This is a genomic window from Streptomyces sp. NPDC048182 (genome assembly GCF_043202555.1).
GTDB lineage: Bacteria > Actinomycetota > Actinomycetes > Streptomycetales > Streptomycetaceae > Streptomyces.
Window position 1 is genome coordinate 228796 of record NZ_JBIDAQ010000008.1, and the last position, 56393, is coordinate 285188.

The window sequence follows — 56393 nt, forward strand, 5'->3', positions numbered from 1 at the left end:
CGCGATCTGCACCGCCCTGCAGATCGTCGAGCACCTCCAGGACGTCGCCGAGGACCTCGCCCGGGACCGGATCTACCTGCCGGCCGAGGACCTGAAGCGCTTCCGCGTCCAGGAGGCAGACCTCGCCGCCCCCTCCGCGAACGCCTCCGTGCGCGCCCTGATCGCCTTCGAGGCGCAACGCGCCCTCGACCTGCTGAATGAAGGCGCCCCCCTGGTGGGTAGCGTCAACGGCAGGCTGAGACTGCTGCTCGCGGGGTTCCTGGCGGGGGGACGGGCGGCCGTGCGCGCCATCGCCGCCGCCGACTACGACGTACTTCCCGGCCCGCCCAAGCCCGGCAAGCGCCGGCTGCTGCGGGAACTGGGCCCGAGCCTGCGAGGAGAGGGGTGATCCGGAGCGTGGAGTCCCAGACCCCCGCGTCCGCGCCGGTGCTCGCCGCCTACGGCTACTGCGAGACCGTCACCGGGCAGCAGGCCCGCAACTTCGCCTACGGCATCCGGCTGCTGCCCGCGCCCAAGCGCCGGGCGATGTCCGCGCTGTACGCGTTCTCGCGCCGCGTGGACGACATCGGCGACGGCCCGCTGCCGCCGGACACCAAGGTCGTCCGCCTGGAGGAGGCGCGGGGGCTGCTCGCCCGGATCCACGACGGCGCGGTGGACGAGGACGACACCGACCCGGTCGCCGTCGCCCTCACCCACGCCGCCCGGGTCTTCCCGATCCCGCTCGACGGCCTCGACGAGCTGATCGACGGCGTCCAGATGGACCTGCGCGGCGAGACCTACGAGACCTGGGACGACCTGAAGGTCTACTGCCGCTGCGTGGCCGGCGCCATCGGCCGGCTCTCGCTCGGCGTCTTCGGCACCGAGCCGGGCGCCCCGGGCGCCGAGCGCGCCGCCGAGTACGCCGACACCCTGGGCCTCGCCCTCCAGCTGACCAACATCCTGCGCGACGTCCGCGAGGACGCCGAGGACGGGCGCACCTACCTGCCCGCCGACGACCTCGCCAAGTTCGGCTGCGCCGCCGGCTTCCACGCGCCCGTCCCGCCGGAGGGCGCCGACTTCGCCGGGCTCGTGCACTTCGAGGTGCGCCGGGCCCGCGCCCTGTTCGCCGAGGGCTACCGGCTGCTGCCCCTGCTCGACCGGCGCAGCGGCGCCTGCGTCGCCGCGATGGCCGGCATCTACCGCCGCCTCCTCGACCGCATCGCCCGCGACCCGGAGTCGGTGCTGCGCGGTCGCGTCTCCCTGCCCGGACACGAGAAGGCCTACGTCGCGGTGCGCGGCCTCTCCGGCCTCGACGCCCGGCACCCCGGCCGGCGGACCGTCAGGAGGCGTGCTTGAGAATCCCCCCGGGCGGACGGTCAACCCCGTGGCGCGCCGCCGCGTCCCCGATCATGTCGGCCGCGGGCCGGCACGGCGACCGCTCGACGAAAGGTGCGCGATGAGCCAGGGCATCGGCGCGGCCGGCCGGCACGCCGTGGTGGTCGGCGGTGGCCTGGCCGGTGTCACCGCCGCGCTGGCGCTCGCCGACGCCGGGGTGCGCGTCACCCTCCTGGAGGGCCGGCCGCGCCTGGGCGGGCTCGCCTTCTCCTTCCGGCGCGGTGACCTCACCGTCGACAACGGCCAGCACGTCCACCTGCGCTGCTGCACCGCCTACCGCTGGTTCCTCGACCGGATCGACGGCGCCGCCCTGGCCCCCGTGCAGGACCGCCTCGACGTGCCCGTCGTCGACCTCGCGAAGCCCGCGGGCCGGCGGCTCGGCCGGCTGCGCCGCGACCCGCTGCCGGTGCCCCTGCACCTCGGCCGCAGCCTCGCCGCCTACCCGCACCTCTCGCTCGCCGACCGCGCCCGGGTCGGCCGCGCCGCGCTCGCCCTCAAGGCCCTCGACCCCGCCGACCCGGCCCTGGACGCCCAGGACTTCGGCGGCTGGCTCGCCGCCCACGGGCAGTCCCCGCGCGCCGTCGAGGCCCTGTGGGACCTGGTCGGCGTCGCCACCCTCAACGCGGTCGCCGCCGACGCCTCCCTCCAGCTGGCCGCCATGGTCTTCCGCACCGGGCTGCTCTCCGAGCCCGGCGCCGCCGACATCGGCTGGGCCCGGGTCCCGCTCGGCGAGCTGCACGACACGCTGGCCCGCGAGGCCCTCAACGCGGCCGGCGTGCGCACCGAGACCCGGGCCAGGGTCACCGCGCTGCGCGCCGAGCCCGGCGGGCGGTGGAGCGTCGAGCTGCCCGGCGAGCGGATCGACGCCGACGCCGTGGTCCTCGCCGTGCCCCAGCGCGAGGCCCACGACCTGCTGCCCGAGGGGGCGCTCGACGCCCCCGAGCGGCTCCTCGACATCGGCACCGCGCCGATCCTCAACGTCCACGTCGTCTACGACCGCCCGGTACTGACCGCGCCCTTCCTCGCCGCCCTCGGCACCCCCGTGCAGTGGGTCTTCGACCGCACCGACGCCTCCGGCCTGACCGACGGCCAGTACCTGGCCCTGTCCCAGTCCGCCGCCCAGGACGAGATCGACGCGCCGGTGGCCGCCCTGCGCGAGCGCTACCTGCCGGAACTCCAGCGGCTGCTGCCGCGCGCCCGGGGCGCCGAAGTACGGGACTTCTTCGTCACCCGGGAGCGCACCGCGACCTTCGCTCCCGCCCCCGGCGTCGGACGGCTCAGGCCCGGCGCCCGCACCAAGGCACCCGGCCTGTACCTGGCCGGAGCGTGGACCGCCACCGGGTGGCCCGCGACCATGGAGAGCGCGGTCCGCAGCGGCGCCGGCGCGGCGGGCGCCGCGCTCGGCGCCCTCGGCCGCTCCCGGGCCCTCCTCCCCGGCTTCCTCGAGGAGGCGGCATGAGGAGCGGCCCGCGCGGGACCGCCACCCGCACTCTTCGCACCGCAACTGGAGGAGCAACTGTGCCCACTGTGCCCCCGGCCCCGAAGGCCGATCGTCGGACCACGGTGGACGTGACCGCGCTCCTGGAGCGCGGCCGGACCCTGGCCACGCCGGTCCTGCGGGCGGCCGTCGACCGTCTCGCCCCTCCCATGGACACCGTCGCCGCCTACCACTTCGGCTGGATCGACGCCCTGGGCAACCCCGCCCACGGCGACGGCGGCAAGGCCGTGCGCCCCGCCCTCGCGGTGCTCTCCGCCGAGGTCACCGGCGCCACCCCGCAGACCGGCGTGCCCGGCGCGGTCGCCGTCGAGCTGGTCCACAACTTCTCCCTCCTGCACGACGACCTGATGGACGGCGACGAGCAGCGCCGCCACCGCGACACGGTCTGGAAGGTGCACGGCCCCGCCCAGGCGATCCTCGTCGGCGACGCCCTGTTCGCGCTGGCCAACGAGGTGCTCCTGGAACTCGGCACCGTCGAGGCGGGCCGCGCCACCCGCCGGCTCACCCGCGCCACCCGCTCCCTGATCGACGGCCAGGCGCAGGACATCTCCTACGAGCACCGCGACCGGGTCAGCGTCGAGGAGTGCCTGGAGATGGAGGGCAACAAGACCGGCGCCCTGCTCGCCACGGCCAGTTCCATCGGCGCGGTCCTCGGCGGCGCCGACGAGCACACCGCCGACGCCCTGGAGCGCTACGGCCACCACCTCGGCCTCGCCTTCCAGGCCGTCGACGACCTGCTCGGCATCTGGGGCGACCCGGAGGCCACCGGCAAGCAGACCTGGAGCGACCTGCGCCAGCGCAAGAAGTCGCTCCCGGTCGTGGCGGCCCTCGCCGCCGGCGGCCCCGCCTCGGAGCGGCTCGGCGAGATCCTCGCCGCCGACGCCAAGAGCAGCGACTTCGCGACCTTCTCCGAGGAGGAGTTCGCGGCCCGCGCCGCCCTCATCGAGGAGGCGGGCGGCCGGGAGTGGACCTCCGAGGAGGCCCGCCGCCAGCACATCGTCGCCATCGAGGCCCTGGACGCCGTCACCATGCCCGACCGGGTGCGGGAGGCGTTCACGGCGCTCGCGGACTTCGTCGTCGTACGGAAGAGATGATCACTATCGGCCGCATAATCCTCGCGTAGTCGCCGGCCGGTGCCACGGACACCACGGCACCGGCCGACGGCGGACCCAGCAGAAGCACCACTTGCACACTGCACGAAGGGGAAGCCATGACAGCGACGACCGACGGAAGCACCGGGGCGATCCTGCCGTCCCGCGCAGCCTCGGCCAGCGAAACCGACCTCACCGCCGCGCCCGCCGCCCCGCCGGCCGGTCCCGCGGAGGCCGCCGCCCGCGCCACCCGCCGTGCCACCGACTTCCTGCTCTCCCGGCAGGACGCCGAGGGCTGGTGGAAGGGCGACCTGGAGACCAACGTCACCATGGACGCCGAGGACCTGCTGCTGCGCCAGTTCCTCGGCATCCTCGACGAGGACACCGTCAAGGCGGCCGGCCTGTTCATCCGCGGCGAGCAGCGCGAGGACGGCACCTGGGCCACCTTCTACGGCGGCCCCGGCGACCTCTCCGCGACCGTCGAGGCGTACGTCGCCCTGCGCCTGGCCGGCGACGCGCCCGACGCCCCGCACATGGCCCGGGCCGCCGAGTGGGTCCGCGCCCGCGGCGGCATCGCCGCCGCCCGCGTCTTCACCCGCATCTGGCTCGCCCTGTTCGGCTGGTGGAAGTGGGAGGACCTGCCCGAACTCCCGCCGGAGATCATCTACTTGCCCAAGTGGGTGCCGCTGAACATCTACGACTTCGGCTGCTGGGCCCGGCAGACCATCGTGCCGCTGACCGTGGTCTCCGCCAAGCGCCCGGTGCGCCCGGCGCCCTTCCCGCTGGACGAGCTGCACACCGACCCGGACCGGCCCAACCCGCCCCGGCCGCTCGCCCCCGCGGCCAGCTGGGACGGCGCCTTCCAACGCCTCGACAAGGCGCTGCACGCCTTCCGCAAGGTCGCCCCGCGCCGGCTGCGCCGGGCCGCGACGCGCTCGGCGGCCCGCTGGATCATCGAGCGCCAGGAGAACGACGGCTGCTGGGGCGGCATCCAGCCGCCCGCCGTGTACTCGGTGATCGCGCTCTACCTGCTCGGCTACGACCTCGAACACCCCGTGATGAAGGCCGGCCTCGCCTCCCTGGACCGCTTCGCCGTGTGGCGCGCGGACGGCGCCCGGATGATCGAGGCCTGCCAGTCCCCGGTGTGGGACACCTGCCTGGCCGCCATCGCGCTGGCCGACGCCGGGCTGCCCGCGGACCACCCGGCGCTGGTCAAGGCCGCCGACTGGATGCTCGGCGAGCAGGTGGTGCGCCCCGGCGACTGGTCGGTCAAGCGGCCCGGACTCCCGCCCGGCGGCTGGGCGTTCGAGTTCCACAACGACAACTACCCCGACATCGACGACACCGCCGAGGTGGTCCTCGCGCTGCGCCGGGTGCGCCACCACGACCCCGAGCGGGTGGAGCGGGCCATCGGCCGCGGGGTGCGCTGGAACCTCGGCATGCAGTCGAAGAACGGCGCCTGGGGCGCCTTCGACGTCGACAACACCAGCTCCTTCCCCAACCGGCTGCCGTTCTGCGACTTCGGCGAGGTCATCGACCCGCCGTCCGCCGACGTCACCGCGCACGTGGTGGAGATGCTGGCCGTCGAGGGCCTCGCCCACGACCCGCGCACCAAGCGCGGCATCCGCTGGCTGCTCGACGAACAGGAGGCGGACGGCTCGTGGTTCGGCCGCTGGGGCGTCAACTACGTCTACGGCACCGGCTCCGTCGTCCCCGCCCTCACCGCCGCAGGACTGCCCACCTCCCACCCGGCGATCCGCCGCGCGGTCAGCTGGCTGGAGTCCGTGCAGAACGACGACGGCGGCTGGGGCGAGGACCTGCGCAGCTACCCCGACCAGCGGGGCTGGAGCGGCCGCGGCGCCTCGACCGCCTCGCAGACCGCCTGGGCGCTGATGGCCCTGCTGGCGGCCGGGGAGCGGGAGTCGCAGGCGGTGGAGCGCGGGATCGCCTGGCTGGCCGCCACCCAGCGCGAGGACGGCTCCTGGGACGAGCCGTACTTCACCGGCACCGGCTTCCCCTGGGACTTCTCCATCAACTACCACCTCTACCGCCAGGTCTTCCCGCTCACCGCCCTTGGCCGGTACGTGCACGGCGACCCCTTCGAGGTGAAGGGCGCCCGATGAACACACCGACCGGCCCGTCCCCGCTGCTGATCGCCTGCGCGCTCGGCATCGAGCACCTCGCCCTGCGCACCGGCGACCGCGGCGCCGCCGGCGGTCCGGTCACCGTGCTGCGCACCGGGATGGGCCCCAAGGCGGCCGAGCGGTCGGTCGCCCGGGTGCTCGCCGACCCCGCGCTGGCCGGCGCGGCGGTGCTCGCCACCGGCTTCTGCGCGGGCCTGGCCCCCGGCATGCACCCCGGCGACCTGGTCGTCGCCGAGGAGACCCGGGACCCGCGCGCCACCACCGGCTGCATCGGGACCGACCGGCTGGTGAAGGAACTCACCCGCGCGGCGCCCGGCCGCACCGTCCACACCGGGCCGCTGACCGGCTCGGACCACGTCGTGCGCGGCCCCGAGCGCGCCGACCTCTACGCGACCGGCGCCGTCGCCGTCGACATGGAGTCCGCGGCCACCCTGTACACGGCCGTCCGCGCGGGCACCCGCCCCGTTGCGGCCGTACGGGTGGTCGTGGACGCCCCGGAACACGAACTCGTCCGGATCAGCACGGTGCGCGGTGGAATATCGGCCTTCCGCGTCCTGCGATCCGTTCTGCCCGCATTCTTCGAATGGCACCGTTCTCTGCCGCTCCCCAGGAGGTGAGCCCTAATGGCCATGCCGCTGCGTCAGTCCATCAAGGTCGCTACATACTTGGCCGAGCAGAAGCTCCGTAGGCGGGACAAGTTCCCGCTGATCGTGGAATTGGAGCCGCTGTTCGCCTGCAACCTCAAATGCGAGGGGTGCGGCAAGATCCAGCACCCGGCCGGGGTGCTCAAGCAGCGCATGCCGGTCGCCCAGGCCGTGGGAGCGGTGCTCGAATCGGGCGCGCCCATGGTGTCCATCGCGGGCGGTGAACCGCTGATGCACCCGCAGATCGACGAGATCGTGCGGCAGTTGGTGGCGAAGAAGAAGTACGTCTTCCTGTGCACCAACGCGATGCTGCTGCGCAAGAAGATGGACAAGTTCACCCCCTCGCCCTACTTCGCCTTCGCCGTGCACATCGACGGGCTGCGCGAGCGGCACGACGAGTCGGTGGCCAAGGAGGGCGTGTTCGACGAGGCGGTGGCGGCCATCAAGGAGGCCAAGCGGCGCGGCTTCCGGGTGACCACCAACTCGACCTTCTTCAACACCGACACCCCGCAGACCATCGTCGAGGTGCTCAACTTCCTCAACGACGACCTCCAGGTCGACGAGATGATGATCTCGCCCGCCTACGCCTACGAGAAGGCCCCCGACCAGGAGCACTTCCTGGGCGTGGAGCAGACCCGTGAGCTGTTCAAGAAGGCGTTCTCCGGCGGCAACCGGGGCCGCTGGCGGCTCAACCACTCCCCGCTCTTCCTGGACTTCCTGGAGGGCAAGGTCGACTTCCCCTGCACGGCCTGGGCGATCCCGAACTACTCCCTCTTCGGCTGGCAGCGCCCCTGCTACCTGATGAGCGACGGCTACGTGCCGACGTACCGGGAGCTGATCGAGGAGACCGACTGGGACAAGTACGGCCGCGGCAAGGACCCGCGCTGCGCCAACTGCATGGCGCACTGCGGCTACGAGCCCACCGCCGTCCTCGCGACCATGGGCTCGCTCAAGGAGTCGCTGCGCGCCATGCGCGAGACGACCTCCGGGTCCAAGGGATGACTGCGGTCGCCCTGGGCATGCCGTCCGTTCCGACCAGGCTCGCCGAGCGCCGGAGGAGCCGGCAGATCCAGGTCGGGGCGGTGGCGGTGGGCGGTGACGCCCCGGTGTCGGTGCAGTCGATGACGACGACGCGGACCTCGGACATCGGGGCGACGCTGCAGCAGATCGCGGAGCTGACGGCGTCGGGCTGCCAGATCGTGCGGGTGGCGTGCCCGACGCAGGACGACGCGGACGCCCTCGCGGTGATCGCGAGGAAGTCGCAGATCCCGGTGATCGCGGACATCCACTTCCAGCCGAAGTACGTGTTCGCGGCGATCGAGGCGGGCTGTGCGGCGGTGCGGGTGAACCCGGGCAACATCAAGCAGTTCGACGACAAGGTCAGGGAGATCGCGAAGGCGGCGAAGGACCACGGCACGCCGATCCGGATCGGTGTGAACGCGGGCTCTCTGGACCGCCGGCTGCTGCAGAAGTACGGCAAGGCGACGCCGGAGGCGCTGGCGGAGTCGGCGCTGTGGGAGGCGTCGCTCTTCGAGGAGCACGACTTCCGGGACATCAAGATCTCGGTGAAGCACAACGACCCGGTCGTGATGGTGGAGGCCTACCGCCAGCTGGCCGCGCAGTGCGACTACCCGCTCCACCTCGGTGTGACGGAGGCGGGCCCGGCGTTCCAGGGCACGATCAAGTCGGCCGTCGCCTTCGGGGCGCTGCTCTCGCAGGGCATCGGTGACACGATCCGGGTGTCCCTGTCGGCGCCGCCGGTGGAGGAGGTGAAGGTCGGCATCCAGATCCTGGAGTCGCTGAACCTGCGCCAGCGGGGTCTGGAGATCGTCTCCTGCCCGTCCTGCGGCCGTGCCCAGGTGGATGTGTACAAGCTGGCCGAGGAGGTCACGGCGGGCCTGACGGGCATGGAGGTGCCGCTGCGGGTCGCGGTGATGGGCTGCGTCGTCAACGGCCCCGGCGAGGCCCGCGAGGCCGACCTCGGCGTCGCCTCCGGCAACGGCAGGGGCCAGATCTTCGTCAAGGGGAAGGTCATCAAGACCGTTCCCGAGTCGAAGATCGTGGAGACCCTCATCGAGGAGGCCATGAGCCTGGCCGAGCAGATGGAGCAGGACGGCGCGTCGGGGGAGCCGGCCGTCACCGTGAGCTGAACAGCACGGACCGAAGGGGGCCCGAGCGTGACGATTCTGGAGAGCATCCGGGGACCACGCGACCTGAAGGCGCTGTCCGCCGCGGAACTCGGTGAACTGACCGCCGAGATCCGCGACTTCCTGGTGGACGCGGTCGCCCGCACCGGCGGGCACCTCGGGCCCAACCTGGGCGTGGTGGAGCTGACCGTCGCCCTGCACCGGGTGTTCGCCTCGCCGGCCGACCGCGTCCTGTGGGACACCGGCCACCAGAGCTACGTGCACAAGCTGCTGACGGGACGTCAGGACTTCTCCAAGCTCCGCGGCAAGGGCGGCCTCTCCGGCTACCCCTGCCGGGAGGAGTCCGCGCACGACGTCATCGAGAACAGCCACGCCTCCACCGTGCTCGGCTGGGCCGACGGCCTCGCCAAGGCCCGCCGGGTGCGCGGCGAGCAGGGGCACGTCGTCGCGGTGATCGGGGACGGCGCGCTGACCGGCGGCATGGCCTGGGAGGCGCTGAACAACATCGCCGCCGCCCGGGACCGGCCGCTGGTCGTCGTCCTCAACGACAACGGGCGCTCCTACGCGCCCACCGTCGGCGGCCTCGCCGACCACCTCGGGGCACTGCGGGCCACCGGTGGGGGCCGGCCGGAGGACCGGGGGGCGGGCCTCTTCGAGAACCTGGGCCTCACCTACCTCGGCCCCGTCGACGGCCACGACCTGGCCGCGGTCGAGGCGGCGCTGCGCCGGGCGTCGGAGGCCCGGGGGCCGGTGCTGGTGCACTGCCTCACGGAGAAGGGCCGCGGCTACCGGCCCGCACTGGACCACGAGGAGGACCGCTTCCACACCGTCGGCGCCATGGACCCGCGCACCTGCCGGTCGCTCGCCCCGTCCGGCGGCGGCCCGTCCTGGACGTCCGTGTTCGGCGCCGAGCTGGTCCGTATCGGCGAGGAGCGCCCGGACGTCGTCGCGCTCACCGCGGCCATGCTGCACCCGGTCGGCCTCGGGCCCTTCGCGGAGCGGTTCCCCGACCGGGTCTGGGACGTCGGCATCGCCGAGCAGCACGCCGCCGTCACCGCTGCCGGGCTGGCCACCGGCGGTCTGCACCCCGTCGTCGCCGTCTACGCCACCTTCCTCAACCGGGCCTTCGACCAGCTCCTCATGGACGTGGCGCTGCACCGCTGCGGGGTCACCTTCGTCCTGGACCGGGCCGGCGTCACCGGCACCGACGGGCCCTCGCACAACGGCATGTGGGACCTGTCCGTGCTCCAGGTGGTGCCGGGCCTGCGCATCGCCGCGCCGCGCGACGCCGACCAGTTGCGCGCCCAGTTGCGCGAGGCGGTGGCGGTGGCCGACGCGCCGACCCTGCTGCGCTTCCCGAAGGAGTCCGCCGGGCCGCCGGTGCCGGCCGTGGACCGGGTGGGCGGGATGGACGTGCTGCGCGCCGACGAGCGGCCCGAGGTGCTGCTCGTCGCCGTCGGCGTGATGGCGTCGGTCTGCCTGGGGGCCGCCGAGCTGCTCGCCGCGCGCGGCATCGGCTGCACCGTCGTGGACCCGCGCTGGGTCAAGCCCGTCGACCCGGCGCTGCCGGCGCTGGCCGCGGGGCACCGCCTGGTCGCCGTCGTCGAGGACAACAGCCGGGCGGCCGGGGTGGGTTCGGCGGTCGCGCTGGCGCTCGGCGACGCCGGGGTGGACCTGCCGGTGCGGCGGTTCGGGATCCCCGAGCGGTTCCTCGCCCATGGGACGCGCGCCGAGGTGCTCGCCGACATCGGCCTCACGCCGGTGGAGATCGCCGGCCGGATCGGGGCGGGCCTGGCCGCCGCCGGGGAGCGGCCCGCGCCGGTCCCGCACGTGCCGCACGCCACGCCACACGCGCAAGGAGAAGACTGAATGACCAAGGAGTTCGACCTCGGCGCGCTGCTGGCCGAGCGGGGGGCCGAGCGGTACGAGCTGCACGCCAGGCACCTCAACCACCAGCTCCCGCGCATGCTGCGCACCATCGGCTTCGACAAGGTCTACGAGCGGGCCGAGGGCGCCCACTTCTGGGACGCCGAGGGCAACGACTACCTGGACATGCTCGCCGGGTTCGGGGTGATGGGCCTGGGCCGCCACCACCCGGTCGTCCGCAAGGCGCTGCACGACGTCCTGGACGCCTCGCTGGCCGACCTGACCCGCTTCGACTGCCCGCCGCTGCCCGGCCTCCTCGCCGAGCGGCTGCTGTCGTACAGCCCCCATCTGGACCGGGTCTTCTTCGGCAACAGCGGCACCGAGGCGGTGGAGACGGCGCTGAAGTTCGCCCGGTTCGCCACCGGCCGCCCCAGGGTCCTGTACTGCACGCACGCCTTCCACGGCCTGACCACCGGCTCGCTCTCCGTCAACGGCGAGGACGGCTTCCGCGACGGCTTCGCCCCGCTGCTGCCCGACACGCCCGTCCCGCTCGGCGACCTGGACGCGCTCGCCGCCGAGCTGCGCAAGGGCGACGTGGCCGCCCTGATCGTGGAGCTCGTGCAGGGCAAGGGCGTGCACGAGACGCCGCCCGGCTATCTGCGCGGCGCGCAGGAGCTGCTGCGCCGGCACAAGGCGCTGCTGATCGCCGACGAGGTGCAGACCGGCCTCGGCCGCACCGGGAGGTTCTACGCCTACCAGCACGAGGACGGCGTGGAGCCGGACCTGGTGTGCGTGGCCAAGGCGCTGTCCGGCGGCTATGTGCCGGTGGGGGCCACCCTGGGCAAGGACTGGATCTTCAAGAAGGTGTACTCCTCGATGGACCGGGTGCTGGTCCACTCGGCCAGCTTCGGCTCCAACGCGCAGGCCATGGCGGCCGGCCTCGCGGTGCTCTCGGTGATGGAGAACGAGGAGGTCGTCGCCAACGCAGCGGCCATGGGGGACCGGCTGAAGTCCCTGCTTGCCGCGCTGGTCGACCGCTACGAGCTGCTCGCCGAGGTCCGGGGCCGCGGGCTGATGATCGGCATCGAGTTCGGGCGGCCCCGGTCGCTGAAGCTGCGCGGGCGCTGGACGATGCTCCAGGCGGCGCGCAAGGGGCTGTTCGCGCAGATGGTGGTGGTGCCGCTGCTGCAGCGCCACCGCATCCTCACCCAGGTCTCCGGGGACCACCTGGAGGTCATCAAGCTGATCCCGCCGCTGACCGTCGACGCCGACGACGTGGACCGGTTCGTGGACGCCTTCACCGAGGTGATGGAGGACGCGCACACTGGGGGCGGGCTGATGTGGGACTTCGGGAAGACGCTGGTCAAGCAGGCGGTGGCCAACCGCTGACGCTTTTGCCTGTGAGGCAAGAAGATTGCCCAAAAGGCAAGCCCGGGCTGCAATGGAGGCATGACTTCCATCGAGTCCGTCATGGCGCCGCAGCTGCGCGCCCTGCGGCGCCGGGCCGCCCTCACCCTGGAGGCCGCGGCCCGCGCCGCCGGGCTGTCGCCGGCCCACCTCTCCCGCCTGGAGACCGGGCAGCGCCAGCCCTCGCTGCCGATGCTGCTCGCCCTCGCCCGCGTCTACGGCACCACCGTCTCCGACCTGCTCGGCGAGACGGCTCCCGAGCGGGAGGCCGTGGTGCGCGGCGCCGACATGGAGCCGACGGTCGCCGGCGGCTGGACGTACCGCCGGGCCGGCGGGTCGGGGCGCGGCATGCAGGCGCTGCGGGTCCACGTGCCGCACGACTCCCAGGGCTCCCAGGGCGACATCGTGCGGGTGCACCCCGGCGAGGAGTGGCTGCACGTGCTGCGCGGCCGGCTCCGGCTGGCGCTCGGCGACAGCGTGCACCGCCTCGGTCCTGGCGACAGCGCGCACTTCGACTCGCTCACCCCGCACCGGATCGCCGCGCTGGACGCCGACGGGTGCGACCTGCTGTTCGTCCACACGCTGCTGCAGAGCCCGACCACCGCGCTGTGCCTGGGGGAGACGCCATGAGAGACATGCAGGAGAAGTTCCCGCGGGCCCTGTGGGTCCGGCTGCTCATCTACATCGCCCTGGGCCACGTCTTCGGCGCCTTCCTCTTCCTGCTGTTCGAGGTGGGCGCCAAGTAGCCGGGCGGGCGGCTCAGTCCGCCAGCATCCGGGAGCGCAGCCGCTCCCGGGTCTCCGGGGTGAGGCCGAGCCCGCGCTCCAGGTAGGTGTCGACGTCGCCCCACGTCTCCTCGACCGTCTCGAAGGCCGCCGCCAGGTACTCGGCGCGGGCGTCGAAGAGCGGGTTGAGCAGCTCCATGACCTCGGGCGACCAGGCCGAGGCGGAGGAGGAGCCGCGCTGCACCTTGTAACGGCGGTGCGTGGCGTTGGACTTCAGGTAGTCCTCGACGATGGCCTCGCGCTCCACGCCCAGGGCGAGCAGGGTCACGGCGACCGACAGGCCCGCGCGGTCCTTGCCGGCCGCGCAGTGCATCAGGGCGGGGACGCTGTCCTCGGCCAGGGCGTGCAGCACCCGGGAGTGCTCGGCGGTGCGGTCCTTGATGATCGAGCGGTAGGAGGCGGTCATCCGGGCGGCGCCCTTGCCGTCGGCGAGGATGGCGCGCAGCTGGTCGAGGTCGCCGTCGCGGACCATCTTCCAGAACTCGGCGCCGTCGGCCGGGTCGCTCAGCGGCAGGTTGACGTTCCGCACGCCCGGCAGCTCGACGTCCGGGCCCTCCAGCTTCTGGTCGGCGGCGTTGCGGAAGTCGAAGACCGTGTGCAGGTCCAGCGAGGCGAGGAACGCCGCGTCCTCGGCGGTCGCGTGCGCGAGGTGACCACTGCGGAACAGCACGCCGTGCCGCACTCGGCGCCCGTCGGCCGCCGGCAGCCCGCCGACGTCACGGAAATTGCGTACGCCGGTCAGCTCGGGCTCGGCCGACGGGGCGTGCTCGGTCACGTTACGGCTGGATGAAGTCACGGCTCGACGATACGACACCCCCCGTCCGACGTGCGGCGGTGCGTGAGGAGCGTCATAACCGTGACGGTGCGTGCCTCGTCATGTTCACGTAATTCAGGTAATTCCTATGGCCCTTTGCGGGAAATCCCGCTTTCCGAATCGACGCAGGGTGACGAGGAATTCCGATAAAGGATCAAGACGGCACTTGTCGGCTCGGGTCCCCGTCACTTACGTTCACCTCCGATCCGGACGGACGCCCAATCCTGCCGCCGCCCGGAGCCAGAAATCGTCAAGCACCCGTCCATGGCAGGAGCGGGGGACCCACAGGTAAGACCGCCTGTTCCGGTTCCCGGAACGGCTAGGGGTAAAGCCGCGCATTCCGCGCGGCCGGGCATCTCCAGTCCGCACCCGACAGCTCACCTCGCAGGCGCCGGAGAGGAATTCGTCATGCCCGCGAAGGGTAAGCACCGCCGTCCCAAGGCCAACCGCCTCACCCGCACCATCGCCGCCGTCGCCGGAACCGGCAGCGCCGCGATCGCGCTCCCGCTGATGGGCGCCGCCGGCGCGCACGCGGCCCCCGCTCCCGCCAAGGCCGCCACGGCGCACACCTACACGGTGAAGAGCGGCGACTCCCTGTCCGGGATCGCCCGTGCGCAGCACGTGTCCGGCGGCTGGAAGAAGCTGTACGACAACAACCGCGACGCCATCGGCGGCAACCCGTCGCTGATCCGCCCGGGTCTGAAGCTCACCCTCGGCGAGCAGGCCACAGGCAAGGCCGAGCCCGCAGCCGCGAAGCCGGCGAAGCCCGCCGCCAAGGCCGAGCCGGCCGCAGCGAAGGCCGAGCCCGCCGCCACCGGCTTCACCGCCCCCGTGGCCGGCGCCACCATCGGCACCCCGTACCACCAGGCCGGCAGCATGTGGTCCAGCGGCTACCACACCGGCACCGACTTCGTCGTCCCGACCGGTACCTCCCTGAAGGCCGTCGGCGCGGGCACCGTCGTCTCCGCCGGCTGGGGCGGCGCGTACGGCAACCAGGTCGTCATCAAGCTCGCCGACGGCCACTACGCCCAGTACGCCCACCTGTCCGCGCTGTCCGTCTTGGCCGGCCAGGCCGTGACCGCGGGCCAGCAGGTCGGCCTCTCCGGCGCCACCGGCAACGTGACCGGACCGCACCTGCACTTCGAGATCCGCACGACGCCGGACTACGGCTCCGACGTCGACCCGGTCGCCTACCTGCGCGCCCACGGCGTCTCTCTCTGACGCCGCCGCCACGCCACCGAAGGCCGGACCCACGATCCCCGGGTCCGGCCTTCGGTGTTATTCCTGAATTGGCCAACACTTTAGGCGTGGCCTTTCTCACCGTTCGTCAAGCCCCGCCTACGGTCGCGTAGGTCACATTCCGAGGTGAATCATGGGCCGACGTGGCAGACGATTCGAAGAGTGACAGCGAAGCAGTGATCGGGTCGTACGTGGCGCTGGGGGACAGCTTCACCGAAGGCGTCGGCGACCAGGGCCCCGACGGGTCGCCGGTCGGCTGGGCGGACCGGTTCGCCGTCCTGCTCGCCGACCGGCGGCCCGAGGGCGACTTCACCTACACCAACCTCGCGGTGCGCGGCCGGCTCCTCGACCAGGTCGTGGCCGAGCAGGTGCCCCGTGCCGTCGCCCTCGCACCGGACCTGGTCTCCTTCTGCGCCGGCGGCAACGACATCATCCGGCCCGGCACCGACCCGGACGAGGTCGCCGAGCGCTTCGAGCGGGCGGTGGCGGCGCTGACCGCGACGGCCGGCCGGGTGCTGGTGACGACCGGGTTCGACACTCGGGGCGTGCCCGTGCTGAAGCATCTGCGCGGCAAGATCGCCACCTACAACGGACATGTGCGGGCCGTCGCCGACCGCTACGGGTGCCCGGTGCTCGACCTGTGGTCGCTGCGCGGCGTCCAGGACCGCAGGGCCTGGGACCTGGACCGGCTCCACCTGTCCGCCGAGGGCCACACCCGGGTGGCGCTGCGCGCGGGCCAGGTGCTCGGCCTGCCCGTCCCGGCCGACCCCGACCAGCCCTGGCCGGCGCTGCCGCAGCGCGCCGCGCTGCACGTGCGGCGGGACGACGTGCAGTGGGCGCGGGAGTACCTGGTGCCGTGGATCGGGCGCCGGCTGCGGGGCCAGTCGTCGGGGGACCACGTGACGGCGAAGGGCACGCTGTCGCCGGCCGACATCCGGACGCGGATCACGGCGGTGGCCTGAGGGTTGGAGGGGGCGGGTGCCTCGGTGACCGGGGCGCGCCGGCTCGCGGGCGGCCACCCTGCACGGACGGCACCCCGGCACCGGGTGCCGTCGTCGTCACATGAGACGACCATAATGAAAGCTCCATCCCTGCACCTGGAGGCACCGTGGCCGGTCCCCGTTCCCTGAACCCCGGGCTCCGCGCACTGCGCCCCGCGGCCTTCGGCGCGGACCCGAGCGGTGCGCGCCTGGCGCGGATCCGCAGGTCGCCGCATTTCAGCGACGGTGTCTTCCAGAACCCCGGCGGCGAGGCCCGCACCAGGCCCTCCGGTTCGGCACGTGAGTTCGCGAGGATCTACTTCGAGAAGGAGGCGCGCTCCCACCGCGCCCCGACCGGCACGGTCCCGGTGCACGCCACCACCCTCGCCGACCTAGCCCGCCCGCCGGCCACCGGGCTGCGGCTCACCTGGATGGGGCACTCCAGCGTGCTCGCCGAGATCGACGGGCAGCGGGTGCTCTTCGACCCGGTCTGGGGCGAGCGCTGCTCCCCCTTCCCGTTCGCCGGCCCGAAGCGGCTGCACCCGGCCCCCGTGCCGCTGGCCGCCCTCGGCCCGGTCGACGTCGTCGTCATCTCGCACGACCACTACGACCACCTGGACCTGCCCACCATCAAGGCGCTGGCCGGCACCGACACCCTGTTCGCCGTGCCGCTGGGCGTCGGCGCCCACCTGGAGCGCTGGGGCGTGTCCGCCGGGCGGCTGCGCGAGCTGGACTGGCACGAGTCGACACGCGTCGGCGGCCTCACCCTGACCGCCACCCCGGCCCGCCACTTCTGCGGGCGCGGCCTGCGCAACACCCAGCACACCCTGTGGGCCTCGTGGGTCGTCGCCGGCGAGCGGCACCGCGTCTTCCACAGCGGCGACACCGGCTACTTCGACGGCTTCCGGGACATCAGCGCCGCGCACGGCCCGTTCGACGCGACGATGATCCAGATCGGGGCCTACTCGGAGTTCTGGCCGGACATCCACATGACGCCCGAGGAGGGCGTACGGGCCCACCTCGACCTCCAGGGCGGCCGGCCCGCCGGGGCCCTGCTGCCGATCCACTGGGGCACCTTCAACCTGGCCCCGCACCCCTGGGCCGAGCCGGGGGAGTGGACCCGGGACGCCGGCGAGGAGGCGGGCCAGGCCGTGGCGACCCCCCGGCCCGGCGCGCCCTTCGAACCCGCCGGCGAACTGCCCACCGACCCCTGGTGGCGGACCGTGTCCCGGCCGGGCCCGACCCCCTGGCGCCGGCCCCGGCCGGTGGCCGCCCCCGCCGAGCCGCTGCGCGACGAGGCCGACCTGGCGGGCGACCGCTGACCGAGCCGGTGCGGCGCGGCGGGCATGGACCCCGGCGGACCGGGCACCCGTCGTCCCCGTCTTTGAGCGACGAGGGTCTTCGAGGGCCTTCGAGCGACGAGGAGAGGACGAGCCATGCCCGCCGGTTCCAGCCCCAAGCGTGAGCGTCAGTACGAGAAGATCAAGGAGAGCAGCAAGGAGCGCGGCGCCGGCGAGAAGCGGGCCGAGGAGATCGCCGCGCGCACCGTCAACAAGCAGCGCGCCCGCGCCGGGGAGTCCCGCACCGCCAGCAAGTCCTCCACGCAGGACCCGAAGTCGGCGTACCAGCGCGGCGGCCAGCGCTCGGGCAACCGCACCGGTCCCAAGGGCCCCACGCGCGACCAGCTCTACAACGAGGCCAAGCAGCGCGGCATCGACGGCCGCTCCAAGATGACCAAGGACGAACTGGCCAAGGCCCTGGGCCGCTAGACGGCCTTCGAGACCCCGCCGGTGCCCTCCCGCAGGGCCGCCGCCAGCCGGTCGCGGGCCTCGGTCTGGGCGGCCACGCGCTCCTCGAGGACCGCCAGCCGCTCCCGCGCGACCCGCAGCCCCCGTTCGGACGGCGGCCCCGCGGCCACGTCACCGTCCAGGCAGGGCAGGAACACCCGCACGTCCTCCAGGGTGAGACCGGCCGCGAGCAGCCGGCGGATGTTGCGGACCCGGGTCACGGCACCCTCGCCGTAGACCCGGTAGCCGTTGCCCGCCCGCTCGGCGGCGATCAGCCCCGCCTGCTCGTAGTGGCGCAGCGCTCGCGGCGTCGTCCCGGTCGCCCCCGCCAGCTCGCCGATCCGCACCGGCCCCACCTCCGGCGCCGATCCTGTCACGCCACCACCGCGCCGCCGTCCACCGGAAGCACGACGCCGGTGACGAACGACGCGCCCGGCGCCGCGAGCCCGGTGATCGCCCAGGCCACCTCCTCGGGTCGGCCGATCCGCCCGAGCGGGGTGTGCGCCAGCTGCCACTCCCGCACGGCCGCCCGGCGCTCCGGGGTGAGGCCCTGGTGCTCCCCGATCGGCGTGTCGATCGCGCCCGGCGCGACGGCCACCACGCGCACCCCGCGCGGCGCCAGTTCGACCGCCCAGCTCCGGGTCAGCGTCTCCAGCGCGGCCTTGCCCGCCGCGTAGACGGCGCTGCCGGGCCAGCCGCGCTGCCCCACCGCGGTGCTCACGTTGACGACCACCCCGCCGCCCTCGGCCAGCAGGGGCAGCGCGGCCTGCGTCAGCAGCACGGGGGCGATCAGGTTGGTGGCGAGCAGCGGGGCGAGCGCCTCGGGGTCGAGGGTGTCGAGCCGGCCGCCACGCACGATGCCCGCGTTGTTGACCAGCACGTCCAGGCGCCCGTACCGCTCCCGCGCGGCGCGCACGATCCGCTCGGGCTCCCCCTCGGCGGTGAGGTCGGCGGCCAGCGGGGTGATGCCCGGGTGGCCGTCGGCGGTCTCCCGGAGCTTCCCCTCCCGGCGGCCGACGGCGAGCACCGAGGCCCCTTCCGCGGCGAAGGCCCGTGCGGTGGCCCGGCCGATCCCGGTGCCGGCCCCGGTGACCACGACGATCCGGCCGCTGTGCGGCGCGCTGCTGGTGTCCATGCGCCGATCCTGCGACCCTGCCGCCAACGGCAGGGTCAAGCGGCGCGGCGGTCAGGCCCGCACCAGCGGGGTGTCCACCAGGTGCTCGGCCACGAACCACGCCTGCAGCTCGCCGGTGCGGATCACCTGCGACACCAGCAGGTCGTTGGTGCCGTCGTCACCCAGCTCCGCGGTCCGGGCGGCCGCGTCGTGCGCCGCGGTGAGGATCGTCTCGTGCGCCTTGAGCAGCCGGGAGAGCATGGCGGGGACCTCCTCCACGCCGTCCGGCGGGCGCGGGATCGAGGTGATCTCCGCGACGTGCCGGGGGTCTCCCACTGCCACGCCGCCCAGCGTCTGGACCCGCTCGGCGAGGGTGTCCACGAGGACCAGCTGCTCGCCGGCGTGCTTGTCGAGGAGCAGGTGCAGCTGGTAGAAGGTCGCGCCGCGCAGCAGCCAGTGGTGCTTCTTGTAGAGGCCGTAGAGGATCTGGGTGTCCGCCAGGATCCGGTTCAGCCGCTGGCAGGCGTACATGCGGGCATCGTGCGAGAGCCCCAGCGGGAACTGCTTGACGGTGCCGAACTCCTGGACGGTCCTGGTGGTCATGTCGCCTCCTGGGATGGGGTGAACGGGGTGGTGCGGTGCTCCCGGTGACGGTAGGGCCCGCGGTCCGAGCAGCCGCGCCCCTGCGCGTACCGGGCGATGACCCTCGGCGCACTGCCCGCGCCCGCCGCCGCGCGGGCGCTGCCGGAGCAGCGGTGGTGCACTGGCGGACGACGCGCGCCGCTTCGCGGCTCCTAGCGTGGCGCACAGCGGTGCCGGAAGGGACCGGCACCGCACCGCGACCACCTGGGAGACCCTCATGTCCGAAGTTGCCGAGCCCGTCCGGCCGGTCCTCGAGCCCGCGGCGGCGGCCTTCGCCGAGGCGACGGCCAATCCGCCCTACCTCTACGACCTGACCCCCGCGGAGGGCCGCAAGGCGGTGGACGAGGTGCAGGCGGGGCCGGTCGACCTGCCGGCCGTCGACGAGGAGTGGATCACCGTGTCCGGCGGCCCGACGGGCAGCGTCCGCGCCCGTCTCGTCCGGCCCGCCGGGTCCGCCGGCGCCCTGCCGGTGATCCTCTACATCCACGGCGCCGGCTGGGTGTTCGGCAACGCCCACACCCACGACCGGCTGGTCCGCGAGCTGGCCGTCGGCGCCGGGGCCGCGGTGGTCTTCCCCGAGTACGACCTCTCGCCCGAGGCCCGCTACCCCGTCGCCCTCGAACAGAGCTGGACCGTGGCCCGTTGGGTCGTCGAACAGGGCGCCGACAAGGGCCTGGAGGGCGCCCGCCTCGCCGTCGCCGGCGACTCGGTGGGCGGCAACATGGCCGCGGCCCTGACCCTGCTGGCGAAGGAGCGCGGCGGCGTCCCGCTGGTACAGCAGGTGCTGTTCTACCCCGTCACCGACGCGAGCTTCGACACCGGCTCCTACCGCCAGTTCGCCGAGGGCTACTTCCTGCGCCGCGACGCCATGCGGTGGTTCTGGGACCAGTACACCACCGACGAGTCCGAGCGCGCCCGGATCACCGCCTCCCCGCTGCGGGCGAGCACCGAGCAGCTCACCGGCCTCCCGCCGGCGCTGGTCGTGACCGCCGAGGCCGACGTCCTGCGCGACGAGGGCGAGGCCTACGCGGGCAAGCTCCGTGAGGCCGGCGTCGCCGTCACCGCGGTGCGCTACCAGGGCGTCATCCACGACTTCGTCATGCTCAACGCCCTGCGCGAGACCCACGCCGCCGAGGCCGCCATCACCCAGGCCGCCGCGGTGCTGCGGGCGGCGCTGCACGCCGCCTGAGACCCACGGCACCGCCCGCGTGGCCGCGACCGGAGACCCCGGCCGCGGCCACGCGCGCGTCCGGGTCCGGGCCGTTTCTTCCTCAACTTCTTCCTGGTGGTTCACTCGCGGTTGCGATGTGCTGGACCTGTCGCCGACCACCCTCAGGTCAACCAGCCGGCGGAGGAGTCACCATGTCCCTTGTCCTGTCCACCGATCCCCTGTCCGCGCCGGACCGGGCCGCCTACTGGCACGACGCCGTGTCCCGGACGTTCGTCCCGCTGGAGGTCGCCCTGCACGAGGAGTCCCCCGCCGCGGCGACGATCACCAGCAGCCGCTGGGGGTTCATGCAGGTCTCCACGGTCACCGCCGGGCCGCAGTCGGTCGCCCGGAGCCCCCGGATGATCGCCCGGGACGGCAAGGAGTACCTCATCCTCACGCTCCTGCACCGAGGCACCGCCGAGCGCTCGCAGGACGGCCGGGAGGCAGTGGTGCGCGCCGGGCAGTTCTCGCTCTCGGACTCCAGACGGCCCTTCAGCAAGACGCTGCGGCAGGCGTTCCGCTTCACCTCCTTCCACTTCCCCCGGTCCGTCCTCCCGGTGAGCGACACCGAGCTGAGCGGGGTCACCGCGACGCCCTTCGGCCGGGACGAGGCCACCTCCGCGCTGCTCGCCGGGCATTTGGAGCGCCTCGACCGGGCCGGCGGGTCGGTGACCCCCGCCCAGGGCCGAAGACTCGCCGCGCTCACCTGCGACCTGCTGGCCTGCCTGATCCAGGAGCGGCACGGCCGGCACAGCCCCCACCCGCCCGAGGCGACCCACGCCATGCTCGCCCGCGTCAAGGACCACGCGCTGCGCCACCTGGCCGACCCGGACCTCACCCCCGCGGCCATCGCCGCCGCCCACCACGTGTCGGTCCGGTATCTGCACAAGCTCTTCGAGGCGGAGGGCGTCACCCTGGCCCGCTGGATCCAGCAGCGGCGCCTGGAGCGCTGCCGGGCGGAGCTGGCGCGCACCACGCCCCGCGCACCGAGTGTCGCGACGGTGGCCCACCAGTGGGGCTTCGCCAGCTCCTCGCACTTCAGCCGCGTCTTCCGGCACGCCTACGGTGTCACCCCGCGGGAGTGGCAGGCGGCCTCGGCCGGCGCTCGGTGACCCAGTACCCGAGGGCCAGCAGGGGCAGCGCGGCCCCCAGCGCGCTCAGCCCGGTCCAGCCCGCGGCGTCGTACACCAGCGAGCCGAGCTGGGAACCGGCCGCGCCGCCCACGAAGAACAGGGCGATGAAGCCGCTGTTGAGGCGGGCCCGGGCCGCCGGGTCGAGCTGGTACACGACGTGCTGACCGAGGATGAGCGTGGTCTGCACGGCCATGTCGAGCAGGACGGCCGCCAGGGCGAGCAGCACGACGCTGTGGCGGCCGGCCGCCGCGACCACGAAGGCCAGCGCCGCGCCGGCGAGGGCGGCCCCGGTCACCGGGCGCACCAGGCCGCGGTCGGCCCAGCGCCCGGCGAGCGGGGCGATGGCCGCGCCCGCCGCGCCGACCAGCGCGAACACGCCGACCCCGGTGGGCGAGTAGCGGAATCCGGGACCCGTCAGCACGAAGGAGACGGTGGTCCAGAAGGCGCTGAACGCGCCGAACATCGCCGCCTGGTAGAGCCCGCGGCGCACCAGCGGGGGATGCGTGCGCACCAGCCGCACCGTGGAGCGCAGCACGTGGTGGTAGGCGACCGCGGTCGTCGGGGCGTGTGGGGGCAGGGCCAGCCGCAGCGCCACCGCCAGCAGCGCCATGAGGACGGCGGAGCCGAGGAAGACCGCGCGCCAGCCGGCGACGTCGGAGACCAGGCTGCTCAGGGTCCGGGACAGCAGGATGCCGGTGAGCAGCCCGCTCATGACCCTGCCGACCACGCGGCCGCGCGTCTCGTCCGGGGCCAGGCTCGCCGCGAAGGGCACCAGGATCTGCGCGACGACCGAGGTGGCCCCGCTGACCAGCGAGGCGACGAGCAGCATGGGGAAGCCGGTGGCCAGGCCGGCCGCCAGCAGGGCGGCGGTCGTCACGGTGAGCAGGACGGTGACCAGGGTGCGCTTCTCCAGCCGGTCGCCGAGCGGCACGAGGAAGACCATGCCGAGCACGTAGCCGACCTGGGTCAGCGTCACCAGCAGGCCGGCCGTGGCCGTGCCGATGCCGAACGTCCGGCTCAGCTCGGAGAGCAGGGGCTGGGCGTAGTACAGGTTCGCGACGGTCATACCGCAGGCGACGGCCAGCAGCACCACCAGCCGGCCGGGCACTCCGTGCGAGGTTCCAGACATGCACACCTTCTTGAGAGGACGTCATCGATGCGCTCACACAAGCACCTACGCTTTCTCGCACCTCGCGCCCGCCGTTGCGAGGGGACACCGGCGACCGGTGCGCTGCCGTGCTCCGCACGGTGCGCGCACAGGCCAGTCGGCGTGGGAGGCGGTCAAAGGGACAGGACGCGGCCGCCGGCCGTGCGCGCGGAACGCGGACGATGAGCACGAGGACGAGGGGGACATCCACCATGTCGAGCACCACCCGGACGCTCCGGCTCGGCCACCTGCGGCTCACCACGGTCGAGGGCGACACCACCGGCCCGCACGAACTCGCGGTGGACGGGGACGAGGGCGCCCTCCTGCTCGTCCAGCTCCTGGTCAGCGGCGCCGCCACGGTCGAGCAGGACGGCCGCACCGCCCGCCTGCGGCCGGGGGAGCTGGTCTTCCTGGACCCGGCCCGCCCCCTGGTACACGCCTACCCCGAGCCCTTCCGCGCCCGGTGGCTCGCGCTGCCGCGCGGCATCCTCGGGCTGCGGGAGGAGCAGGGGCGGGCCCTCTTGGCGACGCCGATCGGCCCCGAGACCCCCCTGGGCTCGCTGGTGTCGTCCTTCCTGAACAGGCTCCCGGACACGGCGGCGGGCTGCTCGCCGGGGACCGGCGCGGCCCTGGCCGGCAGCGCCGTCGAACTCCTCACCCTGCTGGCGGAGGACCTGCTGAGCCGGGCGGCGCCCGGCACGCCGGGCCTCGCCCGCCTGCTGGAGATCCAGGAGTACATCGAGGACCACCTCGGCGACCCGGACCTCACCCCGGAGGCCGTGGCCCGCGCCAACCAGATCTCCGTCCGCTACCTCCACAAGCTCTTCCAGGCCGACGGCACCACCGTCGGCCAGTTCGTCCAGCGGTGCCGGCTGCGCAGGTGCCGCGGCGAACTCGCCCGGCGCGACGCCACCACCCGCTCCATCGCCGGGGTGGCCCGCCAGTGGGGCTTCACCAGCGCCTCGCACTTCAGCCGGGCCTTCCGGGCCGTGTACGGGATGTCGCCCGCCGAGTGGCGCGACCCCGCCGCGCGTCCGCGGTGCACTGCCGGACAACGTCCGGTGCACTGATCACTGACCGGGCCGCCGCGCACTCCCTAGCGTGAGGGCGAAGCAGCCGGAACCCCCGCGCTGCACGCCCCCGGGAGGTTGTCGCAGGTGTCCACGATGCCGGTCGGTGGTCTGGTGCCCCGTGCCACCGACGACGCGGCGGACCTCGTCGTCCGCAACGCCAAGATCCACACGGGCGATCCCCGCCGTCCCCGCGCCGAGGCGCTCGCCGTCCGCGCCGGCGTCATCACGGCCGTCGGCGACGACCGGGACATGGCCGACCGGATCGGCCCGGCCACGCGGGTGGTCGACGCCCTCGGCCGCCGGGCGGTCCCCGGCCTCAACGACGCCCACCTGCACGTGATCCGCGGCGGGCTCAACTACGTCCTGGAGCTGCGCTGGGACGGCGTCCGCACCCTGCGCGAGGGCCTCGCCATGCTGCGCGAACAGGCCGCCCGCACCCCCGCGGGCCAGTGGGTGCGGGTGGTCGGCGGCTGGTCGGCCGAGCAGTTCGCCGAACGCCGGCTGCCCACCGTCGCCGAACTCAACGCCGCCGCACCGGACACCCCGGTCTTCGTGCTGCACCTCTACCAGTCCGCCGTCCTCAACCGGGCGGCGCTCAAGGCGGTGGGCTACGACAAGGACGCCCCCGAGCCCCGCGGCGGCCAGATCGTCCGCGGACGCGGCGGAGAGCCCACCGGCGTCCTGCTGGCGGCCCCCAGCGCCCTGGTCCTGTACTCGACGCTGGCCAAGGCCCCGGTGCTGGACGCGGAGCACCGCAAGACGTCCACTCGACACTTCCTGCGCGAGCTGAACCGCTTCGGGCTGACCTCGGCGATCGACGCGGCGGGCGGGTTCCAGAGCTTCCCCGAGAACTACGAGACGGTCGCCGAACTGGCCAGGGAGGGCGAACTCTCCCTGCGCATCGCCTACCACCTCTTCCCGCAGACGGCAGGCCAGGAGCTGGACGACCTCACCCGCTGGACCCGCACGGTCCGCCCCGAGGACGGCGACGAATGGCTGCGCCTGAACGGCGCCGGCGAGAACCTGACCTGGGCGGCCGCCGACTTCGAGAACTTCGCCCAGCCGCGCCCGCAGCACGCGGCCGACTACGAGGTGGAGTTCGAGAAGGCCGTGCGCCTGCTCATGGAGAACGGCTGGGGCTTCCGCCTGCACGCCACCTACGACGAGACCATCCGCCGCGACCTGGCCGTCTTCGAGAAGCTCGCCGCGGAGGGACTCTTCCCCGGCGGCAACCGGTGGCTGTTCGACCACGCGGAGACCGCCTCCGCCGACAGCCTCGACCGGGTCGCCGCGCTCGGCGGGGCCATGTCCGTGCAGAACCGGCTCTCCTTCCAGGGCGAGGCGTTCCTGCGCCGCTACGGCCCGGGCGCCGCCGCCGACGCGCCGCCGATCCGCGCCATGCTGGACCGGGGCCTCACCGTCGGGGCCGGCACCGACGCCACCCGGGTCTCCTCGTACAACCCCTGGATCGCGCTGCACTGGCTGGTCACCGGCCGCACCGTCGGCGACCTCACCCTGCGCCCGCCGCACAACCGCGTCGACCGGGAGACCGCGCTCGCCATGTTCACCACGGCCGGCGCCGCGCTCACCGGCGAGCAGGACGTCAAGGGCGTCCTGCGCCCCGGCAGCTACGGTGACCTCGCCGTGCTGTCGGAGGACTTCTTCGCCGTCCCCGACGCCGAGATCCCGCACATCGAGTCGCTTCTCACGGTGGTGGGTGGCCGCGTCGTCCACGCCGCCGGCGAGTACGAGGGCATCGACGAGCCGCTGCCGGCGCTCACGCCCGACTGGAGCCCGGTGGCGCGCTTCGGCGGCTACCGGGCGACGCCGGTCGCGGCCCGCTCGGGCGCCCGGCAGGCCGAACTGCTCGGGCAGGCCGCCGCGGAGTCGGAGCTGCACCGCCAGTGGCGGGCCCGCCGCGGGCAGGTCCCCGAGACCGCCGGCCCGGCGCTCGACCCCTGCTTCACCCACTGACCCGGTTCTCCCACCGACCGACCCCGTTCTTCCACCGACCCGGCCGCATCCGGCCGATCTCCCACCTGCTCCACCCCGACGAAAGGGCATACCCATGATCGACATCACCGAGGTCACCGCCGCTCCCGGCCCCGACCTGCTCACCCCCGACAACTGCGCGGTCCTCTTCGTGGACCACCAGCCGCAGATGTTCTTCGGCACCGGCAGCGGCGACCGCACCGCCATCATCAACGCGACCGTCGGCCTCGCCAAGGCCGCCAGGGCCTTCGACGTCCCGGTGGTCCTCAGCACCGTGGCCGCCGAGTCGTTCTCCGGCCCCCTCATGCCCCAGCTGGCCGGCGTCTTCCCCGAACACGAGGTCATCGACCGGACCACCATGAACGCCTGGGAGGACACCGCCTTCGTCGAGGCGGTCAAGGCGACCGGGCGCCGCAAGCTCGTCATCGCCGGGCTGTGGACCGAGGTCTGCGTCGTCCTGCCGGCGCTCTCCGCGCTCGCGCAGGGCTACGAGGTCTACGCCGTCACCGACGCGTCCGGCGGCGTCAGCCCCCAGGCCCACGAGCACGCCGTCCAGCGGATGACCCAGGCCGGCGTGGTGCCGGTGACCTGGGTGCAGGTGCTGCTCGAGTTGCAGCGTGACTGGGCACGCGCGGAGACCTACCTGCCCGTCATGGACGTGGTGAAGGAACACGGCGGCGCCTACGGGCTGGGCGTCGTGTACGCGCAGGCCGTCATCGGCGGCCACGCCGCCGGCTGACCCGAACCCCCCGATCGCACAGGACGTCAGGACGTCAGGAACAGGCGGTATCCGATGGACAGTGGACTGCTGGTGCTCCGGCTGGTGGTGGGACTCCTCATCGCCGGGCACGGAGTGCAGAAGGTCAGTTTCCTCCTGGGCGGCGCCGGACTGGCCGGCGGCACCGAGGAGTTCCGCCGCGACGGCTTCCGCGGTGGTGTGGTCACCGCGCTCACCGCCGGCGGCAGCCAGATCGGCGCGGGCCTTTTCCTGGCGGCCGGTCTCCTCACCCCCGCGGCCTCGACGGCCGCCATGGGGGTGATGACGGTGGCCGGCACCGTCAAGCGGCCCAAGGGGCTGTGGGTCCAGAACGACGGCTACGAGTACCCGCTGGTCCTCGTGGCCGTCGCGGGCGCCCTGGCCCTCACCGGGCCCGGCCGCTTCTCGCTCGACCACGCCCTCGGGTTGCCGGCCTGGCCGCTCGGGGCCGGTGTCGCGGCGATCGTGATCGGCCCGGCCGGCGGACTGGCCGCACGCGCGATCCTGCGCCGCCCGGCCGCACGCGCCATGGAGGGGACCACCCATGCGTAAGCTGCTCGCGGACGCGGCGCACACCCTCGTACCGCCCCGGGGCGACCGCCACGGTCCCCTGCCGCCGCTCCTGTTGGTGCTGACCGTGGTGACCGGCCTCGTGGACGCGGTCAGCTACCTCGCCCTCGGCCGGGTCTTCGTCGCCAACATGACGGGCAACGTGGTCTTCCTCGCCTTCGCCCTGGCGGGCACCCCGGGCCTGTCCGCGCCCGCGTCCCTGGTGTCGATGGTGTCGTTCCTCGTCGGCGCGGTGGCGGGCGGGCGCTTCGGCACCCGGTTCCCGGCCCACCGCGGACGGCTGCTCACCGCGGCCACGGCCCTCCAGGCCGTCCTGGTCGCCGGGGCGGTGCTCGCCGTCGCCCTCACGCACGGCGAGGTGACGAGCCCGGTGCGGTACGTCCTGATCGTGCTCCTGGGCATCGCCATGGGCCTGCAGAACGCGGTCGCCCGGCGGCTCGGCGTCCCGGACCTGACGACGACGGTCCTCACCCTGACCCTCACGGGCCTGGCCGCCGACTCCGCCCCGGCCGGCGGGGCGGCCCCCCGGCCGGGCCGGCGCGTCCTCTCGGTGCTCGCCATGTTCCTCGGCGCCCTGGCGGGCGCGCTGCTGCTGCGCCACGACGCGCTGCTCGCCGTGCTCGGCGCGGCGCTGCTGCTCCTGGTGGCCACGGCGGCGGCCGTGCACCGCCTGTCGGCCGCCGGGTCCGCCTGGACCGCGCCGCCGGCGTGAGACACACGGCGGCCCGGGACGCCCGCACCCCGGGTCGGAAGGCGGTCACCCCGGGCCGGTGACGCCGGCCCAGGACTCCCGCCGCTCGCGCTCGGTGTGGCCGCCCCAGACGCCGTAGTCCTGCTGGAAGACCTGCGCGAAGCGGCCGCAGGGGCCGCTCACCGGGCACTCGCGGCAGATCGCCCGGGCCCGCTCCTCGCGCTGCCGGCGGGCCGGGCCCCGCTCGCCGGGCGGCGAGAAGAAGACGGAGCTGTCCATGCCGCGGCACGCGGCGTCCACCTGCCAGGCCCACACCCGCAGCAGCGGCCGGGCCGGCGTCCTCGTGCGAGGGCTCCCTTGAGCACGGGTCACTGTCTCCTGCTCCTCCAAGGGCATGCGGGACACCTTTCGGATCGGTGAGGACGGGATGTGCTGCCTGTCCAGGACCTTAGGAGCCGTCGGCCGCCGGTCTTGTCGGCGGACGCACAGGGCATTGCCCGGCAGGGCACCCCCCTCGGCACCGGGCACGGACGGGACAGGGCCAGGGCGCGGACGGGCAAGTCACCGGGATCCGCGGCCTCTAGCGTCCTTCCCGTGCCGCCGGCCGACCCGCCCGGCGCCCACCCGAGTCACCGCACTCGAACACCCCTCATCCCTCTGGGAGTTGCCCCATGTCTCACGCCGAGAAGCCGACCGTCGTCCTCGTGCACGGCGCGTTCGCCGACGCCTCCAGCTACGCCGAGGTCGTCCCGCGGCTGATCGCCCGCGGCCTGGACGTCGTCGTCCCCGCCGTCCCCAACCGCAGCCTGCTCGGGGACGCCGCCTACGTCGCCTCGCTCGTCCGCCAGATCCCCGGCCCGGTCGTCCTGGTGGGCCACTCCTACGGCGGCGCGGTCATCACCGTCGCCGGCACCGAGGACAACGTGACCGCGCTGGTCTACCTGGCCGGCTACGCGCTGGAGGAGGGCGAGAGCCTCGGCGAGCTGCAGGGCCGCTTCCCGGACTCCGACCTCGCCGCCGCGCTCGTCTACACGCCCTTCCCGGTCGAGGGCTCGGACGAGCCCGGCACCGACGTCTCGGTCCGCCCCGACGCGTTCCCCGCGATCTTCGCCGCCGACGTCGAGCCGCGGCTCGCCGCCGTCCTCGCCGTGTCCCAGCGCCCGCTCGCCGCGCGGGCGTTCAGCGAGGCGGCCCCGCGGGCCGCCTGGAAGACCAAGCCCTCCTGGGGCCTGGTCGCCGCGGCCGACCACACCATCAACCCCGACGTGGAGCGCTACGGCTACCGGCGGGCCGGCATGACCACCGTGGAGGTCGACTCCTCCCACCTGGTGATGCTCTCCCACCCCGAGCGCGTCGCCGAACTGATCGAGAAGGCCGTCCGCGCCACCCGCGGCTGAGCCGGCCCACCCGTGTCCGCGGCCGCCACCGGGCGGCCGCCCTCGTCCCTCCCCAGGAGCCCGCAGTGAACCCACCCATCTCCCGCCGCACCGTCACCGCCTCCCTCGTCGGCGGCGTCGCCACCCTGGGCGCCGCCCTCGGCACGCCCGCCGCGGCCGCCGGACGCCACCGGGGCGGACCGCACCCCGGCCCCGAGAAGCCCACCGTCGTCCTGATCCACGGCGCCTTCGCCGACGCCTCCAGTTGGAGCGCCGTCATCGAGCGCCTGCTGCGGCAGGGCCACCGCGTCGTCGCCCCCGCCCTCCCGCTGCGCGGCCTGGCGAGCGACGCCGCCTACATCCGCAGCGTCATCGACAGCATCCCCGGGCCGCTCGTGCTGGTCGGTCACTCCTACGGCGGAGCCGTCATCAGCCAGGCCGCGGCCGGCGCCTCCCGGGTCAAGGCCCTCGTCTTCATCGCCGCGTTCGTGCCGGAGGTCGGCGAGAGCGCGCTCCAGCTCACCGGCAAGTTCCCCGGCAGCACCCTCGGGGAGGCCACCGTGCCGCAGCACTACCCGCTGCCCGGCGGCGGCGAGGGCGAGGAACTGGTCATCAGGCGCGAGCTGTTCCGCAAGCAGTTCGCGGCCGGCGTCCCCGCCCGGACCGCACAGGTGATGGCGGCGGGCCAGCGTCCCATCGCGCTGGCCGCGCTCCAGGAGCCGGCCACCGCCGCCGCGTGGAAGAAGATCCCCAGCTGGTACCTGGTGGCCACCGAGGACCGCAACATCCCGCCGGCCGCCGAGCGGTGGATGGCCGCCCGGGCCCACGCCCGGACCGTCACCGTCCGCGCGCCGCACGCGGTGTCCGTGAGCGACCCGGAGGCCGTCGGCGACCTGATCCTGAGCGCCGTCCGCTCCGTCCGGTCGGGTGACTGACATGCCCGCGACCCGGCCCTTCCCGACCCGAAGCCTCCCGACCCGCCGGCGCACCGGCCTCCTCGCCGCCGCCGTCGCGGCCGCCCTCGCCGCGGTCTCGGCCGGCTCCGCCACCACGGCGTCCGCCACGCCGACGTCCGCCACCGCGGTGTCCGCCACCACGGGGCACGCCGCTCCCCGCCCGCACGTGCGCTTCGTGGCCCACCTGGACCTCGCCGGCGGGCAGCGCCCGGAGAACATCGCCCTCGAACCCGGCGGCGGCACGGTCGTCACCTTCGCGTTCAGCCGCCAGGTCGCCCGGATCGCCCCCGACGGCACGGTGCGCGTGCTCGCCACCCTGCCCGAGCCCCCGGCCGGCTCCGCCACCCCCGTGCTGTCCTCGCCCTTCCTCGGCGGCATCGTCCGCGCCCACGACGGCACCCTCTACTTCCTCTACGCCACCGGCAGCGGCGACCTGACCGGCCTGTGGCGGCTGCGCCCGGGCGGCACCCCGCACCGCATCGCCGCCCTCCCGGCCGGCGGCCTGCCCAACGGCCTGGCGTTCGGCGCGGGGGAGCGGGAGCTGTACATCACCGACTCGGTCCTCGGCACCGTCTGGCGGGTGCCCGTCACCGGCGGCACGCCCACCCGCTGGGCCGCCACCCCCGAGCTGGCCCCCGCCGGCTTCCTCGGGGCCAACGGCGTCAAGATCCACCACGGGGCGGCCTGGGTCACCAACCTGGACCGGGGGACCGTCCTGCGCGTCCCGATCACCCGGCGCGGCACGGCGGGACCCGTCGAGACCCGGGCCACCGGCCTGGCCGGCATCGACGACTTCGCCTTCACCGGCCGCGGCGACACCCTCCTCGCCGCGGTCAACGAGCCCAACGTGATCGCCCTGGTGCGACCGGACGGCACCCACCGCACCGTGCTGACCGGCGCCGACGGCCTGCAGAACCCGACCTCGCTCGCGGTGCGCGGGGGCACCGTCCTCGTCGCCGGCGGCGCGTACTTCACCGACCAGGACCCCAACCTGCTGGCCGCCCGGCTCCGCTGACGCCGGGCAGTGCGCTCCTGGGCAAGGGCGCGTGCGCGCCGAGTGCCGTCGGCGCCGTCGCGTCTGCCACCGTTCCTACGTGATCGTTCATCGGATCACCAGCTCATCGGCTCGTCCGCGAAACGTCCGCGGCGAACGCCTGTCACAGGAGTAGCACGTTGCCCATACCAAGGCTGTCCGGCTCGCGCCCGCGGCGCACACCCCTGCGTCTGGCCGTCCTCGTCCTTGCCGTCCTGGCGGCGGCGGGCGCGGGGCTGCCCCCGGCCGGGGCGGCCCCGGCGGGCCCGGCCGACACCGGACCGTCGGCCGCCAAGCCGGCCGTCGAGCAGGTCTGCGACGCGCCCCGGCCGGGCCGGGTCGGGTGCTTCGCGCTGCGGCGCAACGACGTCGGCGGCGCACAGGGGGCCCTGACGTCCGCAGCGGCACCCGGCGGCTACGGACCTGCGGATCTGCGGAGCGCGTACGACCTGCCGGCCGGCGGCGGCGCGGGGCAGACCGTGGCCGTCGTCGTGGCCTTCGACGACCCGACGGCCGAGTCCGACCTCGCCGTCTACCGGGCGCAGTACGGCCTGCCGGCGTGCACCACTGCCAACGGCTGCTTCCGCAAGATCGACCAGCGGGGCGGCACCGACCACCCGAAGCCCCACGAGGGCTGGGCCGGCGAGACCTCGCTCGATCTGGACATGGTCTCGGCGGCCGCGCCGGGCGCGCACCTCCTGCTCGTCGAGGCCGACAGCGACACCTTCGCGGACATGTTCGCCGCGGTGGACCAGGCCGTCGCCCAGGGGGCCCGGTACGTCTCCAACTCCTACGGCAGCGCGTACGACAGCACGTCCGGCAGCGGCGAGGACCCGGCGCAGACCGCCGAGTTCGACGTCCACTACGACCACCCGGGCGTCGCGATGGTCGCCTCCTCCGGCGACCACGGCTACGGCGTCACCTACCCCGCCGCCTCCCGGCACGTGACCGCCGTCGGCGGCACCGCGTTGCGGCGGACCACCACCGGCACCCGCGGCTGGACGGAGTCGGTCTGGCGCAACAGCCAGGGCGGCACCGGCTCGGGCTGCTCGGCGTACGAGCCGAAGCCCGCCTTCCAGTCCGACACCGGCTGCGCCCGGCGGACCGTCTCGGACGTCGCCGCGGTCGCCGACCCGCTCACCGGCGTGGCCGTCTACCAGACCTATGGCGGCCCCGGCTGGGCCGTGATGGGCGGCACCAGCGCCTCCGCGCCGATCATCGCGGGCGTCTACGCGGCCGCCGGCACCCCCGCCGCGGGCAGCTACCCCAACTCCTACCCCTACTTCGAGCCGACCGCCCTCAACGACGTCACCGACGGCGCCAACGGCACCTGCGCGCCCGGCTACCTGTGCACCGCGACGACCGGCTACGACGGCCCGACGGGCCTCGGCACCCCGCGAGGCACGGCTGCCTTCCGCAGCTACCCGCAGGGCGCGGTGAGCGGCACCGTCACCGACTCCGCCGGGCACCCGCTGGCCGGCGCCACCGTGACGGCCGACGGCCACCGCACCGCCGCCACGGGGGCCGACGGGCACTACTCCCTCGCGCTGCCACCCGGCCGGTACGACCTGACCGCCGACCTGTACGGCTACCACGGCAGTACCGTCACGGGCGTCGAGGTCACCGAGGGCGGCTCGGCGACGGCGGGCTTCGCGCTGCGGGCGGCGGCCACCCGGACCGTCACCGGCAAGGTCAGCGACGGCTCCGGCCACGGCTGGCCGCTGTACGCGACGGTCACCGCCGACGGCGTGCCCGGCGCCCCGGTCTTCACCGACCCCGGCACCGGCCGCTACCGGCTCCGGCTGCCCGAGGGCCGGGCCTACACCCTGCGGTTCGCCGCCCAGTACCCCGGCTACCGGACGGTCACCAAGGAGGTCACCGTCGGCCGCGGGGCCAGGACCGTGGACGCCGCCATCCCCGTGGACGCCGAGGCGGCCACCGCCGCCGGCTACGAGCTTCGGCCCACCGGCCCCACCGAGCGCTTCGACACCGCGGGCACCGCGCCGGCCGGCTGGAGCGTCGCCAACGCCGACCGCACCACCGGCGGCTGGGAGTTCTCCGACCCGGGACACCGCGGCAACCACACCTCGGGCACCGGCGGCTTCGCCATCGTCGACAGCGACCACATCGGCGGCGGCGCCCACCAGGACAGCTCCCTGCTCAGCCCGGTCTACGACTTCAGCGGCTACACCAGTCCACGGCTCGCCTTCGACACCGACTACGTCAGCTACAACGGCCAGAGCGCCTCGGTCGACCTCACCACCGACGGCGGCACCACCTGGACCACCCTGAAGACCTGGAACACCCCGCTGACCGGCCACGTGGAGCTGCCGCTCACCGCGTACGCCGGCGCCAAGACCGTGCAGCTGCGGTTCCGCTTCGTCGCCACCTGGGGCTACTGGTGGCAGCTGGACGACATCTTCGTCGGCGACCGGCCCTACGTCCCGGTGAGCGGCGGTCTGGTGGCCGGCACCGTCACCGACGCCAACACCGGCGCCGGCGTCGTCGGAGCCACCGTCACCAACGCCGACGCCCCCGGCCAGTCGGCCGTGACCAGGGCGACCCCGGACGATTCGCGGCTGGGCGACGGCTTCTACTGGCTGTTCTCCGCCACCCCGGGCAAGCACTCCTTCACGACGACCAAGACCAGGTACACCGCCGCCGCCAGGAACGTGCGGGTGACACCCGACACCGTCACCCGGGCCGACCGCGCCCTCGACGCCGGGCGGCTCAGGATCACCCCGGCGGCCGTCGACAAGACGCTTCCCCGGGGCGGCACCGGCACCAGGAAGCTGACCGTCCGCAACACCGGCAGGGCGCCCGCCGCGTTCACCCTCACCGAGCAGCCCGGCGGCCTCCCCGCCCAGCCGGCCAGGGGCGCGCCGCTGCGCCTGGTGCCCGGCGACGCCTCCCCGCTGCGGCAGCGCCCCGGCACCTCCGGCGACGGGCCGGCACCGTCGACGGCGGCGCCCGCGGCCGCCGGTGACGCCTGGCAGCCGGTGACGAGCCTGCCGGCGGCCGTCTCGGACAACGCGGTCGCGGCGTACGGCGGCCGGATCTACTCCGCCTTCGGCTACACCGGCAGCGGCTACACCTCCGACCTGTACGCCTACGACCCCGCCGCCGGCACCTGGTCGAAGCTCGCCCCGGCGGCCGACGGCCGCGCCGCGCCGGCCAAGGGCTTCATCGACGGCAAGCTCTACGCCGTCGGCGGCTGGGGCACCGACGGCGCCCCCGACGCCAAGCTGGAGATCTACGACCCGGCGGCCGGCACCTGGACCACCGGCGCCCCCGCGCCCCGGCCCTACGCGGCCTCGGGCAGCGCGGTCCTGGACGGCAGGCTGTACGTCGTCGGCGGCTGCACCGCCACCTCCTGCAACACCAAGGAGGTCTACGCCTACGACCCGGCCGCCGACCGCTGGTCGGCCATGGCCCCCTACCCCGAGCCCATCTCCTGGAGCGCCTGCGGCGCGATCGACGACCTGCTCTACTGCGCCGGCGGCACGGCCGACGGCGGCGCCACCCAGCACGCCTACGCCTACGACCCCGTGACCGACGCCTGGTCACCGGTCGCCGACCTGCCGACCACCCTGTGGGGCGCGGCCCACGCCACGGCCAACGGCCTGCTGCTCACCGTGGGCGGCCGGGCCCCGGCCGGCGTCACCAACCAGAGCTTCGCCTTCGACCCGCGGGCCGGCACCTGGAGCGCGCTGCCCAACGTCGCCGCGCCGGTCTACCGCGGCGGCGCGGCCCCCGGCCTCTACCGCGTCGGCGGCAAGCGCGACAGCCTCCTCACCTCCCCGCCCGGCGCCGGGGTCGAGGTGCTGCCCGGCTACGACCGGGGCGACACCGTCGGGGACGTGCCCTGGCTCGGCGTCGACCGGCGGCAGGTCACGCTCCGCCCGGGGGCCGCCGTCACCGTGCGGGTCTCGCTGGACGCGGCGGTCGCCGAGGCCGCCGAACCGGGCACGTACCGGGCGGAGTTGAAGGTGCGCACCGACACGCCCTACCACGTCGCCGCGGTCCCCGTGACGATGACCGTCGCGCCCCGCCGACGCCGTTGAGCATGCGCCCCGGCCACCACTCACCCCAGCCCGGCGAGGCGCTCCCTGGCCGTGGCCACGTGCTGGGGGTTGGCCGCGGCACCGAGGGCGAGGCACCGGGCGTAGGCGTCGCGGGCCTGCTCCCGGTGGCCGGCCGCGAGCAGCGCGTCGGCGAGGTGGATCAGGGCGCGGCTCTCCAGGCCGGGGTTGCCGCTGCCGTGGGCGAGGTCCACGGCGGCGCGCAGGTGCTCGGCGGCCTCCGCCCAGTTCTCCAGGAGGGCGTAGGTCCGCCCGAGGGACGTCTGGAGGTTGGTGCGCGAGAAGGCCGCGCTGTGCGGCTCGATGCGGTCGCCGGCCTCGTCGAGGAAGGCGAGGGCGCCCAGGTGCTCGGTGACCGACTCCTCGTGCCGGCCTGCCTGCAGCAGGGTGTCGGCGTGGCTGCTCATGGCGTGCAGCGTGCCGTGCAGGTCGCCCGCGGCCTTGAAGAGCCGGGCGGCCTCGCGGTTGTGGGGCGTGGCTGCGGGATGGTCGCCGAGCAGGCTGAGCGCCCAGGCCGTGTAGCTGTGTGCCCAGCCCTGCTGCGGGAGGTCGCCGGCGCGGCGGGCCGCGGCGAGGGCGCGATCGGAGCGGTCGAGGCTGTCCCGGTGGCGGCTCTCGCAGATGAGCAGGGCCCAGGCGAGGTAGTTGAGGTGGACGGCTTCCAGGAGCGGATCGCCGAGCGCCTCTGCGGCGGCGGCGCCGAGGGCGCAGACCTCGGGCCAGTGGCCCCAGAAGATCCACTGGTCGGAGAACCAGTGCAGGGCGTCGGCGACCTCCACCACCCTCGCGTGCTCGCCCCGGGCGGACGCGGCGCGCAGGGCGGCGAGCCAGTTCAGGCCCTCCGCCTGGAGCCAGCGCCGGGCGTGCTCCGCGGTGGACAGGTCGACCAGGCCCAGAGGGTCCGGGGGCGGGGCGCCGTGCCCCGGCTCGTACCACCGGCCGGCCGCGACCGCCGTCTCCAGGAGCCAGTGGTGGAGCCTGGCGCGGGCCGCCGCGGTCTCCTCCTCGGCCTCCTCGGCGGCCAGCCGGTCCTGGGCGTACAGCCGCAGCAGGTCGTGCAGGCGGTAGCGCTCCCGGTCCGTGCCCAGCAGCCCCGTCTCGACCAGCTCCTCCAGGGCGTCCTCGGCGTCGAACACGTGCTGCCCGGTCAGCAGCGCGGCGCCGGCGGTGCCCGTGTCGGGGCCGTCGACGAGGGCGAGCAGGCGGAACAGCCGGGCGGCGCCGGGGCTGAGCTGGCGGTAGGAGAGGTGGAAGGCCGCCGAGACGCGCAGGTCGCCGGCGGCCAGGGTGTCCAGGCGGCGCTCCTGCGAGGCGAGGCGGTCGGCGAGGCGGCGCACCGTCCAGCCGGTGCGCGTCGCCAGCCAGTTGCCCGCCACCCGCAGGGCCAGCGGCAGGTGTGCGCAGCGCTCCGCGACCTCGGCGAGGGCGTCCGGGTCGGCCTCCGCGCGCTCCCGGCCGACGACGGCGGTCAGGCAGGCGGCGGCCTCGGCGGGCGACAGCTCGCCGAGCGGCAGGCGGTGCACGCTCTCCAGCCCCGTGAGCATCCGCCGGCTGGTGATCACGACCATCCCCGCGCCCGGGCTCGGCAGCAGCGGGCGGACCTGCGCCTCGTCGCGCGCGTTGTCCAGGACCAGCAGGCAGCGCCGCTCCGCCACGGCCCGCCGGCACAGCTCCGCGTGGCCCTGCGGTCCCGCCGCGACCAGCTCCCGGTCGGCGACGCCCAGGGCCTTCAGGACGTGCAGCGCCAGCTCGGCCGGGCCGGGCGGATCGTCGTCCATGCCGCGCAGGTCCACCATCAGCTGCCCGTCGGGGAACCGGTCGGCCAGCGCAAGGGCGGCGTGCAGGACCAGGGTGGTCTTGCCCGTCCCCGGCGCCCCCGAGACCGCGACCACCGCGGGGCGCCCGCCGGACTCCTGGCCGGCCAGGGCCGTCAGCCGGGCCAACTGCGCCTCACGGCCCACGAAGTCGTCGATGTCCCGGGGGAAGGCGCGCACGTCGGCGAGGCCGCGGCGGGGGCTGCGGCCGAGCCGGGCGGCGGCCAGCAGCCGTGCCCGTTCCGCCTCGCCCAGTTCGAGTCCGTCCGCCAGCGCGGCGACCGTGCCCCGCTGCGGAGTGGTCCGCCGGCCCCGTTCGAGATCACCGATCCCGCGGGCGCTCACCCCTGACGCCTCCGCCAGCGCCTCGATCGTCAGCGACGCCGCCAGCCGCGACCGCCGCAGCAGCGCCCCGAACTCCAGCTGCCCCGCGTCCGCCATCCCGCCCCACCCCGCCCCTGCACCGCCGTACTTGGTGATCAGGCATCGTATATGCCTCTGGCCTGGTCAGCGGTGGTGCCGATGAGTTCTCGCTCTGCTGTTCGAGACCTCATACCAGAGTGGGACGCATCCCGGGGGAGTTCCCCAACTCCTCACCGCGCGACGTGCGGGCGACTACCGTCGGTGTCCGTCGGGTGACGCGTTCCGGGGCTCCGGTGCGTCTGCCGACACCGCGAGCACCCGCCCGACGGACCAGTACGAGGACCTCGATGTCGCATCTCCGCGCCCCGGCCGCGCGAGCGGACCGCCGCGAGGGCGGACGGCACGGCCGGCCGGCCGCCCGTACCGCCCCCGCGCTGCCCGAGACCCACATACGGCCCCAACTGCTGCGCCTGGCCGTGCTGCCACCCGTCGCGGTCGCGCTCAGCGGCTGCGCGGTCGTGCTGTTCACGGTCCGCTCCACCGGTGTCCGGCCAGGCGCCGTGCTGTGGGGCGTGCTCGGTGGCGCGGTCTTCGTGACCCTGGTGGCCGTCGGCATCGCCGCCGTCGCCGCCGACCGCGCCGCCCGCTCGGTGCACGACCGCGTCGGCGCCCTGCGCCGCAGCACCGCACGCGCGGAGGGCGACCTGCGCGGCGTGGTCGACGCGCTGCGGCGCGGCGAGGTCCCGCCCCGGCGTGCGCCGCGCCGCGGGCCGCCGGCCGGTGCCGACGACTTCGACCTCCTCGCCGCCGACCTCTCCCGCGCGCACGAGGGCGCCGTCACCGCCGTCGTCCGGGCCGCCCAGCTCTCCAGCCAGGTCGGCAGCGAGCAGAAGCTGGAGGTCTTCGTCAACCTCGCCCGGCGCCTGCAGTCGCTGGTGCACCGCGAGATCTCGCTCCTGGACGAGCTGGAGAACGAGATCGAGGACCCCGACCTCCTCAAGGGCCTCTTCCACGTCGACCACCTCGCCACCCGCATCCGCCGGCACGCCGAGAACCTCGCGGTGCTCGGGGGCGCCGTCTCCCGGCGGCAGTGGAGCAACCCCGTCGACATGACCGAGGTGCTGCGCTCGGCCATCGCCGAGGTCGAGCAGTACTCGCGGGTCCGCCTGGTCCCGCCCGTCGACGGCACCCTGCGCGGCCACGCCGTCGCCGACGTCATCCACCTGCTCGCCGAACTCGTCGAGAACGCCACCCTGTTCTCCGCCCCGCACACCGAGGTGCTGCTCCGCGCCGGACTCGTCACCTCCGGGCTCGCCGTCGAGGTCGAGGACCGCGGGCTCGGCATGCCCGTCGCCGAGCAGAACCGGATGAACGCGCTGCTCGCCGACCCGGACCAGGTCAACGTCGGCCGCCTGCTCGCCGACGGCCGCATCGGGCTGTTCGTCGTCTCCCAGCTCGCCAAGCGGCACGGCATCTCCGTGCGGCTCCAGTCCAACATCTACGGCGGGATCCAGGCCGTCCTGATCCTGCCGCAGAGCCTGCTGGGCTCGGCGCCGGACGCCGGCGACGAGGGCGCCGGCCTCGTGGGGGAGGTGACCGGACCCGAACCGGCGCCGGTGCCGATGTCGTTGCCGGCACCGGTGTCGACGCCTGTGCCCGCCCGGCCGCAGCCGCAGCCCGTGGCACCCGCCCCCGTCGCACCGCCGCGCCTCCGCCCGGTGGAGCCCCCGCCCACGGACGGCCCCGCGCCGCTGCCCCTGCGCGGCGCCGGGCGGGACCGGGCCACCCCGGCCGGCGCGGTGCCCGGCGTGCGGTCCGAGGACCGCGCGGCCCTCGCCGAGCACACCGCCGTCCTCGCCGAGCACAGCGCCGTCCCGCCCCTGCCGCCGCTCGGCGCCGTGCGCGGCACCATCGGCAAGCCCCACCTGCCCCGCAGGCGTGCCCAGGAGCACCTCGTGCCCCAGCTCCGCGGCGGCCCCGTGCCCCGGCAGGAGGGCGACGACCCGGCCGGCCACGATCCCGGCCTGATGGCGGCCTTCAGACGCGGCGTCAGCCTCGCGGAGGCCCAGCAGCACCTGGAGCGGACCGAGCTGACCGAGCTGCCGGAGCAGCAGGAGCGCCGGAAGCCGGTCCACCGCGACCACGCCGGGTGACCGCCGAGCCCACGCCGGACGATCACCGCGCCCACCCCCCACCTGACGACCTTCCCACCCCCAAGGAGTCGATCCCCCATGGCGAGCGATGCGCCGACCGGCCATGTTTCCGACCTCGACTGGCTGATGAGTGGCCTCGTCCAGCGCGTACCCCACACCACCAGCGCGGTGCTGCTGTCCTGTGACGGGCTGGTCAAGTCCGTGCACGGCCTCGACGCGGACTCCGCCGACCACATGGCGGCCCTCGCCTCCGGCCTCTACTCCCTCGGCCGCAGTGCGGGCATCCGCTTCGGTGACGGCGGCGAGGTGCGGCAGGTCGTCGTGGAGCTGGACTCGACGCTGCTCTTCGTCACCACGGCAGGGTCCGGCACCTGCCTCGCCGTCATGGCCGGCCGCGAGGCCGACGCGGCCGTCCTCGGCTACGAGATGGCCATGCTGGTCAAGAGCGTCCGCCCCTACCTGGTGACCGCGCCCCGGCAGCAGCACGCCGTCGAACCGCCGGCGATGAGGCCTTGAGGGTGGCCGCGGCCGGCGACGGGCCATGGCTCGACGACGCGGCCGGCCGCCTGGTGCGCCCCTTCACCGTCAGCAACGGGCGCACCCGGCCCACCGTCGCGCTCGACCTCATGTCCCAGGTCATGGCCACCGGCGCCACCCCGCTCGGCTATCTGGGCCCCGAGCACGCCCAGGCCCTCGACCTGTGCCGGGCGCCCCTGCCGGTCGCCGAGCTGTCCGCGCACCTGAGGCTGCCGGTGGCGGTCACCAAGGTTCTGCTCTCGGACCTTCTCGACTGCGGGGCGCTGACCACCAAACCCCCCGCCGAGTTCCACCACGACCCCACGGACCGGGACCTTCTGGAGGCAGTGCTCGATGGACTACGACGACAGCTCTGACCCCTTCCCCACCGCGCTGAAGATCCTCGTCGCTGGCGGCTTCGGGGTCGGCAAGACCACCTTCGTCGGCGCGGTCAGCGAGATCGCGCCGCTGAGCACCGAGGAACTGCTCACCACGGTCAGCGCCGCGACCGACCGGCTCGACGGCATCGAGAACAAGCGCGAGACGACCGTGGCCATGGACTTCGGCCGCATCACCCTCGACCCGCGGCACGTCCTGTACCTGTTCGGCACGCCGGGACAGGAGCGGTTCTGGTTCATGTGGGACGAACTGTGCGAGGGCGCGCTCGGCGCGGTGATCATCGCCGACACCCGGCGCCTGGAGGAGTCCTTCGCCGCCGTCGACTTCTTCGAGGAGCGCGGCCTCGGCTTCGTCGTCGCGGTCAACGAGTTCGACGGGGCGCACCGCTACGACCCCGAGGAGATCCGGATCGCCATGGACCTCCCGCCGGAGGTGCCCGTCGTGCCCTGCGACGCCCGCATCTCCAGCTCCGGGGTGCAGACCCTGCTCACCCTCGTACGCCACCTCATCGCCCACACACCGGCCACCGCCCCGGAGTACGGCGCCCGCAGGTGACGCCCGGGACACGTCCGAGACAAGGGAGCCCGCCCATGAGCTACGACCCGCCGCGCCCGGCCGGCCGGCTGCTGCTCACGCCCGAGGACCGGGAGGCGCCCGCCCGGGTGCGCCGGCTGCGCGGGCTGGGCCTCGCGCAGCGCCCGGAACCGGCCCTCGACGCCTTCGCCCGCGACCTCGCGGGGCTCACCGACGCGCCGTACGCGATGGTCAACTTCCTGGTGGAGGGCGGGCAGTTCTTCGCCGGGCTGCGGGCACCCGAGCCCGCGCCCGGCAGGGACGGCGCCCGGCCCGTGTTCGGCCGTCACCAGGCCCGCGACCACGGCTTCTGCCCGCACGTCGTGGTGCGGCGCAAGGCGCTGGTCCTGGAGGACGTGCGCGACTACCCGCGCTTCGCCGGCAACCCGGTCGTCGACGAGTTCGGCATCCGCTCCTACCTCGGCGCACCGCTGATCGACAGCACCGGGACGGCGCTGGGCACGGTGTGCGCCGCCGACGTCCGGCCGCGGAGCTGGGGGACGTCGGGCCTCGCGGCCATCAAGTCGGCGGCGGCCGACCTCGTACGGCGCATCGAGCGGAGCGCTGCGGACGGGCTGCCGCTCTGACCGGCCGGGCGGTGTGAAGGAGAGCTGCCGGGGCGGTTAAGAAATGCTCGATGGACCGGGGGCGGGCCGGTACGGCAGATTGCTGTGTGATCCCCCTCGCCTCCCGGATGCGGGCCGCTTCGGCATGTCCACCGCCGGGATCTCACCCCCGTCAGGAGCCGTAGCGTTGAAGGCGCTGGTCAAGGAGAAGGCGGAGCCCGGACTGTGGCTCGCGGACGTGCCCGAGCCCGCCGTCGGGCCCGGTGACGTGCTGATCAAGGTGCTGCGCACCGGCATCTGCGGCACCGACCTGCACATCCGGGCCTGGGACGGCTGGGCGCGGCAGGCCATCGCCGCGCCCCTCGTCGTCGGCCACGAGTTCGTCGGCGAGGTCGTCGAGACCGGCCGCGACGTCACCGAGGTGAAGACCGGCGACCGGGTCAGCGGCGAGGGCCACCTGGTGTGCGGCAAGTGCCGCAACTGCCTGGCCGGCCGGCGCCACCTGTGCCGCGCCACCGTCGGGCTCGGCGTCGGCCGGGACGGGGCGTTCGCCGAGTACGTCGTGCTGCCGGCCGGCAACGTCTGGGTGCACCGCGTCCCCGTCGACCTCGACGTCGCCGCGATCTTCGACCCGTTCGGCAACGCCGTGCACACCGCCCTGTCCTTCCCGCTGGTCGGCGAGGACGTCCTGATCACCGGCGCCGGGCCGATCGGCCTGATGGCGGCGGCCGTCGCGCGGCACGCCGGGGCCCGGAACGTGGTCGTCACCGACGTCAGCGAGGAGCGGCTCCAGCTCGCCCTCAAGGTCGGCGTGAGCCTCGCCCTGAACGTCTCCGGCAACACCATCGCCGACGGCCAGCGCGAGCTGGGCCTGCGCGAGGGCTTCGACATCGGCCTGGAGATGTCCGGCCGCCCCGAGGCACTGCGCGACATGATCGCCAACATGACGCACGGCGGCCGGATCGCCATGCTCGGCCTGCCCGCCGAGGAGTTCCCGGTCGACTGGGCCCGCATCGTCACCTCCATGATCACGATCAAGGGCATCTACGGCCGGGAGATGTTCGAGACCTGGTACGCCATGTCCGTCCTCCTGGAGGCCGGCCTCGACCTGGCCCCGGTGATCACCGGCCGCTACGGCTACCAGGACCACGAGGCGGCCTTCGCCGACGCGGCGAGCGGTCGCGGCGGCAAGGTCATCCTCGACTGGACCGTCTGAGCCGTACCCCCGTCCGCCAAGCGATTCTTCCTCTGGAGCCCCCGTGTTCGACTCCGTGCGCGACGACCTGCGCGCCACCCTCGACGAGATCCGCGCCGCCGGCCTGCACAAGCCGGAGCGGGTCATCGGCAGCCCGCAATCCGCGACCGTGGACGTCACCGCCGGCGGCCGCCCCGGCGAGGTCCTCAACTTCTGCGCCAACAACTACCTCGGCCTCGCCGACCACCCCGAGGTGATCGCCGCCGCCCACGCCGCCCTGGACCGCTGGGGCTACGGCATGGCCTCCGTGCGCTTCATCTGCGGCACCCAGGAGGTCCACAAGGAGCTGGAGGCCCGCCTCTCGGCCTTCCTCGGCCAGGAGGACACGATCCTCTACTCCTCCTGCTTCGACGCCAACGGCGGCGTCTTCGAGACCCTCCTCGGCGAGCAGGACGCGGTGATCTCCGACGCCCTGAACCACGCCTCGATCATCGACGGCATCCGGCTGTCCAAGGCCCGCCGCCTCCGCTACGCCAACCGCGACCTCGCCGACCTGGAGACGCAGCTCAAGGAGGCGTCCGGCGCGCGCCGCCGCCTGATCGTCACCGACGGCGTCTTCTCCATGGACGGCTACGTGGCCCCGCTGCGCGAGATCTGCGACCTGGCCGACCGCTACGACGCCATGGTCATGGTCGACGACTCGCACGCCGTCGGCTTCGTCGGCCCCGGCGGGCGCGGCACGCCCGAGCTGCACGGCGTCATGGACCGCGTCGACATCATCACCGGCACCCTCGGCAAGGCGCTCGGCGGCGCCTCCGGCGGCTACGTCGCCGCCCGCGCCGAGATCGTCGCCCTGCTGCGCCAGCGCTCGCGCCCGTACCTGTTCTCCAACACGCTCGCCCCGGTGATCGCCGCCGCCTCCCTGAAGGTCCTCGACCTGCTGGAGTCCGCCGACGACCTGCGGGTGCGGCTCGCCGAGAACACCGAGCTGTTCCGCCGCCGGATGACCGAGGAGGGCTTCGACATCCTCCCCGGCGACCACGCCATCGCCCCCGTCATGATCGGTGACGCCTCCGAGGCCGGCCGGATGGCCGAGCTGCTCCTGGAGCGCGGGGTGTACGTGATCGGCTTCTCCTACCCGGTCGTCCCGCAGGGCAAGGCCCGCATCCGCGTCCAGCTGTCGGCCGCCCACTCCACGGCCGACGTGGACCGGGCGGTGGACGCGTTCGTCGCGGCGCGCGCGGAGCTGGAGGCCGCGGGGCGGGGATGAGTGGGTGCGCGGTCCCGGACTGAGTACGGCTACTTAGGAGCGGCGGACGGCGCGTCCCGAGACTGGGCGCATGAGACGACACCCTGGTCCGGTCCGCAGCGCCCCGCCCGCCCCGCGCCGCCTTCCGCTCACCCTCGCCACCACGGCGCTCGCCGCCCTGGCCCTCGTGTCCTGCGGCACCGAGCGGCCGGGCGGGTCGGGCGCCGCGGCGTCCTCGGGCGGGTCCCGCACCGTGGCGTCCCCGGGCCGGGCGGGCGGCGCTGCCGCCGCCCCGCCGGACGCGACCGCCGCCGACCGCCCAGGTGTGTGCGGCCCGGCTGTCCTCAGGCCGGCTGCGCAACCCGGACGAACCTCGGATGGGTCATGCGAGCCCGTTGCCGCCCGGCCCGGCGCCGCAGCCGCCCGGCCCGGCGCCGCAGCCGCCCGGACCGGTGGCGACACCGCCGGACGGTCCGGTGGAGCCGGCCTTGCCCACGGAGGGTCCGGAGGTGAACCTGTCCGCCCTCGACTGGTGCGCGGCGAGCCTCCACGAGGAGCGTGTCACGCAGGCGCTCACGGCCCTTGAACGCCCTGGTCCCACCCGGGTCAGGCACGCCCTCCACGGGCTCGGCTACCCCGACGCCCGCATCCACGGCCTGCGGCGGATCGGCACGGCCACGCGGTTCTTCCTCGATCTGCGCCAGAACGGCGGTCGGCTCTGCGCAGTGGGCACGGCCGCCGGGGCCGAGACCGTCGTCGAGGGGTTCGCCGGCCCCCTGAGCGGCCCGTTCACCCCGTACGGGTGAGAGAATCGGCAGCGTGATCGAAGCGCGGCGGCTGCACATCCTCCGAGCGGTGGCCGACCATCGCACCGTGACGGCGGCTGCCGCCGCGCTGTACCTCACGCCCTCGGCGGTCTCCCAGCAGCTGGCCGCCCTGGAGCAGGAGACCGGCCACCGCCTGGTCGAGCGCGGCGCCAAGGGCGTCCGGCTGACCCCGGCCGGCGAGATCCTGCTCGGCCACACCAACGCCGTACTGGCCCAGCTGGAGCGCGCCGAGGCCGAGCTGGCCGCCTACGGCTCCGGCGAGGCCGGCACAGTCACCGTGGCCGCCTTCGCCACCGGCATCGCCCTGGTCGTCGCGCCCGCCCTGGCCCGGCTCGGCGGCTCGGCGCCCGGCATCCGCATCCGCGTTCAGGACGCCGAGGGCGACGCCAGTCTGCCCATGGTCCTGGACCGGCAGGTCGACGTGGCCGTGGCCGTCGAGTACCGCGGGGCGCCGGCCGCCGACGACCCGCGGCTGACCCATGTGCCGCTGTACGCCGAGCCGTTCGACGCCGTCGTCCCGGTCGACCACCGCCTCGCCGACGCCCCCGAGGTGCCGCTGGCCGAGCTGGCCAAGGATCCCTGGATCGGCCCCTACCCCGGCAACCCCTGCCACGACGTGGTGGTCCTGGCCTGCGAGAGCGCCGGCTTCCAGCCCCGCCTGGAGCACTCCTCCGACGACTTCCGCGCGGTGGTGTCCCTCGCCGCGGGCGGCGCCGGGGTGGCGCTGGTGCCGCGCTCGGCGCTGCGCGGCATGGACCTCGCCGGGGTGGTCGTCCGCCCGGTCGACGGCGTCGCGCCCACTCGCCGGGTCTTCGCCGCCGTGCGCCGGGGAGCGGAGGGGCATCCGCTGATCCGGCCGGTCCTGGCGGCGCTGGCGGCGGTCGCCGAGCGGTGACCCGCTTCCGTCGCGTCTCACATCTGGGATAGCATCCCGGATGTGAGTCACCCGATACCTGCCGACGACGCGGCCGACGCCACCGCCGTGGACGCCCGGCTCGCCGCCCGCCTCGCCGAGCTGCGCGCCGAGCGCGGCTGGTCGCTGGGGGAGCTGGCGGAGCGCAGCGGCGTCAGCCGCTCCACCCTCTCCCGCGCCGAGCGCGCCGAGATCAGCCCCACCGCCGCCCTGCTGAACCGCCTGTGCGCCGTGTACGGCCGGACCATGTCCCGGCTGCTCAGCGAGGTCGAGGCGGAACCCGCGCTGCTGGTGCGGGCCGACGAGCAGCCCCGCTGGGAGGACCGGGCCGCCGGCTTCGTCCGCCGCTCGGTCTCCCCGCCGCACGCGGGCCTGCGCGGCGAGCTCGTCGAGGGCCGGCTCGCCGCCGGCGCCGACCTCGCCTACGACCGGCCGCCCGTGCCCGGCCTGGAACAGCACATCTGGGTCCTGGAAGGGGCCCTCGAGGTGACCGCGCAGGACGTCGAGCACCATGTCGCCACCGGCGACTGCCTGCGGCTGCGGGTGTGGGGGCCGACCCGGTTCCGGTGCGCCGGCGCCGGGGACGCGCGCTACGTCCTCGCGGTGGTGCTGCCATGAGCACCGTGCGCCGCGCCGACGCCCCCGCCCTGACCGCCCTCCTCGACGACCTGGCCGGCCTGCTGACCGACACCGTGGACAGCGGCGCCTCGGTCGGCTTCCTCGCCTCCTTCGACCACGCGGAGGCCACCGCGTGGTGGCGGGAGCGGGTCGCCGCCGTGGCCGCCGGACGGCTCTTCGTCTGGGTGGCCGAGGAGGACGGCCGGGTCACCGGCACGGTGAGCATCGCCCTGCCGGACAAGCCCAACAGCCGCCACCGCGCCGAACTGGTCAAGCTGATGGTCTCGCCCACGGCCCGCGGCAAGGGGGTCGGCCGCGCACTGCTGACCACCGCCGAGCGCGCCGCCGCCGGCCTGGGCATCACCCTGCTCCACCTGGACACCGAGACCGACAGCCCCGCCGAGCGCCTCTACCGCGGCGCCGGCTGGACGCCGGCCGGCGTCATCCCCGACTTCGCGGAGAACCCCGCGGGCGTCCTGCGCCCGGCGACGGTGTACTTCAAGCGCCTGGGCGCCGTTCCGGCCGGCGGGTGACTGTCGGTGGCTGCGGCTACGGTGCCTGACATGCCGGACGCCGAAGACGTACGCCGTATCGCCCTGTCCCTGCCGGACACCACGGAGAAGACCGCCTGGAGCATGCCGACCTTCCGGGTGGCGGGCAAGATGTTCGCCACGCTGCCCGAGGAGGAGACCTCCCTCGCGGTGCGCTGCCCCAAGGAGGAGCGCGACGAGCTCGTGCTGGCCGAGCCGGGGAAGTTCTGGATCGCCCGGCACGAGGCGCAGTTCGCCTGGGTGCGGGCCCGGCTCGCGGCCCTGGAGGACGAGGGCGAGCTGCGCGACATCCTCGCCGACTCCTGGCGCCAGGCGGCCCCGACGGGCCTCCTCGACGCCCACCCCCGGCTGGGGCTGCCGCCCGGACGGTGAAATCCCCTCGGGATTGTCAGTGCCCCGTGCCATGATCCCGGGGCAGTGGGTCTGAGGGCGCCGGCGGGGAGAGGTGGACGGCATGAGGGGGACATCGGCAGGGCCGGTGCATCCGGAGACGAGGGGCCGGAAGGCCGCCCGGCCGCTCTGGTCACGGGACTTCGCCCTGTTCTTCACCGCGCGGGCCGTCGCCCGGCTCGGCGACACCATGCTGCCCGTCGCGCTCGCCGTCGGACTGCTCCAGCACGGTTACGGGGCGGGCGCCGTCGGCCTCGCCATGGCGGCCACCGCCGCCGCCTTCGCCGGCCTGGTGGTCTTCGGCGGGGTCCTCGCCGACCGGTTCAGCACCCGCAAGCTGATGATCGGCGCCGACGCCGTGCGCCTGGGCACCCAGGCCCTGACCGCGGCGCTCTTCTTCTCCGGCCATGTGGTGCTGTGGGAGATCTGCGCCATCGGGTTCGCCAACGGCGTCGCCGCCGCCGTCTTCCAGCCGGGCGTCGCCAGCACCGTGCCCCGGCTCGCCGCCGACGTCCAGGGTGCCAACGGCGCGATACGCGTCGCCGAGTCCGCGGCGCAACTGGCCGGTCCCGCCGTGGCGGGCCTGCTGGTCGGCGTCGCCTCGCCCGGCGGCGTCTTCGCCGCCCACGCCGCCACCTACGCCGTCAGCGGCGCGTGCCTGCTGCTCATGCGGCTGCCCGCGCTCCCGGCGGGCGCGCGCGGGGCGAGCCGCGGCGCGCGGGCGTTCCGGGGCGAACTGGTCGAGGGCTGGCGGGAGTTCCGCTCCAGGCAGTGGCTCTGGAGTGTCATCGCCGTCTGGTGCGTCTACATGATCGCCGTCTGGGGACCCACCATCCCGCTGGTCGCGACCGAGGTGGTGCAGCAGCACGGCGCCCGCGCCTACGGCCTGGTGAACTCCGCGCTCGGCGCCGGGACCGTGGCCGGCGGTCTCCTCGCCCTGCGGCTGCGCCCCCGGCGCATGCTCCGGGCCGGCGCGGTCGCCCTGGTCGGCTTCGCCGCCTTCCCCTCGGCTGTCGGCGCCGGGCTCGGTGTGCCGGTCATGGCGGCCGGGGCGGCCGTCGCGGGGGCCGGCATGTCCTTCTGGGGCGTGATGTGGGCGACCAGCGTGCAGACCCAGGTCCCGGCCGACGTCCTGAACCGCATCCATGCCTACGACGTGGCCGGCTCCCTGGCGATGATGCCCGTCGGCCAGGCCCTCGCCGGCCCGGCCGCCGCCGCCCTCGGCGCAGACCAGGTGCTGCTGGTGGCCGGCGCGGTGAGCTTCGCCGTCTGCTTCGCCCTGCTGGCGATACCGGCGGTGCGCGGCCTGGTCCGTGCCGATCCGGTGACCACAGGACCCGTGGCCGGGACCCCGGCACCGGCACCGGCGCCGGCCCCCTGCGCCGAACCCGGTTAGCGCGTGGCCGCCGTGAAGGCGGTGACGCGCTCCCGCAACGAGCGGGCGTCCAAGCCATGGGCGGCGAGGTGCTCCTGCGGGTTCCCGTAGCGGCGCAGCTCGCGCCGGCCGACGCCGAGCCCCAGGACCCGGTGCGGACGGTCGGTCAGCGCCTCGTTCACGGCCCCCGCCGAGGTGCCCGCCAGGTACGGCTCGACCAGGACGACGTCCGTGCCCGCCGCCTCGGTGGCCCGGCGCAGGGCGGCCGCGTCGAAGGGGCGGACGGTGGTGGCGTACAGGACACTCACGTCCAGGCCCTCCGTCGCGTCCAGCACGGCGTCGAGCAGCGGTCCGACGGCGACGACCACGCCCCGGCGGCCCTCCCGGACGGTGCGCAGGCGCCGGCCGTCGACCGGGTGCCCCTCGCGGTTGCCCTGCGCGGACAGCCGCACGTACACCTTGTCGTCCCCGGCGGCGACCGCGTGCCGGAGCAGCGTCTCGGCCTCGTCCGGGTGCCCCGGCACGTGCACGGTCCAGCCGTCCAGCGTGTCGAGCAGTGCCACGTCACCGGGCGCCATGTGGGTGAAGCCGCCGGCGGGCCAGTCGTAGGAGCCGCCGGCGCTCACCAGCACCGCGCCCACCCCCTGGTGCCCCAGGTCCAGCTTGACCTGCTCGAAGGGCCGCTCGACCAGGAAGCTCGCGAAGGTGTGCACGACGGGCCGCAGCCCGGTCAGCGCCATCCCCGCGCCGGCCCCGATCAGCAGCTGCTCCCGGATGCCGACGTTGACCACGCGGTCGGGATGGCGCCGCAGGGCCTCGGCGAAGCCGTCCCTGCCGATCTCGGCGAGGACCAGGGCGACGCGCGGATCCTCGTCGAGCAGACGGGTGAGGACGGGGTGGAAACGGTCCCGCATGGTGTCCATGGAGGGCTCCTCCGAAGTGCAGGCGCAGGTGTGAGGGCGTAGGGGATGGGGCTGGGACTGGGGCTGGAGGCCGGGGTTCAGGCGGGCTTGGGCTCGACGCGGGCCACGACCGCGTGCGGGCGTCCCGGGTGCGGCGCGGTGAAGGCGGTGTACAGCGCCTCGTGGTCCCGGCCGTCCGCGGTGGCCACCGACCAGCCGGCGGCCTCGAAGCGGGCCGCGATGCCGCCGGGGCGGGCGTGGCTCGCGGAGGCGTTGTCCACCACGACGGTGTGCAGCCGCTCCAGCCCGGCGGGACCGGCGAAGGCGACGGCCTCGTGGTTGCTGCCCTCGTCCAGCTCGGCGTCGCCGGTCAGCACCCACACCGCGGCCCCGTCGAGTCCCTGGGCGCGCAGCCCGAGCGCGGTGCCGACGGCGAGCGGCAGGCCGTGCCCCAGCGAGCCGCTGCCGATCTCCACGCCGGGCACCAGGGTGCGGTCGGGATGGTGGCCGAGCGGGGAGTCGTACGCCCCGAACCCGGGCAGCCAGTCCGTCGGCACGAACCCCTTGGCGGCCAGCACGGCGTAGTACGCCATCGGACCGTGCCCCTTGGACAGCAGGAACCGGTCCCGCCCGGGGTCGGCCGCCCGCCGCGGGTCCACGCGCAGCACCCGGTCGTAGAGCACCCACAGCACGTCGAGCGTGGACGTGGCCGCCGGGCCGTGCTTCTCGTCGCCGGTCATCAGCGACATCAGTCCGGGCAGGTCGGCGTAGGTGTACGCCCGCCCGGTCTCCTCGGTGGTCGTCATGCGTCCGATCGTGCGACCTCGATCGGACTTGAGGTCAAGAGGCGACGGACGCCCGGTAAGCGATGCGCGACCACGGGCCCGAGTGCGGTATGGTTTTCCTGCGCGTTCGGCCCGGGGAAAGCCCAGGTCAGGCGGGCAACGGGACGTGGCGCAGCTTGGTAGCGCACTTGACTGGGGGTCAAGGGGTCGCAGGTTCAAATCCTGTCGTCCCGACTGGAGACAGTCGCAGATCAGGGCCGGTTTCGGAGCCATCCGAAACCGGCCCTTGATCATTCCTGGGGACCAGCTGGGGACCGGCGCCCTTGACCGGGTTCAGCGGGCCGCGACCGTGGACGGCGCCACGGCAACCTGGTCGTCGTGAGCCAACCTCGGATGAGGGTCGCGGCCCGGCTGCCGTTGCGAAAGCAGTCGACGAGCGTGCCCAGGAGCCTCACGTCGGTAGTCCGGGCGACCAGACCGCTTTCCTCGACGCTTCCCCCGGGCAGTTCGACGGTGCCGCGGCGGTGCCGTCCCAGCAGGACGCCCTGCTCGCCGAGCAGGATCGCGCCGACGCCGACGGCCGCGTGGGCGGCGGGGGCTCGGGAGCTGCGGGGTCGGCTGGAGACGCGTGCCGTCCGGTCGGCGAGCCGCCGAGCGCGGATGAGCTGCTGAATGACCGTGGCATTCTCGTCGGGGTGCGGAAACAGGCTGCGCATACTCCTCGGCCGTCATCGGCATGGGGCGGCCCGTCCGGGTCGATGCGCGCGATGTCCTCTGAGCGGAGGAGGTCCTTGAAGGAGGCGTACGGGCTGACCCGCTGGACGATGACGTCGAGTTCCCGCCCGGTGTCCCGGTCGTGGAAGCCGGCCGCCGACGCGGCGGGCACGGGGCGGGGCGCGGCGGTCGGTGTGGCGGTCATGCGGGCCAGCCCACTTCGCTGTAGAGCTCGCCGTTCTGGATCTTCGCGATGGCCAGTCTTGTGTAGGGGACGAGTTCGTCGGGCAGGGCGGCGGGGTCCCAGAATCGCCACTCGGTGCACTTGTCCGGCTCGCGCAGCTCAGGCTCGCCGCGCCATGCGCGGGCACGGAAGAACAGGCCCATGCGGGGCGGATTCCCAGGCCGGCCGATGTGATGGACGACGTGGACGAGTTCGACGTCCTGGCGCTCGATGTGCAGCCCGGCCTCCTCCCGGGCCTCCCTGATCAGACAGTCGATGGCGTTCTCCTGCTCGCAGTGGCCGGCCAGCACGTGCCAGGTGGACGGCGCGAACGCGGAGTCGGGGTGGCGCAGCCCGAGCAGTACCGTCCCCTCGGGCTTCTCCAGGTAGAGGTGGACACCGATGATGTTGGGGACCGTGCCGTGCGGCGAGGCCGGACGCTGTTCCTCGGGTTCGGGCCCGCTCTGCGTCGACGGAAGGCCGGCGGCGTGGCGGCGTACGAGGTCGCTGGTGGTGTCGGCGATGCGCAGGCGGTGGAGGTCCGAGGGAGCGAACCAGGCGAGCAGCACGCCCTCGGTCAGGTGGAGTTCGCGGGGGTCACCGTTCCAGCGGCCGGCGTAGACGGCGATGGGTACGGTCGCGCCGGCGTCGTCGGTGGCGTACTCGGTGCCGAACGGGGTGAGGTCGGCGAGGTCGAGGCCGGCTTCCTCGGCCAGTTCGCGCCGCACCGTGTGTTCCAGGGTGGCGTCCCGAGGCTCCCGGCCGCCGCCCAGCAGGGACCACATGCCCGGCTCCCAGATCTGGCCGGGGAAGTAGTCGCGCAGGTGGAGCAGGTACTCGCCTCGGTCGTTGTAGACCAGGGCGGAGGCATTGGCCGTCGCCGGTTCGACCTGGAGCGGTAGCTTCAGCAGCTTCTCACGCAGGGTCGGTGAGGTCACCCGGTCCACGGGACGCCACTCGATGCCGCCGACCTCGTCCTCCTGGAGCGCCACGGGCACCTCGTCCGACGCGTGCAGGTGGAAGAGGAAGCGGAGGTCGAAGTGCTGGTGCCCGGGCTCGCCCTTGCCCGGGTGGGCGTCGATGTCGTGGATGTCGATGTCCAACGGCACCGTCTCGTAGCCCGGCCATGGCGTGACGGCCCGGGGCGGGATCCCGGTCTCCTCGTGCAGCTCCCGCAGCGCCACCGCTGCCAGGGAGTTGTCGGTGGGCTCGGCGTGGCCTCCGGGGGCGAGCACCTTCCCACTGGCCAGATGCAGCACGTGCAGGACCCGGCCGAGCTGATCGACGACGATCGCGCCGCAGGTGATGTGCCCAGTGAAGGTCGAGCGGCCGGCGATCTCCTCGCCGGTCCGGTCGAGGGCGTTCACGAAGACGCGGAGCTGCTCGCGCTCGTGCGGGTGGCGAGCGAGGTAGGCATCGACGGTGGTGCGGATGTGGTGGTGCGACAGCGGCATGGGGCTACCTCAGCGGACGTGGACGTCATGCCGGTCCAGGGCAGGGACGTCGAAGATGTGCCGGCCGTCGACAAGGCGGGCGGTGGTGGTGTTCCCGAGCCGTGCCCGGTGGGCGGCGAGCATGATCTGCGCGCCGACGGGGCGAAGCCGCTGCACGGCGTCCCGGGTTTCCAGGAAGGCGCACTCGGACAGCTCCTCGCGCGGCAGGCGGATCGCCTCCACCTGGTGGGGGCTGAGGGTACCCGGGGAGGGGACGGGAGGGGGCACGGGTCTCTGCCTTTCACTACGGGGGTGTGGCCAGCTCACGGTGGCGCGGGTGTGCTTCTTGACGAACACGTGCGGCGAGGGTTCCGGGCCCGCCGGAGCACGGTGGGCTGCCGGGCGGATGGTGATGAGGGGGCAGCGGGCGCCGCGATGGTTGCGCTGCCAGCTCTCCACCTGCTCGGCCATCTCCTCTGCTGCGGCGTGCCCTTGGTCGCCGTACCCGTGGACGACGAACTCGTACCGCCCCTTGCCGTCGTCTCCGTCTCCGTCTCCGTCGCCGATGCGCTGATGGGCCAGCCGGGCGAGGGAGGTGCCGCGAACGATCGCGGCGGCGGGCCAATGTTGCGGCAGAGGGTCGAGGACCCGGTGGTTCCCGTCGGGGTCGGCTTCCAGGCGGCAGAAGCCGGGCAGGGCGCCGGCGAGGTAGAGCTGGAGGAGGTCGAAGGGCTCTTGGCCCCCGACGGTGACGCCGGTGCGGGTGACGGTCGGCTCGCGGGTGAGGGCGGGGGTGAGTTGGTCCACGGGCAGCGGGGTGCCGTCTTCCCAGGAGAGGTGGACTCCGGTGCCGGGGACGGTGCGGCGGTTGCGCTTCCAGGCGCCGTCGCCCTGCATGGCGACGAAGCCGCAGACGACGAGCGGCTCGTCGCTGTGCAGGACCCCTTTCGCCTTGGTGAAGCCGATCGCCCAGTGGTAGCCGTGCAGGCGCAGCGGCGCGACGAGTCGGCCGCCTTCGGCCAGGGCGTCGATCCAGGGCAGGTCCCAGGTGTCGACGGTGACGATGATGGCGTCGAATCCGCCCTCGGGCACCACCTCGTCGGGCAGACGCTCGGCGTCCGCGGTGACCACGTCGATGTCGTCGTACCCGGCTTCGGTCAGGAAACAGGCCGCCCTCTCGGTCACGGCGGGGTCGATGTCGAGGGTGGTGACGTGGCCGGCCGGACCGACGAGTTCGGCGATCAGGGCGGCGTTGCATCCGCCGGAGCCGATCTCCAGGACGCGGTGGCCGGGTTGGATACGGGCGGCTTCGAGCATGTCGGCTTGCAGCCAGGGTGCGGAGATGGAGCTGGTGACGGTGCCGTCGTCGCGGCGACGGGTGGCGACGATGTCGTTGGCGTACGCCGCTTCCACCGCGGTCTCGGGGGCGAAGGTGTGTCGGGGCACGGTGCGGAAGGCACGCTCGACAGCGGCGGAGCGGATGTGCCCAGCGGTCTGGAGCCGCTCGACGAGCTGGTGGCGCAGCTCGCTCGCGTCGCTGACGTCGGTGGTGGGTGAAGTCGTCACCGCATTCCTTCCGGGAGTGCTGAGGATGGGGCAGGGAGCACAAGACCGGGCCGGTCTCTGCCAGGCAGAGGGGCGCGCAGCAGGCGTGAGGTCCAACGACGCGGGTGCGATATCGAACACACGTCATTCGGTCGTGCTGCGGAGCCCGCTGTCTCCTGCATCCAGCGACCTCGTGGGCGCGAGATCCCTGATCCGGCTTGGAGCGGCTGCGGGCAGGAAATGGCCGAAACGCCGATGCCCGCCGCATCACCGGAGTCGGCCGGCACTTCCTCGGTCCGAGCCTGCCGGAGGTCGGCGTAATGACGCCAAACCGGTCCGGTGGGACGGGACTTGAGAAAGTCCTGCGCAATTTCTCCGGGTCAGGGGCGCGACCTTGGTCCAATGTGACGTGTCGTCGTGATGTTCAATATCGCCGGCGGAGGCAACGCGTGTGACATCCGAGCCCAGCTGTGCAGAATGATGAGCGTCCCGTGGCCCCACACCAGGCGGGCTGTCCGGTGCCGCACGTCGTGAACGACACAGGAGCAGAGGGTTCCCCGTGATCGCACAGATGGTGAGTGCAGTTCCCGCCCCGCCCCCCGCGGGACCGGCCTGTAGATCGTGTGGCGCCTGACCGGCGGAGCCGAACGCACCGCCCCGGCCGCCGGGACCCGCGGTCCGGCCGCCCGGCGGCGGACGCTACCTTCCCAGGGTCTGTACCTCCGCAGCCCGGCGGACTTCCCACCCCCCTAACGAGGCCCCGATGCTCCTCTTAACGTGTTTAGGTCGCGCCCCGGCCCTGACTGCCGCCATCCGCAGACCCGGGCGGTGCGCCGATGGCCACCAATGAGACGGCCCTGACGCCGCACCCCGCGGGGTACGACGAGGCCCTGGGCCTGGCCATGGAAGACCTCCTGCTCGGCCGGTGGCGTTCCACCCGGAACCTGCTCGCCGACACGGACACCTGGGCGCTGTGGACCTCGCGCAGCCAGGTCCTGGCAGCCGCCGCCGCGAAGGGCGACGCCATCGCCGCCTGGTCCGCGGAGGAGCCGGGGAACTACCACGCCGTGATGATGGGGGCCCGCGTCGCGACGCACCGGGCCCTGGCCGCCGGCACCGGCACGGCGGACCGTCACGCGCTGCTCCCGGCGGTCGGTGCCGCGCGCGCCGCGTGCGAGGAAGCCGCCCGCCTGTGGCCCGCCGACCCCGTGCCCTGGGTGTGCTTCCTGGCGCTCGCCCGACTGGACACCGACCCGCGGCACCGGCAGTCCGTCGACCACTGGGCGGATCCGCCGGAGGCCATGCTGCCGCGCGGGCCGTGGCCGCTGCTGTGGCAGGTCGAGCGGCGGGACTCGCCCAACCGGGAGGCGTACCAGCGGATGCTCCAGTGCCTGCGGGTCCGCGGCGAGGGAGCGGTGGACTTCGCACGGTGGGTCGCCACCCAGGCCAAGCCGGGGTCCGTACTGCTGACGCTGCCCCTGTACGCCTTGGTCGACGAGTACCTGGCGCGCATGGCGAGCGGTCAGGTCGCCAGCACCGTCGGGTTCTGGATCGACGAGCAGGTCCAGTACTACGTCCAGCGGGCCCGGGAGGGCTGGTTCGCCCATCTCCCGGACCGGACCGCCTGCTCCCTGCTGGACCTGAACTACCTGGCCTACGCGCTGACGGCCGCCGGACTGCCCGGCGCCGCAGCGGTGTTCGAGGCCATCGGCCCCTTCGCCACCCCCTCGCCCTGGC

52 protein-coding genes, 1 tRNA gene and 1 riboswitch (2 of these 54 only partly in view) are annotated in these 56393 nt (G+C 74.4%); of the genes, 42 read left to right on the forward strand and 11 right to left on the reverse strand.

All coding sequences use genetic code 11. The annotated features are described in order from the left end of the window. The 12 genes from hpnC to ACGFZL_RS18405 all read left to right on the forward strand — a co-directional run. Window positions 1–388, forward strand: the final stretch of a protein-coding gene (hpnC, locus tag ACGFZL_RS18350) for a squalene synthase HpnC (protein ID WP_393692842.1). 533 nt of this gene lie to the left of the window's left edge; only the last 388 of its 921 coding nucleotides appear in the window; its start codon lies beyond the left edge, outside the window; the stop codon is at window positions 386–388. After that, a complete protein-coding gene (gene hpnD / locus ACGFZL_RS18355) occupies window positions 385–1335 on the forward strand; it encodes a presqualene diphosphate synthase HpnD (RefSeq protein WP_393692844.1) in 951 nt (316 codons plus the stop codon). Before hpnC ends, hpnD begins: the two co-directional genes overlap by 4 nt. A gap of 100 nt (window positions 1336–1435) precedes the next feature. Next, window positions 1436–2833 carry a hydroxysqualene dehydroxylase HpnE gene (hpnE, locus tag ACGFZL_RS18360; protein WP_393692846.1) on the forward strand — a complete coding sequence of 466 codons (1398 nt, stop codon included), beginning with the start codon at window positions 1436–1438 and terminating at the stop codon, window positions 2831–2833. A 68-nt stretch (window positions 2834–2901) separates the two neighbouring features. Beyond that, window positions 2902–3966 (forward strand): polyprenyl synthetase family protein, encoded by a 1065-nt coding sequence (locus ACGFZL_RS18365; RefSeq protein ID WP_393692971.1) that lies wholly within the window; start codon window positions 2902–2904, stop codon window positions 3964–3966. A gap of 116 nt (window positions 3967–4082) precedes the next feature. Beyond that, on the forward strand, window positions 4083–6086 hold the full coding sequence (gene shc, locus ACGFZL_RS18370) for a squalene--hopene cyclase (protein ID WP_393692848.1): 2004 nt from the start codon (window positions 4083–4085) through the stop codon (window positions 6084–6086). Further along, the gene (locus ACGFZL_RS18375) at window positions 6083–6724 is read left to right on the forward strand and encodes a 1-hydroxy-2-methyl-2-butenyl 4-diphosphate reductase (protein ID WP_393692850.1); all 642 of its coding nucleotides are present in this window, start codon (window positions 6083–6085) and stop codon (window positions 6722–6724) included. Before shc ends, ACGFZL_RS18375 begins: the two co-directional genes overlap by 4 nt. Window positions 6725–6730: 6 nt before the next feature. After that, a complete protein-coding gene (gene hpnH, locus ACGFZL_RS18380; RefSeq protein ID WP_355170559.1) occupies window positions 6731–7753 on the forward strand; it encodes an adenosyl-hopene transferase HpnH in 1023 nt (340 codons plus the stop codon). After that, the gene (gene ispG / locus ACGFZL_RS18385; protein WP_393692852.1) at window positions 7750–8901 is read left to right on the forward strand and encodes a flavodoxin-dependent (E)-4-hydroxy-3-methylbut-2-enyl-diphosphate synthase; all 1152 of its coding nucleotides are present in this window, start codon (window positions 7750–7752) and stop codon (window positions 8899–8901) included. Before hpnH ends, ispG begins: the two co-directional genes overlap by 4 nt. A 27-nt stretch (window positions 8902–8928) precedes the next feature. Beyond that, on the forward strand, window positions 8929–10767 hold the full coding sequence (locus ACGFZL_RS18390) for a 1-deoxy-D-xylulose-5-phosphate synthase (RefSeq protein WP_393692854.1): 1839 nt from the start codon (window positions 8929–8931) through the stop codon (window positions 10765–10767). Continuing rightward, window positions 10768–12153 carry an aspartate aminotransferase family protein gene (locus tag ACGFZL_RS18395; RefSeq protein ID WP_393692856.1) on the forward strand — a complete coding sequence of 462 codons (1386 nt, stop codon included), beginning with the start codon at window positions 10768–10770 and terminating at the stop codon, window positions 12151–12153. Window positions 12154–12213: 60 nt separating this feature from the next. Further along, on the forward strand, window positions 12214–12801 hold the full coding sequence (locus tag ACGFZL_RS18400) for a helix-turn-helix domain-containing protein (RefSeq protein WP_393692858.1): 588 nt from the start codon (window positions 12214–12216) through the stop codon (window positions 12799–12801). Beyond that, window positions 12798–12917: a DUF6126 family protein gene (locus ACGFZL_RS18405; protein ID WP_393692860.1), complete on the forward strand. Its 120-nt coding sequence runs from the start codon at window positions 12798–12800 to the stop codon at window positions 12915–12917. Before ACGFZL_RS18400 ends, ACGFZL_RS18405 begins: the two co-directional genes overlap by 4 nt. Window positions 12918–12930: 13 nt before the next feature. Here the strand turns inward: ACGFZL_RS18405 and ACGFZL_RS18410 are convergent, their stop codons facing one another. Next, window positions 12931–13731 carry a tyrosine-protein phosphatase gene (locus tag ACGFZL_RS18410; protein WP_355176211.1) on the reverse strand — a complete coding sequence of 267 codons (801 nt, stop codon included), beginning with the start codon at window positions 13729–13731 and terminating at the stop codon, window positions 12931–12933. 284 nt (window positions 13732–14015) lie between these two features. Then, window positions 14016–14174, forward strand: a riboswitch (cyclic di-AMP (ydaO/yuaA leader). Window positions 14175–14178: 4 nt separating this feature from the next. On the opposite strand from ACGFZL_RS18410, the gene ACGFZL_RS18415 reads away from it, so the two are divergent. The 4 genes from ACGFZL_RS18415 (at window position 14179) to ACGFZL_RS18430 (ending at window position 17758) form a co-directional block, all read left to right on the forward strand. After that, on the forward strand, window positions 14179–14991 hold the full coding sequence (locus ACGFZL_RS18415) for a peptidoglycan DD-metalloendopeptidase family protein (protein ID WP_393692862.1): 813 nt from the start codon (window positions 14179–14181) through the stop codon (window positions 14989–14991). A 194-nt stretch (window positions 14992–15185) separates the two neighbouring features. Further along, window positions 15186–15971 carry an SGNH/GDSL hydrolase family protein gene (locus ACGFZL_RS18420; protein ID WP_393692973.1) on the forward strand — a complete coding sequence of 262 codons (786 nt, stop codon included), beginning with the start codon at window positions 15186–15188 and terminating at the stop codon, window positions 15969–15971. Window positions 15972–16117: 146 nt separating this feature from the next. Continuing rightward, window positions 16118–17311, forward strand: coding sequence for an MBL fold metallo-hydrolase (locus ACGFZL_RS18425; protein ID WP_393692864.1), 1194 nt, complete (start codon window positions 16118–16120; stop codon window positions 17309–17311). Between the two features lie 114 nt (window positions 17312–17425). Next, the gene (locus tag ACGFZL_RS18430) at window positions 17426–17758 is read left to right on the forward strand and encodes a plasmid stabilization protein (protein WP_355176176.1); all 333 of its coding nucleotides are present in this window, start codon (window positions 17426–17428) and stop codon (window positions 17756–17758) included. On the opposite strand, the gene ACGFZL_RS18435 is transcribed toward ACGFZL_RS18430, so the two are convergent. Genes ACGFZL_RS18435 through ACGFZL_RS18445 form a run of 3 tightly spaced genes read right to left on the reverse strand, consistent with a single transcriptional unit; the run spans window position 17755 to window position 19493 of the window. Continuing rightward, window positions 17755–18123 (reverse strand): MerR family transcriptional regulator, encoded by a 369-nt coding sequence (locus ACGFZL_RS18435; protein WP_393692975.1) that lies wholly within the window; start codon window positions 18121–18123, stop codon window positions 17755–17757. The two genes, ACGFZL_RS18430 and ACGFZL_RS18435, sit on opposite strands and share 4 nt — an antisense overlap. 26 nt (window positions 18124–18149) lie before the next feature. Beyond that, a complete protein-coding gene (locus tag ACGFZL_RS18440) occupies window positions 18150–18911 on the reverse strand; it encodes an SDR family NAD(P)-dependent oxidoreductase (RefSeq protein WP_393692866.1) in 762 nt (253 codons plus the stop codon). A gap of 51 nt (window positions 18912–18962) precedes the next feature. Then, complete coding sequence (locus tag ACGFZL_RS18445) at window positions 18963–19493, reverse strand: Dps family protein (protein WP_393692868.1); 531 nt, start codon at window positions 19491–19493, stop codon at window positions 18963–18965. Window positions 19494–19749: 256 nt separating this feature from the next. On the opposite strand from ACGFZL_RS18445, the gene ACGFZL_RS18450 reads away from it, so the two are divergent. Both ACGFZL_RS18450 and ACGFZL_RS18455 read left to right on the forward strand, forming a co-directional pair. Next, window positions 19750–20721 carry an alpha/beta hydrolase fold domain-containing protein gene (locus ACGFZL_RS18450; protein WP_393692870.1) on the forward strand — a complete coding sequence of 324 codons (972 nt, stop codon included), beginning with the start codon at window positions 19750–19752 and terminating at the stop codon, window positions 20719–20721. A gap of 173 nt (window positions 20722–20894) precedes the next feature. Then, complete coding sequence (locus tag ACGFZL_RS18455) at window positions 20895–21854, forward strand: helix-turn-helix domain-containing protein (RefSeq protein ID WP_393692872.1); 960 nt, start codon at window positions 20895–20897, stop codon at window positions 21852–21854. Here ACGFZL_RS18455 and ACGFZL_RS18460 read toward each other — a convergent pair. After that, window positions 21811–23004, reverse strand: coding sequence for an MFS transporter (locus tag ACGFZL_RS18460; RefSeq protein WP_393692874.1), 1194 nt, complete (start codon window positions 23002–23004; stop codon window positions 21811–21813). The two genes, ACGFZL_RS18455 and ACGFZL_RS18460, sit on opposite strands and share 44 nt — an antisense overlap. Window positions 23005–23204: 200 nt before the next feature. Here ACGFZL_RS18460 and ACGFZL_RS18465 point away from each other — a divergent pair, with 200 nt between their 5' ends. From ACGFZL_RS18465 to ACGFZL_RS18485, 5 genes are all read left to right on the forward strand, one after another. After that, a complete protein-coding gene (locus ACGFZL_RS18465) occupies window positions 23205–24092 on the forward strand; it encodes a helix-turn-helix domain-containing protein (protein WP_393692875.1) in 888 nt (295 codons plus the stop codon). A 96-nt stretch (window positions 24093–24188) separates the two neighbouring features. After that, complete coding sequence (locus ACGFZL_RS18470) at window positions 24189–26069, forward strand: amidohydrolase (protein ID WP_393692977.1); 1881 nt, start codon at window positions 24189–24191, stop codon at window positions 26067–26069. 94 nt (window positions 26070–26163) lie between these two features. Further along, a complete protein-coding gene (locus ACGFZL_RS18475; RefSeq protein WP_393692877.1) occupies window positions 26164–26826 on the forward strand; it encodes a hydrolase in 663 nt (220 codons plus the stop codon). Window positions 26827–26880: 54 nt separating this feature from the next. Beyond that, window positions 26881–27396 carry a DoxX family protein gene (locus ACGFZL_RS18480; RefSeq protein ID WP_393692879.1) on the forward strand — a complete coding sequence of 172 codons (516 nt, stop codon included), beginning with the start codon at window positions 26881–26883 and terminating at the stop codon, window positions 27394–27396. Beyond that, window positions 27389–28126, forward strand: coding sequence for a YoaK family protein (locus tag ACGFZL_RS18485; RefSeq protein ID WP_393692881.1), 738 nt, complete (start codon window positions 27389–27391; stop codon window positions 28124–28126). The genes ACGFZL_RS18480 and ACGFZL_RS18485 overlap by 8 nt, the downstream gene beginning before the upstream one ends. Before the next feature lie 45 nt (window positions 28127–28171). Here the strand turns inward: ACGFZL_RS18485 and ACGFZL_RS18490 are convergent, their stop codons facing one another. After that, window positions 28172–28501 (reverse strand): WhiB family transcriptional regulator, encoded by a 330-nt coding sequence (locus ACGFZL_RS18490; RefSeq protein ID WP_393692883.1) that lies wholly within the window; start codon window positions 28499–28501, stop codon window positions 28172–28174. A 275-nt stretch (window positions 28502–28776) separates the two neighbouring features. Between ACGFZL_RS18490 and ACGFZL_RS18495 the strand changes: the two genes are divergently transcribed. The 4 genes from ACGFZL_RS18495 to ACGFZL_RS18510 all read left to right on the forward strand — a co-directional run bounded on the left by ACGFZL_RS18495 (window position 28777) and on the right by ACGFZL_RS18510 (window position 35534). Next, a complete protein-coding gene (locus tag ACGFZL_RS18495) occupies window positions 28777–29502 on the forward strand; it encodes an alpha/beta fold hydrolase (RefSeq protein WP_393692885.1) in 726 nt (241 codons plus the stop codon). A gap of 65 nt (window positions 29503–29567) precedes the next feature. Continuing rightward, complete coding sequence (locus ACGFZL_RS18500) at window positions 29568–30416, forward strand: alpha/beta fold hydrolase (RefSeq protein WP_393692887.1); 849 nt, start codon at window positions 29568–29570, stop codon at window positions 30414–30416. A gap of 1 nt (window position 30417) precedes the next feature. Next, a complete protein-coding gene (locus ACGFZL_RS18505; RefSeq protein WP_393692890.1) occupies window positions 30418–31452 on the forward strand; it encodes an SMP-30/gluconolactonase/LRE family protein in 1035 nt (344 codons plus the stop codon). Between the two features lie 158 nt (window positions 31453–31610). After that, the gene (locus ACGFZL_RS18510) at window positions 31611–35534 is read left to right on the forward strand and encodes a carboxypeptidase regulatory-like domain-containing protein (RefSeq protein ID WP_393692892.1); all 3924 of its coding nucleotides are present in this window, start codon (window positions 31611–31613) and stop codon (window positions 35532–35534) included. A gap of 20 nt (window positions 35535–35554) precedes the next feature. On the opposite strand, the gene ACGFZL_RS18515 is transcribed toward ACGFZL_RS18510, so the two are convergent. Beyond that, window positions 35555–37807, reverse strand: coding sequence for an ATP-binding protein (locus tag ACGFZL_RS18515; RefSeq protein ID WP_393692894.1), 2253 nt, complete (start codon window positions 37805–37807; stop codon window positions 35555–35557). Window positions 37808–38076: 269 nt separating this feature from the next. On the opposite strand from ACGFZL_RS18515, the gene ACGFZL_RS18520 reads away from it, so the two are divergent. From ACGFZL_RS18520 to ACGFZL_RS18580, 13 genes are all read left to right on the forward strand, one after another. Then, window positions 38077–39882: an ATP-binding protein gene (locus ACGFZL_RS18520; RefSeq protein ID WP_393692896.1), complete on the forward strand. Its 1806-nt coding sequence runs from the start codon at window positions 38077–38079 to the stop codon at window positions 39880–39882. 78 nt (window positions 39883–39960) lie between these two features. Beyond that, window positions 39961–40398 carry a roadblock/LC7 domain-containing protein gene (locus tag ACGFZL_RS18525; protein WP_355176178.1) on the forward strand — a complete coding sequence of 146 codons (438 nt, stop codon included), beginning with the start codon at window positions 39961–39963 and terminating at the stop codon, window positions 40396–40398. Window positions 40399–40400: 2 nt separating this feature from the next. Then, the gene (locus ACGFZL_RS18530) at window positions 40401–40775 is read left to right on the forward strand and encodes a DUF742 domain-containing protein (RefSeq protein WP_355176179.1); all 375 of its coding nucleotides are present in this window, start codon (window positions 40401–40403) and stop codon (window positions 40773–40775) included. Continuing rightward, window positions 40753–41352 carry an ATP/GTP-binding protein gene (locus ACGFZL_RS18535; RefSeq protein WP_393692899.1) on the forward strand — a complete coding sequence of 200 codons (600 nt, stop codon included), beginning with the start codon at window positions 40753–40755 and terminating at the stop codon, window positions 41350–41352. Before ACGFZL_RS18530 ends, ACGFZL_RS18535 begins: the two co-directional genes overlap by 23 nt. Window positions 41353–41387: 35 nt before the next feature. Next, a complete protein-coding gene (locus ACGFZL_RS18540; RefSeq protein WP_355176181.1) occupies window positions 41388–41957 on the forward strand; it encodes a GAF domain-containing protein in 570 nt (189 codons plus the stop codon). 166 nt (window positions 41958–42123) lie between these two features. Next, the gene (gene tdh, locus ACGFZL_RS18545; protein ID WP_355176182.1) at window positions 42124–43152 is read left to right on the forward strand and encodes an L-threonine 3-dehydrogenase; all 1029 of its coding nucleotides are present in this window, start codon (window positions 42124–42126) and stop codon (window positions 43150–43152) included. 43 nt (window positions 43153–43195) lie between these two features. Further along, window positions 43196–44401, forward strand: coding sequence for a glycine C-acetyltransferase (locus ACGFZL_RS18550; RefSeq protein ID WP_393692901.1), 1206 nt, complete (start codon window positions 43196–43198; stop codon window positions 44399–44401). Window positions 44402–44868: 467 nt separating this feature from the next. Further along, window positions 44869–45186, forward strand: a complete 318-nt coding sequence (locus ACGFZL_RS18555; protein WP_393692903.1) for a hypothetical protein — start codon at window positions 44869–44871, stop codon at window positions 45184–45186. A 13-nt stretch (window positions 45187–45199) separates the two neighbouring features. Next, window positions 45200–46102: a LysR family transcriptional regulator gene (locus tag ACGFZL_RS18560; RefSeq protein ID WP_393692905.1), complete on the forward strand. Its 903-nt coding sequence runs from the start codon at window positions 45200–45202 to the stop codon at window positions 46100–46102. A gap of 42 nt (window positions 46103–46144) precedes the next feature. Continuing rightward, window positions 46145–46738 (forward strand): helix-turn-helix domain-containing protein, encoded by a 594-nt coding sequence (locus ACGFZL_RS18565; protein ID WP_393692907.1) that lies wholly within the window; start codon window positions 46145–46147, stop codon window positions 46736–46738. Then, window positions 46735–47271: a GNAT family N-acetyltransferase gene (locus ACGFZL_RS18570; RefSeq protein WP_393692909.1), complete on the forward strand. Its 537-nt coding sequence runs from the start codon at window positions 46735–46737 to the stop codon at window positions 47269–47271. Before ACGFZL_RS18565 ends, ACGFZL_RS18570 begins: the two co-directional genes overlap by 4 nt. Window positions 47272–47301: 30 nt before the next feature. Then, window positions 47302–47661 carry an MmcQ/YjbR family DNA-binding protein gene (locus ACGFZL_RS18575; protein WP_393692910.1) on the forward strand — a complete coding sequence of 120 codons (360 nt, stop codon included), beginning with the start codon at window positions 47302–47304 and terminating at the stop codon, window positions 47659–47661. 82 nt (window positions 47662–47743) lie between these two features. After that, complete coding sequence (locus ACGFZL_RS18580) at window positions 47744–49075, forward strand: MFS transporter (RefSeq protein ID WP_393692911.1); 1332 nt, start codon at window positions 47744–47746, stop codon at window positions 49073–49075. On the opposite strand, the gene ACGFZL_RS18585 is transcribed toward ACGFZL_RS18580, so the two are convergent. Together ACGFZL_RS18585 and ACGFZL_RS18590 are read right to left on the reverse strand one after the other, a co-directional pair. Continuing rightward, a complete protein-coding gene (locus tag ACGFZL_RS18585) occupies window positions 49072–49977 on the reverse strand; it encodes a transketolase C-terminal domain-containing protein (protein WP_355176189.1) in 906 nt (301 codons plus the stop codon). The genes ACGFZL_RS18580 and ACGFZL_RS18585 overlap by 4 nt on opposite strands. 77 nt (window positions 49978–50054) lie before the next feature. Beyond that, window positions 50055–50762, reverse strand: a complete 708-nt coding sequence (locus ACGFZL_RS18590) for a transketolase (protein WP_393692913.1) — start codon at window positions 50760–50762, stop codon at window positions 50055–50057. Window positions 50763–50901: 139 nt separating this feature from the next. On the opposite strand from ACGFZL_RS18590, the gene ACGFZL_RS18595 reads away from it, so the two are divergent. Beyond that, window positions 50902–50975 (forward strand) — tRNA-Pro (locus ACGFZL_RS18595). Between the two features lie 681 nt (window positions 50976–51656). Here the strand turns inward: ACGFZL_RS18595 and ACGFZL_RS18600 are convergent. Further along, window positions 51657–53132: an NUDIX domain-containing protein gene (locus ACGFZL_RS18600; RefSeq protein ID WP_393692915.1), complete on the reverse strand. Its 1476-nt coding sequence runs from the start codon at window positions 53130–53132 to the stop codon at window positions 51657–51659. 9 nt (window positions 53133–53141) lie between these two features. Next, on the reverse strand, window positions 53142–54677 hold the full coding sequence (gene fxlM, locus ACGFZL_RS18605; RefSeq protein WP_393692917.1) for a methyltransferase, FxLD system: 1536 nt from the start codon (window positions 54675–54677) through the stop codon (window positions 53142–53144). Window positions 54678–55492: 815 nt separating this feature from the next. Here fxlM and ACGFZL_RS18610 point away from each other — a divergent pair. Continuing rightward, window positions 55493–56393: the 5' portion of a hypothetical protein gene (locus ACGFZL_RS18610; RefSeq protein ID WP_393692919.1), read on the forward strand. Its footprint extends 83 nt past the window's final position; the window shows 901 of its 984 coding nt (coding positions 1–901); it begins with the start codon at window positions 55493–55495; its stop codon lies beyond the right edge, outside the window.

Excerpts from the sequence above, each read along its gene's own strand:
- hpnE (WP_393692846.1), top strand. The coding sequence starts at position 1,436 with ATGAGCCAGGGCATCGGCGCGGCCGGCCGGCACGCCGTGGTGGTCGGC.
- shc (WP_393692848.1), top strand. The coding sequence starts at position 4,083 with ATGACAGCGACGACCGACGGAAGCACCGGGGCGATCCTGCCGTCCCGC.
- ACGFZL_RS18375 (WP_393692850.1), top strand. The coding sequence starts at position 6,083 with ATGAACACACCGACCGGCCCGTCCCCGCTGCTGATCGCCTGCGCGCTC.
- hpnH (WP_355170559.1), top strand. The coding sequence starts at position 6,731 with ATGGCCATGCCGCTGCGTCAGTCCATCAAGGTCGCTACATACTTGGCC.
- ispG (WP_393692852.1), top strand. The coding sequence starts at position 7,750 with ATGACTGCGGTCGCCCTGGGCATGCCGTCCGTTCCGACCAGGCTCGCC.
- ACGFZL_RS18395 (WP_393692856.1), top strand. The coding sequence starts at position 10,768 with ATGACCAAGGAGTTCGACCTCGGCGCGCTGCTGGCCGAGCGGGGGGCC.
- ACGFZL_RS18400 (WP_393692858.1), top strand. The coding sequence starts at position 12,214 with ATGACTTCCATCGAGTCCGTCATGGCGCCGCAGCTGCGCGCCCTGCGG.
- ACGFZL_RS18405 (WP_393692860.1), top strand. The coding sequence starts at position 12,798 with ATGAGAGACATGCAGGAGAAGTTCCCGCGGGCCCTGTGGGTCCGGCTG.
- ACGFZL_RS18415 (WP_393692862.1), top strand. The coding sequence starts at position 14,179 with ATGCCCGCGAAGGGTAAGCACCGCCGTCCCAAGGCCAACCGCCTCACC.
- ACGFZL_RS18430 (WP_355176176.1), top strand. The coding sequence starts at position 17,426 with ATGCCCGCCGGTTCCAGCCCCAAGCGTGAGCGTCAGTACGAGAAGATC.
- ACGFZL_RS18440 (WP_393692866.1), bottom strand. The coding sequence starts at position 18,911 with ATGGACACCAGCAGCGCGCCGCACAGCGGCCGGATCGTCGTGGTCACC.
- ACGFZL_RS18445 (WP_393692868.1), bottom strand. The coding sequence starts at position 19,493 with ATGACCACCAGGACCGTCCAGGAGTTCGGCACCGTCAAGCAGTTCCCG.
- ACGFZL_RS18450 (WP_393692870.1), top strand. The coding sequence starts at position 19,750 with ATGTCCGAAGTTGCCGAGCCCGTCCGGCCGGTCCTCGAGCCCGCGGCG.
- ACGFZL_RS18455 (WP_393692872.1), top strand. The coding sequence starts at position 20,895 with ATGTCCCTTGTCCTGTCCACCGATCCCCTGTCCGCGCCGGACCGGGCC.
- ACGFZL_RS18460 (WP_393692874.1), bottom strand. The coding sequence starts at position 23,004 with ATGTCTGGAACCTCGCACGGAGTGCCCGGCCGGCTGGTGGTGCTGCTG.
- ACGFZL_RS18465 (WP_393692875.1), top strand. The coding sequence starts at position 23,205 with ATGAGCACGAGGACGAGGGGGACATCCACCATGTCGAGCACCACCCGG.
- ACGFZL_RS18470 (WP_393692977.1), top strand. The coding sequence starts at position 24,189 with ATGCCGGTCGGTGGTCTGGTGCCCCGTGCCACCGACGACGCGGCGGAC.
- ACGFZL_RS18475 (WP_393692877.1), top strand. The coding sequence starts at position 26,164 with ATGATCGACATCACCGAGGTCACCGCCGCTCCCGGCCCCGACCTGCTC.
- ACGFZL_RS18480 (WP_393692879.1), top strand. The coding sequence starts at position 26,881 with ATGGACAGTGGACTGCTGGTGCTCCGGCTGGTGGTGGGACTCCTCATC.
- ACGFZL_RS18485 (WP_393692881.1), top strand. The coding sequence starts at position 27,389 with ATGCGTAAGCTGCTCGCGGACGCGGCGCACACCCTCGTACCGCCCCGG.
- ACGFZL_RS18490 (WP_393692883.1), bottom strand. The coding sequence starts at position 28,501 with ATGCCCTTGGAGGAGCAGGAGACAGTGACCCGTGCTCAAGGGAGCCCT.
- ACGFZL_RS18495 (WP_393692885.1), top strand. The coding sequence starts at position 28,777 with ATGTCTCACGCCGAGAAGCCGACCGTCGTCCTCGTGCACGGCGCGTTC.
- ACGFZL_RS18505 (WP_393692890.1), top strand. The coding sequence starts at position 30,418 with ATGCCCGCGACCCGGCCCTTCCCGACCCGAAGCCTCCCGACCCGCCGG.
- ACGFZL_RS18515 (WP_393692894.1), bottom strand. The coding sequence starts at position 37,807 with ATGGCGGACGCGGGGCAGCTGGAGTTCGGGGCGCTGCTGCGGCGGTCG.
- ACGFZL_RS18520 (WP_393692896.1), top strand. The coding sequence starts at position 38,077 with ATGTCGCATCTCCGCGCCCCGGCCGCGCGAGCGGACCGCCGCGAGGGC.
- ACGFZL_RS18525 (WP_355176178.1), top strand. The coding sequence starts at position 39,961 with ATGGCGAGCGATGCGCCGACCGGCCATGTTTCCGACCTCGACTGGCTG.
- ACGFZL_RS18535 (WP_393692899.1), top strand. The coding sequence starts at position 40,753 with ATGGACTACGACGACAGCTCTGACCCCTTCCCCACCGCGCTGAAGATC.
- ACGFZL_RS18540 (WP_355176181.1), top strand. The coding sequence starts at position 41,388 with ATGAGCTACGACCCGCCGCGCCCGGCCGGCCGGCTGCTGCTCACGCCC.
- ACGFZL_RS18570 (WP_393692909.1), top strand. The coding sequence starts at position 46,735 with ATGAGCACCGTGCGCCGCGCCGACGCCCCCGCCCTGACCGCCCTCCTC.
- ACGFZL_RS18575 (WP_393692910.1), top strand. The coding sequence starts at position 47,302 with ATGCCGGACGCCGAAGACGTACGCCGTATCGCCCTGTCCCTGCCGGAC.
- ACGFZL_RS18580 (WP_393692911.1), top strand. The coding sequence starts at position 47,744 with ATGAGGGGGACATCGGCAGGGCCGGTGCATCCGGAGACGAGGGGCCGG.
- ACGFZL_RS18585 (WP_355176189.1), bottom strand. The coding sequence starts at position 49,977 with ATGGACACCATGCGGGACCGTTTCCACCCCGTCCTCACCCGTCTGCTC.
- ACGFZL_RS18590 (WP_393692913.1), bottom strand. The coding sequence starts at position 50,762 with ATGACGACCACCGAGGAGACCGGGCGGGCGTACACCTACGCCGACCTG.
- ACGFZL_RS18600 (WP_393692915.1), bottom strand. The coding sequence starts at position 53,132 with ATGCCGCTGTCGCACCACCACATCCGCACCACCGTCGATGCCTACCTC.